Source organism: Arthrobacter sp. TJ-217, from assembly GCF_058269255.1.
The window spans coordinates 168,484-218,287 of the sequence record NZ_JBZCNJ010000009.1 but is presented as its reverse complement, the minus strand read 5'-3'; the positions used below and the strand labels follow the sequence as shown (position 1 = coordinate 218,287).

Sequence of the window (49,804 nt, the reverse complement as noted above, 5' to 3'; positions counted from 1 at the left end):
CAACAAACTTGGCACACTATTGAGTTCTCAAACAACAGGCACTACCGGCACCACACAACCCGCAAAAACCAGGCCATCCTCGCTCCGGAGCAACTTTACAAGCCTACCCGCACCAGCCCATCCCCGCAAATCCGCTCCCCCGCACCACCACCGCACAAACCGGCAACCAGCACGAACAAACCAACCCGCAACAACGGACACCAAACCAAGACCACCCCCGGCACCAGTGCACAGCACACGCCGGTAACAGCCTCAGAATTGTATGGGTTTCGCCGCCCTCACCGGGGCGACTAAACAACTATACGACGCCCACCACCCCAACACAAATCCACCCCAACACCCCGCCAAACCCGGGCTCAGGCCGGGCCGACCTCGACCATGGCAAGGGTCCTCTTGCCCCGGCGTACGAGGGCGTAGCGCCCGTGAAGGAGTACGTCGGATCCGATTGCCGCATCGGGGTCGGTGACCTTGACGTTGTTCACGTACGCCCCGCCCTCGCTCACGGTCCGGCGGGCGGCCGAGTTGCTTGCCGAAAGTCCGCTTGCGGTGAGCAGTTCAACGACGGTAGGACTCCCCGCCGGCAGTGTTACGGCCGGCAACTCGGCGGTGGCCGCGGTGAGGGTAAGTTCATCGAGCAGCCCCAGTTCGCCCTGGCCGAACAGCGCGGCGGAGGCGGCGATCACCTTCTCTGTGGCGTCGACCCCGTGGATCAGGGACGTGACGTCGTAGGCGAGGGTGCGCTGGGCCTGACGCAGGTGGGCCCGTTCGGCGGTGGCCTGCTCCAGTTCCTCGATCTCCGCCCGGGTCCGGAAGGTGAAAACCTTCAGCCGGTCGATGACGTCGGCGTCCGAGGTGTTCAGCCAGAACTGGAACATGGCGTAGGGGCTGGTCATGGCCGCGTCGAGCCAGACGGCGTTGCCCTCGCTCTTGCCGAACTTCGTGCCGTCGGAGTTGGTGATCAGCGGCGTGCCGATCGCGTGGACGCTCTTGCCCTCGGCCTTGCGGATCAGTTCGGTGCCGCTGGTCAGGTTCCCCCACTGGTCCGAGCCGCCGGTCTGCAGCACGCAGCCGTAGCTGCGGAACAGCTCGAGGAAGTCCATCCCCTGGAGCACCTGGTAGCTGAACTCGGCGTAGCTGATGCCCTCGTCGGAGTTGAGCCGGGTGGCGACGGTGTCCTTCTTGATCATCGTGCCGACCCGGAAGTGCTTGCCGACCTCGCGCAGGAAGTCGATCGCGCTCAGAGGCGCTGTCCAGTCGAGGTTGTTGACCATCCGGGCCGCGCTGGGGCCCTGGAAGTCAAGGAAGCGCTGCACCTGGCCCTGAAGGTAGCCCACCCACTCGGCCACGGTTTCCTTGGTGTTCATCGTCCGCTCGGCGGTCGGGCGCGGATCCCCCACCAGCCCGGTCGAGCCACCGACAAGGGCAAGCGGGCGGTGCCCCGCCAGCTGCAGGCGCCGCATTGTCAGCAGCTGCACCAGGTTGCCCAGGTGCAGGCTTGGCGCCGTGGGATCGAACCCGCAGTAGAACGTGGCCGGCTCACCGCCGAGCAGCTTTTCGAGCTCGGCCTCATCGGTCGAGACCTGCACGAGCCCGCGCCAGCGCAGCTCCTGCCACACGTTGTCGAACGAGGGGTCATTCCGCTGGGCGCTGAGGCCGGCGGCTGTTACTTCGGTTGGCTCCACAGCTCCAAATTATCAGTCCTCGATGCCCTCGGGAATTTGCCCGGTCGCGATCAGGCGCAGGCGCTGGGTGGGCCGGGTCATTGCGACGTAGAGGTCCCCGACGCGGGACGACGCCGCATCGAGCATCAATTCCGGCTCGAGGATGGTGACGCCGTCGAATTCAAGACCTTTCGATCCCCGGGGCGTAATCACGACGATGTCCTGGCTGGGGCCTCCGGCTCCCGAGCCGACGCGCGGACCGTACTCCGCCTGCAGCGCCCTGCGCACCTCGCCGAGGCGGCCCTCGGGGGTGATGACGGCGAGCAGCCCGCCGTCGATCGCGGCGAGCTCTTCGGGCAGTGCGCGTAGCAGTGCCGGCACGAGCTCGGGCACGCGGTCGATGACCGGGGCGAAGCGCCCTTCACGCACCGCCTTGGGCGCGGAGATCACAAGGCCCGCCGCTGTGGCCATGCGGACGGCGGCCTCGGCGATCTGGGCCGGCGTGCGGTAGTTGACCGTGAGCTCTTCGAGCTGCCACCGCTCTCCGACGAACGGTTCAAGCGCCTGCTGCCACGAACTGGATCCGGCGGCGGAGCTCGTCTGGGCAATGTCGCCGACGATGGTGAAGGACTTGAGCGGACAACGCCGCATCAGAAGACGCCACTGCATGGGCGAGAGCTCCTGGGCCTCGTCGACAACGATGTGCCCGTACGCCCAGGTGCGGTCCCCCGAGGCACGCTCGGCGGCGGTCAAGCGGGTTGCGGAGACGGTGTTGTGCTGCGCAAGCGCTTCGGCGGTGACCACGCCGTCGACCCCGGAGTCCTCAAGGGAAGCGTTGACGTTTTCGAGGGCTCGTTCCGCATTGGCCAGGTCGCGGCGGTGTTCCTGGTCGCGGGCCGCGGTGTCGCGGCCGGCGGAAGCGTCGAGTTCGCCCAGGAGCTCTGCGGCCTCGTCCAGCAGCGCGATGTCGGCTTCGGTCCAGGGCGAACCGGCGGGCCTCAGCAGCAGCGAGCGGTCGGCCCCGCTCCAGTGTGGTGCCGCGGCCTGGAGGTGCGCGGGCTTGGTGAGGAGCTCTCCTATGAGCCGTTCGGGGGTGAGCGGCATCCACGCCAGGTTGAGGGCGATCCGCACGTCTCGCGAACTGCGCACATCCTCGGCGAGGTAGGACCGGTCGGCGTTGTTGCCGCCACCTGAGGACGCCTCAAGGTAGTCGTTGAGCTGGTCGGTCAGTTCGCGGAGCAGGATCTTCACGAAGGTCACGCGCGCCTCATTGTGCGGCTTGCCGGTCGCCCGGGCCCTGTCCCGCGCCCGTGCCACCTGGCGGGGGGTCAGGGTGAGCAGCGTTCCCTCGACGTTGAGCCGTTTGGTTTCCTCCGGCACCCGCTGCCGGTTTGCCACCGCGTTCTTGACGATCTGCGCCATCTCCAGCCGGCCCTTGAGCGCGGCAGCGCGCTCGTCAGGCTCGGGAATGGTGGTGATCCCCGGCATGAGCGTGCCGATTCCGGCCATGACGACGCCGGTCTCGCCCAGCGAGGGAAGCACCCGTTCGATGTATTTCATGAAGGCGTCGGTGGGTCCGACGAGCAGCACGCCGGCCGACTTCAGCCGTTCCCGGTGGGTGTAGAGCAGGTACGCGGCCCGGTGGAGGGCGACCGCCGTCTTTCCCGTGCCCGGGCCGCCCTGGACCACCGTGATCCCCGACAGCGGAGCCCGGATGATGCGGTCCTGTTCGGCCTGGATGGTTCCGACGATGTCGGACATCTGCCCGGTCCTGCGGGAGTTGAGTGCAGCAAGCAGGGCACCTTCGCCCTGCAGGGACTGGTCGTCGCTCAGCAGTTCCGCGTCGAGCACGTCGTCCTCGATGGCGACGACGTCGCGCCGGGAAAGGATCAGGTGGCGGCGCCGCCGCACGCCCATCCGTTCGAAGGCGGTTGCCTGGTAGAAGGTGCCGGCCTCGGGCGCCCTCCAGTCGACCATCAGCTGCTGGAGGTCCTCGGTTGAGAGACCGATCCGGCCGATGTACCGCTTGTCGCCGTCGTCGAGGTCCAGCCGGCCGAAGACGAGGCGGTCGTCGACGGCATTGAGCTGCGCCAACCGATCCTCATACATCGTGGCGAAGGCGTCGCGTTCGGACCGGTTCTGGTGGGAACCCGCTGAGACAGTGCGGCGCACCTCGGCCAGCTGCGCCGTTTTTTCGGCCCGCAACTCATCGAGCCGCCGGTACAGGCCGTTGACATAGCCCCGCTCGTATTCAAGCTCGCTGGCGGGCCTTGACGCTTCTTGCATTGGTGGTTTCCCTCTCGGAAAGGCGGACCGTCAATTCTACAGTGCGAAAGGGTTAGACGGTTGACAAGGCGCGGAGCTGATACCCGGAGAGCAGATCACGGCCGCCGAGGCCGTCGAGTTCGAGCACGACGCCGCAGCCAACAACCTGCGCGCCGCTTCGTTCAAACAACCGCGCTGCTGCCGCGAGGGTTCCTCCGGTGGCCAGCACATCATCGACGAGGAGGACCCGCGTTCCCGGCGCGATGTCGTCCTGGTGGATCTCGAGCGTCGCCTGACCGTATTCAAGATCGTATTGCTCGGCGTAAACACGCCGCGGCAACTTGCCTGCCTTCCGCACCGTGGAAACCCCTGTCCCGGCCGCGTAGGCTCCGGCGGCGGCCAGCAGGAATCCGCGGGCCTCAATACCTGCCACCAGGTCGAACCGTCCGGCGAAGGGCTCCATGAGCGAGTCGACGACGGTGCGGAACGCCTGTGGGTCGGCGAACACCGGGGTGAGGTCCCGGAACACAATTCCGGGTTTTGGGAAGTCCGGCACGCTGGTGCACAACCGGCCGATCAGGTCCTGGGCCGAAGGGGGCCCGGCGGGGGCGTCCGCGCTGATATTCACCCAACCACCTTACGGGCACTTCGGGGTTTGGCCGCCCGGTAGCGCGACACCGACGGATCGTCGGTGAGCCAGAACCGCCACGGGTACTCCGCGGACCCGCCGGGACCGCTCAATCCGACCCGCGGGCCCGTTGAATAGGCACCGGGCGGAACAGGGCTCTCGGGCAGCTCAAGCAGCAGCGCCCCGCTGAACACGTCGGCCCCGTCGAACCGGAGGTCGAGTCCCAGCGCCTGCGCAAGGCGCGCGGGTCCACGGGCCAGGTCCAGATCCAGGCGGGGGTTCCCCCGCCGGCTGCGCGCTGTCCCGACGCCGCCGACCACCTCCCCCGCCCGCAGAAGCAGCCCGCCGGACCTTCCGTCCTCACCGCAGACCACGTTGGCGCAGTAGTGCATCCCGTAGGTGAAGTACACGTACAGGTGCCCCGCGGGGCCGAAGAGGGTTGAGTTGCGGGAGGTCTTCCCGCGGAAGGCGTGCGACCCGGGGTCCTCCGCACCGAGGTACGCCTCCACCTCGGTGACGCGGACGGTCACCGGTTCCTCGCCGCTGTCGAGGTTGTGCGTGATCAGGGCACCGAGGAGCAGGGGCGCTGCCTCGAGGGGATTGACGGCGAGCCTGCTGCGCGCGGTTTCGAGGGATTGTTCATCAACGGTCACCACGGAAGCTACGGTAGCAAAGCCCGACGGCGGCGGTCCCGCACCCGCCACGGTGATGTCCGAATCCCGCTAGCTCCCCGGCCGGCATGTTGAGAGGATGGAGTAATGGATTTCTGGCAGCAGTACCGAGCGATCGACGCACGGGACGTTCGATTCGACGGGCAGTTCGTGACGGCCGTCTCAAGCACCCGCATCTACTGCAGGCCGTCCTGCCCCGCCCAAACGCCGAAACCGGCCAACGTCACGTTCTACCGGACCTCCGCCGCGGCCCACGAGGCCGGCTACCGCGCGTGCAAGCGCTGCCTGCCCGAGGCCGTACCCGGCACGCCCGAGTGGAACCTGCGTTCGGACGTGGCAGCCCGCTGCATGCGCCTTATCGCCGACGGAGAGGTCGACCGTTCCGGCGTTCCCGGTCTCGCCGCCAAGCTCGGCTATTCGGAACGGCAGCTGAACCGGATCCTGCGGGAAGAACTTGGGGCCGGGCCTCTGGCGCTGGCACGTGCTTCCCGGGTGCAGACGGCGCGGTCGCTGCTCACCGCCACCGGAATGAAGTTCGCCGACGTCGCCTTTGCTGCAGGCTTCCGCAGCATCCGCCAGTTCAACGACACAGTGCACGAGGTGTTCGATCTCACCCCAACCCAACTGCGTGGTGCTGCGCGGGCAGTTCCGGCCGCTGCCGGTGGAAGTGCGCGGAATCCGCAGCCCGGCGCGCACCCCCAGCTGGCGTTGGCGCTCCCGCTGCGGGCCCCCTATGACAACGGAATCTTTGACTTCCTGGCGGCCCGGGCCGTTGCGGGCGTGGAGGAAGGATCCGACGGCGGGTACGCCCGCCTCGTCCGGCTTCCGCAGGGGCAGGGCTGGTTCAGGGCCTCCCCTGTCGCGGCCGGCAGCGGTCGGCCGCCGGAGCTGCGGGTCGAGATCGAGCTCGAGGTGCTCGCCGACCTGCCCGTCCTGCTTTCACGCATCCGCCGCCTGTTCGACCTCGACGCCGACCCCGCCGCCGTCGACGCCGCACTCGCCGAGAGCCCGCTCCTCGCCCCGCTGGCGGCGCTGCATCCGGGCATCCGCCTTCCTGGGGCGGTCGCTCCGCAGGAGATGCTCATCCGCGCGATGATCGGCCAGCAGATCACAGTGCGGGCCGCAACGACCGCCCTCTCGGTTCTGGCCCGGGACGGTGAGCCCTCGGTTTTCTCCCGCCCCGGCTTCGACCGCCTCTTTCCCACTGCGGCCCAGATTGCCGCGTCGGCGGTCGAACTGCTGCGCGGACCGGCGCGCCGCATCGAAGCCGTCCGGCACGCCGCCGAGGCCCTCGCCGACGGGACGGTGAATTTCGGCGTCGAAGACGATCTGTCCTCTCTTGAGGAAAAGCTCCTTCCCCTGCCGGGAATCGGGCCGTGGACAGTCAGGTACCTTGCGATGCGCGTCCTCGGCGCCCCGGACATCCATCTGGAGAACGACGCCGCCGTCCGGAACGGCTGGGCGGCCCTGACCGGCTCCGCCGCGGGTACCGGCGCAGCGGAGCATCGCCGCGCCGCCGCGGAAGCGATGGCCGCGGTAAGCCCCTGGCGCTCGTACGGCACAATGCACCTATGGCGCGCAGCAGCCCCCACCAGCCGTCCGGCCCGCCGGCCCTCCGGCGATTCCAGTCCGACTCCGGAGCTACACCCGAACACTCCGCAGGTACACCCGCACACAAGGAACATCGAGGACACCCCGTGATGAAATCTCTGACCGCCACCATTTCAACCCCCGACGGTCCCTTCACCGTCATCGAGCGTGACGGTGTCGTGCTTGCCTCAGGGTGGACAGCGGACACCTCCGAGCTCACGGGGCAGATCCACCCCACCCTCGCCCCGACGTCGTTCACTGACGCACCGACCGAGCTCAGGGCGATTCTTGAAGCCGTCGAGGCCTACTACTCCGGCGACTTCGCCGCGGTCGACGCTGTGCCGGTGCATCAACTGTCGGGGCCCTTCCGTAACCGGGCGTGGGAGGCGCTGCGGCTTGTGCGGCCCGGCGAACCGGTCACTTACGCACGGTATGCGGCGCTTGCCGGAAACGCAGGCGCCGTCCGCGCCGCGGCCGGCGCCTGCGCCCGCAATGCCGCGGCACTCTTCATCCCGTGCCACCGGGTGGTGCGCACCGATGGAACCCTTGGAGGCTTTCGGTGGGGCATCGAGGTGAAGCGCCGGCTCCTGGACCGCGAAGCCGCAGGCCGGCACGACCCTCACGGCGCCTCGGCTGTACCCCAGTCCGCGCCCGGCGAGCAAGCCCTCCTCTTTTCCTGATCTCCCTGCCGGAGGGCATGTCCCTTCGGGCCGCTTGACGGCCGACCGGAGGCACCGGCTGGTCCAATGGTCACGCTAGGCTCGGGTAATCGTTGCTTGGAAACCATCTGGGGGAAACATGGTCGGCATCATTGGTTTGCTGTTTTACTGCTTGGTGATGGCACTCGGGGCCGTTGCCCTCTATTGGGTTATCCGCCTCGGCGTGAAGCACGGCCTGAGATCGTACTATGCCGAGGTGGAACGGGACTCCGGCGCATCGGTCGATCCGCTGAACGGCCTTCCCAGGCCCTGAATCCCGCGGTCGCGCTGCGATCCTCTGCGGAGGTTCAGGGCTCAATCCGCTGGGAAATGCGGATGAGGTTGCCGGAGGGGTCGCGGAAGGCGCAGTCGCGCGGGCCCCAGGGCTGATCAAGGGGCTCCTGCATGACTTCGGCCCCGGGTGCTGTTCGTACCTTCTCGAATGTCGCATCGAGGTCATCGGTGCTGAACACGATATTGGGCAGCACCCCCTTGGTGAGCATGGCCTGGAGGGCGTCGCCGTCAGCCTGCGGCCGTCCGGCGTGGGGGTCTGAGAGCACTATCTCAAGCCCGGGTTGGAGCGGACTGCCGAGCGTGATCCACCGGTGCCCGTCGGAGGTGACATCGTTACGCACTTGGAGGCCAAGCCCGTCCCGGTAGAAGGCGATGGATTCGTCGGGATCGTTGACGATGATGTTGCAGTACTGGAGTGAAGTATTCATGCCGCAACGCTAATCCCGGGCGGTGGCCGGCGCTTCTCCGATCCTGCTCGAACCGTGCCGCGGCGGGCGCGTGTGTGATTTTACGGTGCAGGATGGCATTGCCTCAGCGGCGGGGTGTTCCCTCCTGCGGTAGGCGCTGGGGCTCTCTCCAACGATCTCGGTGAAACGGGCGCTGAAGGAGCCCAGGGATGTACAGCCCACCGCCATGCAGGCATCAGTGACGGTCATCCCCTCCCTCAGCAGTGCCATCGCCCGTTCGATCCGGCGCGTCATGAGGTAGCCGTAGGGCGTTTCGCCGTAGGCCGCGGAGAACTGCCGGGAGAAGTGGGCCGGGGACATGAACGCCTGGCGGGCCATTGCCGGAACATCCAGCGGGCGTGCGTAATCGCGGTCGATGCTGTCCCGCACCCGCCGGAGCAACGCCAGGGTGGTGAGATCCTGCTGGCCCATGCGAACGAGGATACTCCCGGGACTCGGGCCGGGGCGAGACCGGCGGTCCCGCCCCGGCCGGGCGTGGCGGCCCTGCCGGAACGGCTTCGTCGGACGCGGATCCTGCCCGCTAACGCGACTGCAGTGCGTCGAGGGCGACAGCCATTGCGGCGGCCACCCTCCCGTCGAGGCGAGCGCCGGGAACCGTGACGTCGTATCTGTCGCGCAGGGAGCGTCCCCGCTCCGACGTCATGACCACCTGGCCCGAGGCGTCAACGAAGTCGAAGTGGAAGAGGAAGGGTGCCGGGATGCTTTCGGCGAACGGCACGAGTTCCCATACCCGGCGGGCGACGGCCACGCCCATACTCCGCTCGCTTCCCACGGCCTGGACATCCGGTGCGTCGAGGTGCCAGGTGGAGCGCAGGAGCGACTTGCCGAAGTCCTTGCGGAAGCTGCCGAGGGGACGCCCCGCGGCATCGAGCACATCGTAGGTTGCTCCAAGATCGAGCCGCTGGCGGGCCTTGAAGGAAAACAGCCGTGTGGTTCGTGACTCGTCGGAGTAGAAAGTGACCTCCTCCTTGAAGGCCGCCCGCTTCTGCTGCGCGATCGCCAGCAGGGCACCGAACTGGCCGTCTGCTCCGACGGCGCGGATCTCGTAGCGGTTCACCATCATGGTGATCCGCTGCGCGACGGCGAAGCGCTCCACGCGCTGCAAAGTTTCCACGGTTCTCTCCCTCTTGACACATTGTCGTGCTGACAAGGTATTCGAAATTCGGCATGAGCAACAGCGGGCCCCGACGCAGTGCCGCAGCTAGGGTGGGGCCCATGGGGAATTATCAGGAGCCGGAATTCGAACCGGTCATCATTCAGGACCTTGGCGCGGAACCGTCAACGGCGGTGACAGCCGGCAATGGAAGGGAGAAACGCATTACCGGCGGGGAACCGTATTTCGTGGCCGCCTGGGCGCTTACCCTGCTGATGCTGGGCTCGGGCGCCGCCTGGCTCATTACGTTCGACCCCGGGATGGCGTTTGGCTCCTACGCCGGCTACGAGCCGCAGGGCACCTTTATCAACGGGGTCCCCGCCTCGGGCCCCTACCCGGGCAGGAACATTCTCGCCAATTACTTCCAGGCGGCCCCTCTGCTCCTCGTCGCCGGAATGAGCGCGTCGGTTCTCCTCCTCGCCGTGCACGGGGTGCTGCGGAACCGGCGCTGAAGCCGGCCGTCGCGACCATCCGCGATCGGGGAATAGTCAGGATACCGAAGGACCGTTGACAGGAATTAGTCCAGTCGCTTTACTTATCCCAACGGCGGGTCTTCCACTTTCACTTCCGTCGCTGCCCGCCCGTCCTCCTGCCGACCGAAGGCGACCTGCAGGATCGTTTGGTGGGTTCCAAATGGAGCAAAGGAGCACCATGCGAAAGTCAGTTCTCTGGGCCGCGCCCACCATCCCCTTTCTGGTTCTTGCGGCCTCTGGCTGCGCCCCTGCAGGCAATGACGCTGAGGGCGGCGACAAGTCCATCACCGTGGCGTATCAGAAAACCGCCACGTACACGCAGGTGGACGCCCTTATGAAGAAGGCAAAGGAAGATTTCGAATCGGCCAACCCGGGTTCAACGATCGAACTTGAACCCATCCAGGCGGAAGAGAACGACTACGCCACCAAGCTGGCGCTCATGCAGCGCTCCCCCGACACTGCGCCCGACGTCTTCTACGAGGACAGTTTCCGGGTACGGCCCGACGCGGAGGCCGGTTACCTCCTTGCCCTGGACGAGCACCTCGCAGAGTGGGAGGACTGGGACTCTGCGTTCATCGAAAGCGCCAAGCAGGCGGGCCTCGGTGCGGACGGAAAGACGTACGCCGTACCGATGGGCACCGACACCCGGGCCCTCTGGTACAACACCGAGGTCTTTAAGGAGGCGGGACTTCCGGTGCCGTGGGAGCCCAAGACCTGGGACGACATCCTCAGCGCTGCCGAAAAGATCAAGGCGGCAATCCCCGACGCCGTCCCCTTCAACATCTACTCCGGCACCGGCATGGGCGAAGCCGCGTCAATGCAGGGATTCGAGATGCTCCTCTACGGCACGGAGGACACCCTCTACGACACTGAGCAGAGCAAGTGGATCGTCGGGTCGCAGGGATTCAAGGACGCCCTGCAGTTCGTATCCGACGTCTACGTCGGCGGGCTTGGGCCGGACGTCGCAACGGCGCTCGACTCGAACTACTACCAGCAGCTCAACGGCGAGGGCTACCCCACCAACAAGGTCGGCGCATCGATCGACGGCTCGTGGATTGCCGGCACCTGGCTTGAGGGCGGGCCCGCGCCGTGGCCCGAATGGTCGGAAGTCATGGCAACCGCGCCCATGCCGACCCAGAATGGGCAGGAGCCCGGCGCCACGAGCATGTCCGGTGGCTGGACCCTCGCGGTGGGAGCGAACTCCAAGAACCCCGACCTCGCATTCGACTTCATCAGCACCGCGCTCAACAAGGACAACACCCTGTCCTTCAACGTAGCTGCGTCCCAGGTTCCGGTACGGAGCGACGTGGCGGAGGACCCCGCGTTCACGGATTCCAGCCCGGTGAACAAGTTCTTCAGCGACCTCGTCGAAGTGACACATTACCGACCCACCACCTCGGACTATCCGGAAATCTCCGGCAGCATCCAGCAGGCGATGGAAGCGGTCATGACGGGTGAACAGTCTGTTGACGAGGCCGCCGCCGCATACGACGAAGCGGTCAAGAACCTGGTCGGCGACGACAACGTCATCCAGAAGTGACAGTCACCCCGACCCGAACCGGCGGAACGGGAAGGCCGCCGCACGCGACGCGGCGCCAGGACGCGGCAGGCCGCAACCACATCACTGCGCGCCGCTCCGTGCGGCGCGCAGTGCCCCTCGTCCCCGCCGTCGTGCTCCTGGCGTTGTTCATGCTGGGCCCGGTGATCTGGTCCGTCTACGGCTCCTTCACCAATGCGTCCCTCTCGGGTACTGCAGCTTCAAACCCACGGTTCGTGGGCCCGGACAACTACATCGCCCTTGTGACCGATCCCGACTTCCCGAACGCGCTGTGGCTGACCGTCGTGTTTCTGCTCGTCTCCGCCGTCATCGGGCAGAACTTCCTCGGCCTGGGACTGGCCCTGCTGACCGCGGCGGCGCCAAAGGTGGTGCGCTCCATCGTCGCAACCACGGTTGTGACGGCGTGGGTCCTGCCGGAGATCGTTGCGGCATTTGCCTGCTACGCCTTCTTCAGCTCCGACGGGACGCTGAACCGGCTGCTGGCCGCCGGCAACGCGGAACCGGTCGACTGGCTGTTCAGCTACCCGATGGCGGCCGTCATCCTGGCCAACATCTGGAGGGGCACGGCGTTCTCGATGATGATCTACGAGGCTGCATTGAACGATGTGGCCCCCGAAATCACCGAGGCAGCCGTCATTGACGGAGCCGGCGGGTGGAAACGCCTGATCTACGTCACGATTCCCATGATCCGCAACAGCATCTCGACGAACCTGATGCTCATTACCCTGCAGACCCTTTCCGTCTTCACCCTGATCTTCGTGATGACGAGCGGCGGGCCGAACCAGCGCAGCACCACCCTTCCGATCTTCGCCTATGCCGAGGCGTTCGGGCTCGGGAAGGTCGGCTACGGCACGGCCATCGCCACGGTCATGCTGCTCATCGGCGCCGTGTTCTCCATCCTGTACATCCGTGTTCTCAAGCCGGGGGACAATTCATGACCGCCTCCATCTCCTCACCGCGCAAATCGATCTCCCGGGGCATCTCCTCGGCCGTCCTGCTCGCAATCGCCGCCTGCTTCCTCCTCCCGCTGGCCTGGCTGCTCCTCGCATCGTTGGACACCCAGGCCACTGCCTCGCTGAACATGCCGGCACAGTTTTCGCTGGCCAACTTCTCGGCGGTCCTGACACCGGAGCAGACCCTTTGGCCGCTCTGGAACAGCTTCCTCCTCTCGGCAGGCTGCGCCGTCATCACCGTGCTGGCCGCAGTGCTCGCCGCCTATCCCCTTTCCCGGTACCAGGCCCGGTACAACAAGCCGTTCCTGTACGGCGTGCTGTTCGGCACGGGACTTCCCATCACGGCGATGATGGTGCCCGTGTACAGCATGTTCGTCCGGCTGGGGCAGCTCGACAGCGTAGCCGCTGTGGCGTTGTTCATGGCCGCAACGTCGCTGCCGATGGCAATCTGGATGACCAAGAACTTCATGGACTCCGTGCCGATCAGCCTCGAAGAGGCGGCATGGATCGACGGGGCGAGCGCGATGCGCGCCCTGCGCACCGTTGTTGTTCCGCTGATGAGGCCCGGGCTCGCTGTGGTGTTCATCTTCGTGTTCATCCAGGCCTGGGGGAACTTCTTCATTCCCTTCATCCTGCTGCTCTCGAACCACAAACAGCCCGCCGCCGTGACGGTCTTCAACTTCTTTGGCCAGTACGGGAGCATCGCCTACGGGCAGCTCGCGGCGTTCTCCCTCCTCTACTCGATCCCCGTCATCGTCCTCTACGTCATCGTCACCAAGGGCATCGGCGGTTCATTCGCCACAGCCGGGGCGATCAAGGGCTAGCGCCCCGCAGCATCCATCCCCTTCCCGTGGCCTCTTGGCCACCGCCGGTTTCCGTCGGCTCAACGCACACCGAAAGGTCCCCAACGCATGCATTACGACAGCCCCCTCGTAGAGGCCCGCATCAGGCGTTTCCGCGGAGAACGACTCCAGCCGGCGCTCTACCGAAGCACCGCTCCCCTCAACCTCAGCTCCTGGGAAGTCCCCGATGAGCCGGTCCCCTTTCAGGAGGCGGTGCGCAACGAGTTCACTCCTGCCGAGCATGGAATGTACTGGGGCAAGCCGTGGGGAACGGTCTGGTTTCATGCTGAGGGAAAGGTGCCCCCGGCCTGGGCTGATGAGCAGGACGCGAGAGTTGAACTTGTCGTCGACCTCGGTTTCACCGGCGCACAGCCGGGATTCCAGGCCGAGGGCACCGTGTACTCGGCGTCGGGCCGCATCCTGAAGGCGGTGGAGCCGCTCAACCGCGGCGTCAGGTTCAATGCCGGCTTCGGCGAACCCGTCGACCTCTACATCGAGGCTGCGGCAAACCCGAACGTGGCACAGGACTTCCTGTTCATCCCCACCCCCTACGGGGACAAAGCGACGGCAGGGGATGCGAAGCTGTACCGCCTCGCCCAGATCGAAATCGGCCTCCTCGATCTGACGGTGTGGGAGCTCGAGCAGGACTTCGCCGCCCTCATGGGACTGCTGGAGCAGCTTCCCGCCTCCTCCCAGCGGCGCGCTGAGATCCTCCGCGCCCTCGACCGGGCCGTCGATGAAATGGACCCCGACGACGTCACCGGCACCGCGCAGCTCGGCAGGGACATCCTGGCGCCGGCCCTCGCCAAGCCGGCCTCCGCGAGCGCGCACCGGCTCCATGCCGTCGGGCACGCCCACATCGACTCCGCCTGGCTCTGGCCGACGCGCGAGACGGTACGGAAGGTGGCGCGCACCTTCTCCAACGTGTGCGACCTCATCGATGAGAACCCCGACTTTGTCTTCGCGGCGTCGTCGGCACAGCAGTATGCCTGGCTCAAGGCGTCGTATCCCGAGCTTTTCGAGCGGGTGAAGGCGAAGGTGGCCGCAGGGAACTTCGTTCCCGTCGGAGGGATGTGGGTCGAATCCGACACCAACCTGCCCGGCGGGGAAGCCCTCGCACGGCAGTTCGTGGCCGGCAAGAGCTTCTTCCTCCGCGAGTTCGGCGTTGAGTGCGAAGAGGTGTGGCTCCCCGATTCCTTCGGCTATTCCGCGGCGCTCCCCCAGATCATGGCCGCCGCCGGCGCGCGCTGGTTCCTGACGCAGAAGATCTCCTGGAACGAGACGAACACGATGCCGCACCATACCTTCCGCTGGGAGGGCATCGACGGCACGCAGCTGTTCACTCACTTCCCTCCCGTCGACACGTACAACTCCACCCTTGAGGGCGGGGAACTCGCCCGTGCCGAGGCCCAGTACGCCGAGAAGGGCATCGGCACCACATCGATGGTTCCCTTCGGCCACGGCGACGGCGGAGGCGGGCCGACCCGCGAAATGATTGCCGCCGCCCGCCGGACCCATTCCCTTGAGGGATCGCCCACCGTCACCCTCTCCAGCCCGCGGGCCTTCTTCGAGGACGCGGAGGCCGAGTATCCGCAGCCGCCGGTCTGGTCGGGAGAGCTCTACCTGGAATTCCACCGCGGCACCTACACGTCGCAGGCCCGCACCAAGCGCGGCAACCGGCGCTCGGAGCATCTCCTGCGGGAGGCCGAGCTCTGGGCAACGACGGCGGCCGTGCGCACCGGAGCCGCCTATCCGGATCAGGAGCTGCGGGAGATCTGGCAGCTTGTGCTGCTCCAGCAGTTCCACGACATCCTGCCCGGCTCCTCCATCGCCTGGGTCCACCAGGAGGCCGAGCGGAACTACGCCGAAGTGGCCGTGCGGCTCGAGTCGATCATCGAGGAGGCCGCCCGGAGCCTCCTCGGTACCGGACAGCACACCGCCCTGCTCAACGCATCGCCCTACCCGGTGCACGGCGTTCCGGCACTGGGCGCGGCCGCGGAGAATCCGCGCACCGGCACGGGCACCGTCAGCGCGGTGGACGGCGGTTACCGCCTTGAGAACGCCGCCGTCCGGGTCCTCGTTGACGGCGCCGGCCTCGTACGGTCCATCTACGACATCGAGGCCGGGCGTGAGCTGGTTCCCGAGGGTGCAGCGGCGAACCTCCTGCAGCTGCACCGCGACACGCCCACCCAGTGGGATGCCTGGGACATCGACGAGCACTACCGCCGGAACACCCGCGACCTTGACGAGGTCGCCGGGATGCAGGTCCTTGACGGAGCAGGCGGCCAGGCGCTGAGGATCGAGCGGGAATTCAATGCGTCGCGGGTGGTCCAGATCCTCTCCCTCGACGCCACCGAGCCCCGCCTCGACATCAGCACGGAGGTCGACTGGCACGAGCAGAAGAAGCTGCTCAAGCTGGCGTTCCCCCTCGACGTCCACGCCGACCGCGCAACCTCCGAGATCCAGTTCGGCCATATCCACCGCCCCACCCACGCCAACACCACCTGGGACGCCGCCCGCTTCGAAACGGTGGCGCACCGCTGGGTGCACGTCGGTGAAACCGGCTACGGGGTGTCAGTGGCGAACGACTCGACCTACGGCCACGACATCGCCCGCTCGTCCTCGAGCGGCCGGGGGTCGACCACCACGGTGCGGCTGTCGCTGCTGCGGGCTCCAACCTTCCCCGACCCCGCCGCAGACCAGGGCCAGCACCTGATGAAGGTGTCCGTCCGGGTAGGCGCCGGCATACCTGAGGCGGTCAAGGAGGGCTACCGGCTCAACCTGCCGCTGCGGACCGTTCAGGGAGTGGATTCCACCGACGTCCCTCCCCTGTTCACCGTGAGCCATGACGCGCTCGTCATCGAGGCGGTCAAGCTGGCCGAGGACGGCAGCGGCGACGTCGTGGTCCGTCTCTATGAGGCGCACGGGATGCGGGCCAGGGGCACGCTGACGGCCGGCTTCGGCTTCGCTGCGGTGCAGGAGACAGACCTCCTTGAGCGTCCCGTCGAGGGCGTGGCGGTGCGCCGGGGGGACTCCCCCACGGTGGAGCTGGAGCTGCGGCCATTCCAACTCGCAACGCTAAGATTTGCACTCAAGGGTTAGCCCGAAGGACCTATTCGAGGTGGAGGTTGGTGCCGTGAGCACTGTATTCGGTGCGCCTTCGCGCCGCGGCACCAACCTTCCCCGGATGGGCGACTTCAACCAGACAGTTGTCCTTGACGCAATCCGGCGGTCGAAAGGCGGCCTCAGCCGCGTTGAGCTCGCCGCGGCAACCGGACTGTCGGCGCAGACACTTTCGAATATCGCCCGGCGGCTGCTTGACCAGTCACTGGTCGTCGAGTCCGGGACGGTCAGGAAGGGGCGCGGGAAGCCGAGGACGGTACTCACCCTCAACCCGACGGCGTGCTACGCGGTCGGGGTGCACCTTGATCCTGCAATCATCACCTTCGTGATCCTCGACCTCAGCGGACGTGTCATCGCCCACTCCACGCGGCGTACCCCGCTGAAGCCCGGCGCCGAGGCCGTGGTCGACGTCATGGCGTCGGCCGTCGCCGACCTGCTGGCCGGTGCGGGAGTGGACCGGGAGCTCGTGCTAGGCGTCGGCGTCGCCTCGCCCGGACCGATCGACCCGGTGCGCGGCGTGGTCGTCGATCCTCCGTTCCTGCTCGGATGGCACCAGGTCCCGCTGCGCGACTCCCTCAGCCGGGCAACCGGCTTCCCGGTGGTGCTCGAGAAGGACGTCGCCGCCGCGGCGGTCGCCGAGATCTGGGGCAGCCACAGCGACTCTCCGGAAAACTTCATCTTCGTCTACCTCGGAACGGGCATCGGCATGGGCCTGGTATCGGGGGGCTCGGTGCTTCGCGGACGGACGCAGAACGCCGGAGAGGTCGGGCACATCGTCGTAGCTCCCGACGGGCCGGAGTGCTCGTGCGGGCTGCGGGGCTGCCTCGCGGTGACCTGCATGCCGCAGAACCTCGTGCAGGAGGCAGTGCGGATCGGCGTGCTCGGCTACCCCGTGAACAACGCCGATCCGGGAGCGGTCGAAACGGCGTTCCTTGAACTGTGCTCCCGCGCCCTGAACGAGCAGGCCGCGCGCATGATCATCGACGTCTCCGCGGAACGTGTGGCGAAGGCGGTGTCCGTGCTGACGAACGCCCTTGACTTCGACCGGGTGGTGTTCGGAGGCCCGTACTGGCCCCTGCTTGCCGAGTCCTATCTCGGGATCGTTCCGGCGAGCCTGCACCGCCTCACCGTCGCACCGCACACGGAGGCCATCCAGGTTGAGGGGACCGCCTTCGGTACCGATGTGGGCGCGGTGGGCGCCGCGTGCACGGTTTTCGATGACGCACTCTCACCGCACACGAAGCAGCTGCTGCTGCAGACCTGACTACCGGCCCCGGAGCGGTTCAGCCCGCCAGGTTCCGGCGGTAGAAGTCCTCGAGCGCGTGGAGCTTCTTCTCGCTGCGGTGCGGCACAGCCCCGGCGAGGTTGACCGCCACGTCGTCGAGGTGGGCGTGCCAGTGAGCCATGAGCTTCGGCAGGGCCGCCCGGTCTTCGATGACCATCCGCACCGTCACCGCCGTCGCCTCGCCATCCACCGTAAGGTCCACCTCGGTGAGTTCAACGAGCGGTTGTTCCTCGGGGTCGGCCGTGATGGCGTCGTTGACCAGGAGCAGCGGTGCCTCGTACCGGCGGTCGAAGCGGAACATCTCGGCGCCGTCCTCCTGCTCGATCACGCCCATGGTCTGGGAGAGGGAGAACCGGCGTCCGTACTCATCGCGCAGCTGCGCCCAGGACGGACCGGGGCGGGGCGCCGTGCCGGCGGCGGCAGCGCGAAGGCCGCCGAGGATCAGCTGCCACCCGGCGGCCCCCTCGGTCAGGAATTCGTCGGTTTCCGGGTGCATGCGCACCTGGATCAGGGTGCCGTCCCCGCAGGGCAGCACCCGGAACTCGACGATCGAGACGAGGCCGAACTCGTCCTCCCACGTGTACTGAAGCTTCGTGGGCGGATCGAACTGGAGGACCGTGCCCGAGACCACAACCCCGTCCAGGTGGAGCGTGTACGCCTTGCCGAGCTGCAGCCCTTTTTCGAGCCGCCCAAGCCACTGTTCCACCTTGGGCGGGGAGGTGAGCAGCTCCCAGATGTAGGGCCGCGGGTAGTCGAGCTGCTCGTCGAAGGCCAGGACGTGTCCTTCGCGCACCTTTTCGATCCGGCCGGTGAGCTCCGGCACCGCCGCCCGCATGAGATGGGATGTGTCGGTGGATGGTTCCATTGCTGCCTCCGGGTCGGTTGAGCACAACCTACTCCGGGACCGGAGCCTACGGAAGACTCACGGCGCCCCCGCCGCTGGAGGCAGCGAAAGAACGCACGTCCCGCAGCCCGGCCTCCAGGGCGGAGAGCTGCCGGGCCACGGCGGAGGGCGCTGTTCCGCCCTGCCCGTTACGGCTGTTGAGGGAGCCCTCCACGCTGAGCACCGTCCGCACCTCCGGGGTCAGGTGGGTCGAGATTCCCGCGAACTCCTCGTCCGTGAGGTCCTCAAGCCCCACTCCGCGGCCCTCGGCAAGGCGCACCGCCGAGCCGGAGAGCTCGTGGGCCTCCCGGAAGGGCACGCCCTGGCGCACGAGCCATTCGGCGATGTCCGTCGCGAGCGCGAACCCCTGCGGGGCGAGCTCGGCCATGCGCTGGGTGTTGAAGGTGAGGGTTGCAAGCATTCCGGCGACGGCCGGCAGCAGCAGCTCGAGGGTGTCGACGGCGTCGAAGACCGGCTCCTTGTCTTCCTGGAGGTCCCGGTTGTAGGCGAGGGGCAGGCCCTTGAGCGTCGCGAGCAGTCCGGCGAGGTCTCCGATCAGCCGGCCGGCCTTGCCGCGGGCGAGTTCGGCGACGTCGGGGTTCTTCTTCTGCGGCATGATCGAGGACCCGGTGGAGAACGCATCGTCGAGCGTGACGAAGGAGAACTCGCGGGTGGCCCAGAGGATGACCTCTTCGCTGATCCGGGAGAGGTCGACACCGATCATTGCGGCAACCCACGAGAACTCCGCGTAGACGTCGCGGGACGCGGTGCCGTCGATCGAGTTGTGGGTGGCGGAGTCGAAGCCGAGCTCCGTCGCGACCGCTTCGGGGTCGAGCCCCAGCGAGGATCCGGCAAGCGCGCCGGACCCGTACGGGGAGACCGCCGCGCGCCGGTCCCAGTCCTGGAGCCGCTGCACATCGCGCAGCAGGGCCCAGGCGTGAGCCAGGAGGTGATGGCTCAGGAGCACCGGCTGCGCGTGCTGGAGGTGGGTCCTCCCCGGCATCGGCGCGTTGGGGTGCGCCTTGGCCTGGGCGAGGAGCGAGTCGACGGTGTCGAGGACCCCGCCGGCGATGATCCGGGCATGGTCGCGCAGGTACATGCGGCCAAGGGTTGCGACCTGGTCGTTCCGGGAGCGGCCGGCGCGCAGCTTTCCGCCGAGGGCGGTGCCGGCCCGCTCGATCAGCCCGCGTTCGAGGGATCCGTGGACATCCTCGTCGTCGTCGTCGGGTGTGTAGGCCCCCGAGCGGACATCGGCGTCGAGCGCGTCGAGCGCGGCGAGCATCTCCCGCAGTTCGGCGTCGTCAAGCAGGCCCGCGCCGGCGAGCACGCGGGCGTGGGCCCGGGACCCCGCCAGGTCGTAGGGGGCGAGGCGCCAGTCGAAATGCGTCGACTTGCTCAGCGCCGCGAGGGCGCCGGCAGGTCCGGTGGCGAACCGCCCTCCCCACAGGGACCCGGCGTTGGTGGCGCCCCCCGCCGCTCCCGCCATGTCAGGCACCGGCCCGCTGGTCGCGGCCGGAGGCCACCTTCGAGGAGAGCCCGAAGATTTCGATGAAGCCGCGCGCCATCGACTGGTCGAACGTGTCGCCGGTGTCGTAGGTCGCGAGGTTGAAGTCGTAGAGCGCCGTCTCGGAGCGCCGCCCGGTCACCGTGGCCCGCCCGCCGTGGAGTTCCATGCGGATGTCGCCGGTGACGTACTTCTGGGTGTCCTCAACGAACGCGTCGAGGGAGCGCTTCAGCGGCGAGAACCACTGGCCGTCGTAGACCAGTTCGGTCCAACGCTGGTCCACTGTCTTCTTGAAGCGGGCCTGCTCGCGTTCGACCGTCACGTTCTCCAGTTCACGGTGCGCCGCGATGAGGGCCATCGCTCCGGGGGCCTCGTAGATCTCGCGGCTCTTGATGCCCACGAGCCGGTCCTCGACGATGTCGATCCGGCCGACGCCCTGCGCGCCGGCCCTGCGGTTGAGCTGCTCGATCGCCTGGAGGGGCGTGACGGGTGTGCCGTCGATGGCCACGGGGATGCCGGCCTTGAAGCTGATGACCACCTCGTCTGCCACCGGGGAGAAGTCGGGAGAGTCGGTGTACTCGTACACGTCCTTGGTGGGCCCGTTCCAGATGTCTTCGAGGAAGCCGGTTTCGACGGCGCGGCCCCAGACGTTCTGGTCGATGGAGAAGGGATTCTTCTTTGTGGTCTCGATCGGCAGGTTGTTGGCCTCGGCGAACGCGATGGCCTTGTCGCGGGTCAGTGCGAGGTCGCGCACCGGGGCGATGCACTTGAGGTCTGGGCCGAGGGTCTGGATGCCAACCTCGAACCGCACCTGGTCGTTGCCCTTGCCGGTGCAGCCGTGGGCAACGGTGGTGGCACCGAACTCGCGGGCGGCGGCGACGAGGTGCTTGACGATGACGGGCCGGGAGAGCGCCGAGACGAGGGGGTAGGCGTCCATGTAAAGCGCGTTGGTCTTGAGCGCGGGCATGCAGTACTCGGTGGCGAACTCGTCGCGTGCGTCGGCGATATAGGCCTCGACGGCACCGCAGCCGAGTGCCCGCTGGCGGATTGCTTCGAGCGATTCCCCTCCCTGTCCGACGTCGACGGCCACGGCGATCACTTCGGCGCCGGTGGCTTCGGCGATCCAGCCGATTGCCACTGAGGTGTCGAGTCCGCCGGAGTAGGCAAGGACGATGCGTTCGGTCACTGGGTGTGCTCCTCTGAAAGTTCGGATGGGTGGTGGGTGGGTTCGACCGCGCCGCGGTTCGGCGACGGGTTCTCGGGTGAAGAGGTCTCGGGTGAAGCATCGCGCGTCGGGCCGGGCGGGCCCGGCACGAGGAGCGGTTCGGCACCGCTCAGCGGGTCCTGGGCGAAGTTCAGGAAGCGCTCGGCGACCGCGGCTCCCCCGTTGGGGTCCCGGGTGACGATCATGACCGTGTCATCGCCGGCGATGCTGCCAAGGACCGAGGGCATGATGGAGTGGTCGATCGCCAGGGCGAGGAAGTTCGCGGCGCCCGGCGGAGTGCGGAGGATGACGATGTTCGCCGACGCCTCGGCGGTGACGAGCAGTTCGGCGCACAGCCGGCCCAGCCTCGCATCGAGGATCTCCTGGGTGAGCCCGGTCTGTGGTGCCCTGCCCCCGCCCTCCCCCGGAACGGCGTAGACAAGTGCGCCGTCCTTTCCGCGGACGCGCACGGCGCCGAGCTCGACGAGGTCCCGGGAAAGCGTCGCCTGGGTCACCTGCACCCCGTCGGCGGCGAGCAGCGCCGCGAGCTCGGCCTGCGAGCGGACCGACCGCGCCGTGAGCAGGGCCGTGATCTGCGCCTGGCGGGCTGTCTTCGTCGCCGGCCGCGACCCGTCGCGCTGCACGGTCATGGCGTGCCCGCCGGAGCCGAGGCGCGCAGCAGCCACACGAGCAGCGCCTTCTGGGCGTGGAGCCTGTTCTCCGCCTCGTCCCAGACAACGGACTGCGGGCCGTCAATGACGTCGGCGGAGATCTCGTAGCCGCGGTAGGCAGGCAGGCAGTGAAGGACGACGGCGTCAGGGGCGGCGAGGGCCAGGGCGGCGCCGTCGACGGCGTAGGGACGGAACAGCGCCAGCCGCTGTTCCTTCTCGTCCTCCTGGCCCATCGAGACCCAGGTGTCGGTGGCAACCACGTCGGCCCCGGCCAGCGCCTGGGCGGGGTCGGTTGTGACGAGGACCGACCCTCCGGTTTCCTCGGCACGGCGTACGGCGGCGGCCACGATCCGCTCCTCGGGAAGGTGCCCCGCCGGGCCGGCGATCCGCACGTGCATTCCAGCGGTCACGCCGGCGAGGAGGTAGGAATTGGCCATGTTGTTCGCGGCGTCGCCGAGGTAGCTCAGGGTGAGCCCTGCCAGTGCTCCCTTGTGTTCGCGGACGGTCATCAGGTCGGCCAGCAGCTGGCACGGGTGGTAGTCGTCGGAGAGGGCGTTGATCACCGGAACGGTGGAGCCGGCTGCCATCTCCTCAAGCCCGGACTGGGCGTAGGTGCGCCAGACGACTGCTGCGACCATCCGCTCCAGCACCCTCGCCGTGTCGGAGATCGACTCCTTGTGCCCGAGCTGGGATTCTCCCGCGCCGATGATCAGCGGCACACCGCCAAGGTCGGCGATGCCTGCGGCGAACGAGATCCGGGTGCGGGTGGAGGTCTTGTCGAAGATGACGGCAACGGTTTTCCGGCCGGCCGCGCCCGCGGCGAGGGGTGCCTCGGCGTAGGGATCCTTTTTCAGGGCGAGCGCCAGGTCGAGGATATCTGCCTGCTCCCCCGGGGTGAGGTCGGTGTCGACCAGGAAGTGGCGCGTCATGCTGGTGCTCCTTGCGCTTGCTGAAGGATGGCGGGCAGTGCCTCGAGGAAGGACCGGGCCTGGTCGGGGGTGAGGATCAGCGGCGGGGCGAGCCGGAGGGTCCGGGGGCCGGGGCTGTTGATGATGAATCCGGCGTCGAGTGCCGCCCCCACCGCCGCGGGGGCGTAGTCGCCGTCGAGGTCGATGCCGATGAGCAGGCCCCTGCCGCGGACCTCCGCCACCCCGGGCAGGGCGGCGATGCCGGCGCGGAGCCGGTCTCCGACCTCGCGCACGTTCTTCAGCGCATCGGTCGTCTCGAGGGTGTGCAGCGTCGCCAGCCCTGCGGCGGTGGCGACGGGGTTGCCGCCGAAGGTGCTTCCGTGCTGGCCCGCGGTCAGCAGGCCGGACGCTGCGGGCCCGAAGGTCAGCAACGCCCCGATGGGGAACCCGCCACCAAGGCCCTTGGCCAGCGTCACCGCGTCGGGCACGATGGCGTCGGGCCCCTCGGCGTGGGCGAACCAGGCGCCGGTGCGGCCGACGCCGGTCTGCACTTCGTCGACGATGAGCAGGGCTCCGTGCCGCAGGGTCGCCTCACGGGCCCGCGGCAGGTACCCGGCGGGCAGCGGATGCACCCCTGACTCCCCTTGGAGGGGTTCGAGGAACACTGCCGCAACGGTCTCGTCGATGGCTTCGACGAGCGCCTCGATGTCGCCGAAGGGCACATGCTCGACGCCGCCGGGCAGCGGTTCGAAGGGTTCCCGGTAGGCCTTTTTCCAGGTAAGGGCCAGAGCCCCCATGGTGCGGCCGTGAAAGGCCCCCTCGAGAGCGAGGATGCGGTTGCGCTTCGGCGAGCTGTTCCGGCGTGCGAGTTTGAGGGCCGCCTCGATGGCCTCGGCGCCGGAGTTCGTGAAGAACACCTTCGATCCGGCCGGCGCCGCGGCAAGCGCAAGCAGTTTCTCCGCCAGGGCCACCTGGGCGGGGCTGGTGAAGAAATTGGAGATGTGGCCGAGGGTTGAGAGCTGGGCGGTGATGACCGCCGTGAGGAACGGGTGGGCGTGGCCGAGGGTGTTGACGGCGATGCCGCCGAGCAGGTCGAGGTACTGCCTGTCGTCGGCGTCCCAGACGTTGCAGCCCTCTCCCTTCACCAGGACCCGCTGCGGGGTGCCGAACACGCCGAGGAGCGACGAACCGTACCGGGTGAGCCAGGCCTCGGAGGACGTGCCGGCCGGTGCGAGGCTGCTCAGGAACTCGGCCCCGGCGGTTCCGGCTTCCGGCACCGGCGTTCCCGGGCTCATGCCGTGCCACCGTTCGGCGAAGGGACCGCCGGCAGCGGACGGTGGTCGGGGACCACCTGAGTGCCGATACCCGCCGTGGTGAAGGTTTCAAGGAGCATCGAGTGGGCAAGGCGGCCGTCGACGATGTGGGCGCGGTCGACTCCCCCGTCGACGGCTTTCAGGCAGGCTGCCATCTTCGGGATCATGCCGGCCTGGAGCGAGGGCAGCATGGTGCGCAGTTCGGCCGCGGTGAGGGAGGAGATCAGGGAGTCCTTGTCGGGCCAGCGCGCATAAAGGCCCTCGACGTCGGTCAGGATCACGAGCTTTGACGCTCCCAGGGCCTCGGCGAGGGCTGCGGCGGCGGTGTCGGCGTTCACGTTGAGCACCTGGCCGGTGCCCTCCCCGGCGGAGTCGACCTCCGGTGCCACCGTCGAAATAACGGGGATGCGCCCGGCCTGGAGGATGTCGAGGATGGCGCCCGGGTTGACCCCGGTCACCTCGCCGACAAGCCCGAGGTCGACCTCCTCGCCGTTCACCACCGTGCCGGTGCGGGCGGCGCGCAGGAGGCCCCCGTCTTCCCCGGAGAGTCCGACGGCGTAGGGTCCGTGGGCGTTGATGAGGCCGACGAGTTCGCGGCCCACCGAGCCGGTGAGGACCATGCGCACCACGTCCATCGCCTCGGGGGTGGTGACGCGCAGGCCGCCCTGGAAATCGGAGTCGATGCCCAGGCGCTTGAGCATCGCGCTGATCTGCGGCCCTCCCCCGTGCACGACGACGGGGCGGATGCCGACGTGGTGCAGGAAGACGATGTCTTCGGCGAAGGCACGCCGCAGGTCGTCGTTGATCATCGCGTTTCCGCCGTACTTGATGACCATCGTCGTGCCGGCGAAGCGCTGGATCCACGGCAGTGCCTCGATGAGGGTTTCGGCCTTGTCCTGGGCCGTGGCGGCCGGTGGAAGTGTTGGAGAGGTCATGGGGGTCCGGTCAGCTCGAGTAGGCGGAGTTTTCGGTCACGTATGCGTGAGTGAGGTCGTTGGTCCAGATCGTTGCCTCCGCGGTGCCCGCGGCGAGGTCGATCTCGACGGACACGTCGCGCCCCGTGAGGTCGACGAGCTCCCTGGGGTCCCCGATCGCCCCGCCGCGGCAGATCTGGACACCGTTCATCGACACGTTGAGCCGGTCCGGTTCGAAGGCGGCGTCGGTGGTTCCCACGGCGGCGAGAACCCGCCCCCAGTTCGGGTCGTTGCCGAAGATCGCGGTCTTGAAGAGGTTCGATCGGGCCACAGCCCTGCCCACCGTCTCGGCGTCCTTTTCGGAGGCGGCGTTGATCGTGGTGATGGCGATGGTGTGGCTTGCCCCTTCGGCGTCGTCAATCAGCTGCGCGGCGAGGTCGAGGCAGACGCCGGTCAGGGCCGCCGTGAACTGCTCCGGGTCGGGCTCGATCCCGCTGGCGCCCGAGGTGAGCAGCACCACGGTGTCGTTGGTTGACATGCACCCGTCGGCGTCGGTGCGGTCGAAGCTGACCCGCACCGCGTCGCGCAGCGCGGCGTCGAGCCCCTGCGGGGGCAGCACGGCGTCGGTGGTGAGGACGACGAGCATCGTGGCAAGGCCCGGGGCCAGCATGCCTGCACCCTTGGCCATGCCGCCGATGGAGTATCCCTCGCTGGCGCTGTCGGGCGAGGACGGGTAGCGGGCCTGCTTGGAGACCGAGTCGGTGGTCATGATCGCCTCGGCCGCCGCCCCTCCGCCGGCCGAGCTGAGCGTCCCGGCGGCGGCTGCGACCCCTCCAAGGAGTTTGTCCATGGGCAGCTGCTCGCCGATCAGCCCGGTGGAGCAGACGAACACGTCGGTTGCCGAGATGCCAAGCAGGTCGGCGGTGACCTCCGCGGTCGTGTGGGTGTTCTGGAAGCCTTCGGGGCCCGTGCAGGCGTTGGCGCCGCCGGAGTTGAGCACGACGGCGTCGACCCGCCCGTCAGCGACCACCTGGCGCGACCAGTGGACGGGAGCAGCGGCCACGCGGTTGGAGGTGAACACCGCCGCCGCGTTGAGCAGGGGCCCGTCATTGACGACCAGGGCCAGGTCCGGGCCGCCCGAGGCCTTGATGCCTGCGGCGGTTCCGGCGGCCCGGAATCCGCCGGGTGTGGTGATGCTCATGGCGCGGTTCCTTGGAAGGTGAGGCCTGCCGACTCGTCGAGTCCGAGGGCGATGTTCATTGACTGGACTGCGCCGCCGGCGGTGCCCTTGGTGAGGTTGTCGATGACGGCGGTGACGATCACCCGCCCCGCGTGGTCGTCGTAGGCGAGCTGCAGGTTCACGTGGTTGGAGCCGAGGACGGCCTTGGTGGTGGGCCACTGGCCCTCGGGAAGGAGCCTGACGAAAGGTTCGGTGTCGTAGGCGTTGTGCCAGGCTTCGCGGAGCTGCGCCGCCGTCGTTCCCGCGCGAACCCGGGCGGTGGCCGTGGTGAGGATGCCGCGGGCCATGGGGGCGAGGGTGGGGGTGAAGGAAACGCTTACCGCTTCCCCCGCCACGGCGCCGAGGCCCTGTTCGATCTCCGGGGTGTGGCGGTGTAGCCCGCCCACGCCATAGGGGCTCATTCCGCCCATGACCTCCGAGCCGAGCAGGTGCGCCTTGGCAGACTTGCCTGCGCCTGAGGCGCCGGAGGCCGAAACCACAACGACGTCGTCGGGCTCGAGCAGGCCTGCCGAGAACCCGGGGGCGAGGGCGAGCAGGACGCTCGTCGGATAGCAACCCGGAACCGCGATGCGGCGGGCTCCGCGGAGTTTCTCCCGGGCACCGGGGAGTTCGGGCAGGCCGTACGGCCAGGTGCCGGCGTGGGCGGACCCGTAGAACTTCTCCCACGCTTCGGGGCTCTCGAGCCGGTGGTCGGCACCGGCGTCGATGACGAGGGTGTCGCCGGGCAGCTGCGCGGCGAGATCGGCGCTCGCGCCGTGCGGCAGGGCGAGGAACACGACGTCGTGGCCGGAGAGCGCTTCCACCGAGGTTTCCTCGAGCACCCGGTCGGCGAGCGCGTGGAGGTGCGGCTGGAGGCTGCCGAGGCGCTCCCCGGCGTTGCTGTGCGCGGTGACGGCTCCGACTTCGGCGTCCGGGTGGGAGGCAAGGAGGCGCAGCAGCTCCCCGCCGGCGTATCCACTGGCTCCGGAAACGGCTACTGAGATGCTCATTCCCCAACCCTAGCTGAATATTATTCACATATCCACATAACTATGCACACGCGGTTCGGGGATGCCGTTCCCTACCGGCGGCCCTAGCATGGGGAACCTACCCCGAGGAATGGAGAACCGATCATGCCACAAGCCATCGTCGTTGAGCAGCCGGGCGGCCCGGAGGTCCTCCGGATGGCCGAGGTTGCGCGCCCGGTGCCGGGCGGCTCCCAGCTCCTGGTCGAGGTCGCCGCCGCAGGGGTCAATTTCATCGAGACCTATCAGCGCAGCGGCATCTATGCGATAAACCTCCCGTTCACCCCCGGAGCGGAGGCGGCGGGAGTGGTGGTGGAGGTCGGCGCGGAGGTCGGCGACTTCGCTGTCGGCGACCGTGTGGCTTTCGCGGAGGGCATCGGGACGTACGCCGAGTTCGCGCTCGTCGATGAGGTGAAGGCCCTTCGGGTTCCCGACGGCGTCGACCTTGAAACCGCCGCCGCTGTTCCGCTTCAGGGAATGACTGCCCACTACCTGATCAATTCCACCTTCCGCGTCGAGGCCGGGCACACCGTGCTGACCCACGCCGGGGCGGGTGGGGTGGGTCTTTTGCTGATCCAGCTCCTCAAGGCCAAGGGCGCACGGGTCATCACCACCGTTTCCTCCGCCGAGAAGGAATCCCTGGCCCGTGCCGCCGGCGCCGACGAAGTGCTGCGGTACGGCGGGTTCGCCGAAGCGGTGCGCGGCCTGACCGACGGCGCGGGGGTTGACGTTGTCTACGACGGCGTTGGCGCGGCGACCTTCGACGGGTCGCTCAGGAGCCTGCGCGTGCGCGGAACCCTTGTGCTCTTCGGCGCCGCCTCCGGCCCGGTGGCCCCGGTCGATCCGCAGCGCCTCAACAGCGGAGGGTCGCTGTTCCTCACCCGGCCCACACTGGCCCACTACCTGCAGGACGCCGCGGAACGGCGCTGGCGGGCCGAGGAGCTGTTCGGGGCGGTGGCCACCGGCGCCCTCGACGTGCGCATCGGCTCCCGTGTCGCGCTCGCCGACGCCGGCAGTGCGCACGAGCAGCTCCAGGCCCGCCGCACCACGGGCAAGGTGCTGCTCCTGCCCTGACCGGACCGGCGAACAAGCGACCGGGTGAAAAGGGAAGGGCAGGCCGTAGACCGCCTGCCCTTCCCTTTGCCCGTCGGGCCGCGCCGTCAGCGTTGAACCGCGCCGAACCGTTCGGCGGCGAGCCGGGTTGCGGCGTCGCGCGCCGCGCTTGCCTCCTCCGCTGTCAGGGTGCGGTCGGGGGCCCGGAACCGCAGCGCGAACGCGAGTGATTTCCTGCCCGCCTCGATGCCCTGGCCGGAGTACTCATCGAACAGGCTCACGTCCTCGAGCAGATCTCCGGCACCGCTGCGCAGGGCCTCAAGCACCTCCGATGACGCAAGGTCGGCGTCGACGACGAGCGCCACGTCCTGGGTGGTTGCCGGGAAGGTCGAGAGCGGGCGGGCGACGATGACGTCGGCGGCGGCCTCGAACAGCAGGTCGGCGTTCACCTCCAGGGCGACGGTCCGCGGCGGCAGGTCCTGGGCAGCCGTCACCTGCGGGTGAAGCTCCCCGGCGTACCCGACAACCTCGCCGGTGCGCAGTCGCAGCAGCGCGGTGCGCCCGGGATGGAAGGCCTGGTGCAGCCCCTGCTCCACCACGAGGTCGACCCCGAGGACCTCCCCCATCAGGCGCGCCGTCCCCACGGCGTCCGCCCAGTCCCAGGCACGCGGCGCGTAGCCCGGTGAGGGCGGAGCCTCGTTGCCGGTGTACAGCGCGGCGAAGATCAGGGGCTGGTGGGGAATGCCCTCGTACAGACCGTCGAGCACCTCATCGGAGGGCCGGACGCCCAGCGGCGGGATGCTCTCGCTTCCCATGGTCTCGGACGGCAGGAACACCAGGCCGGCTTCGAACAGGGCGAGGTCACGGAACCCGCGCGAGAGGTTCCGTTTGGCCAGTTCAATGAGCCCGGGCAGCACCGACGTGCGCAGGTATCCCAGTTCCGCGCTCAGCGGGTTGGCCAGCTTGACCGCCGGCGCGGGCCGCTCGGCGTCGGGCGAGCCGAACAGGTCGTTGCCTGCCTTGCTGACGAACGGGTAGGAGAGCACCTCGGTCATCCCCGACGCCGCGAGGGCGTTGAGGAGCCGCCGGCGCTGCTGCTGGACGCGGGTGAGTCCGCGTCCCGGAGGCGCCGTCGGGAGCGTCGAAGGGATCTTGTCGTAGCCCACGAGGCGGATGATTTCCTCGGTGAGGTCCTCCCGGGTTTCGAGGTCGGGCCGCCAGCTGGGCACGGTCACGGTGTACCCGGCGGGTGCGGAGTCGACGGCCGCCCCGATGTCTTCGAGGGCGCCCGTGATCTGGTCCGCGGTGAAGTCGACGCCGATCAGGCGCGCGGGGAAATCCGCGGGCAGCTCGATCGTGACGGGTGCGGGCGGGGTGCCGACGTCGGTGGCTGCGGTGTCGGCAGTTCCTCCGGCGAGGGCGGTGATGAGCTCCACGGCGCGCTGCGCCGCGATGTCGGCGACGTTCCAGTCGACTCCGCGCTCGAAGCGCTTGGAGGCCTCGGAGGGAAGCCGGTGGCGCCGGCGCGTGCGGCCGATGCTGACCTCCTCGAAGTGCGCCGATTCGATCAGGACGTTCGCGGTTGCCGCGGACACCTCGGTCGAGGCTCCTCCCATGACCCCGGCGATGCCGATGGGGCCGGATGCGTCGGTGATCAGCAGATCGCCCGGGTCGAGCGCGCGGTCCTTGCCGTCAAGGGTTGTGAGTTTTTCCCCTGCTCCGGCCCTGCGGACAACGATTTCACCGGAGAGGCGGTCGAGGTCGTAGAAGTGGAGCGGCTGGCCCAGTTCGAGCATGACGTAGTTCGAAATGTCGACGACAAGGGAGATGGAGCGGATTCCGGCGAGGCGCAGCCGGGCGCTCATCCAGGGCGGGGTCGGCCGCGTGGGGTCCACTCCGCGGACGGTCCGGGCAACGAAGCGGTCGCAGCCGTCCTTGCCGTAGATGGGCGCGGAATCCTCGAGGCGCACCGGGTATCCGGCGCCCTGGGACTCCGGAACGGTGACCGTGCCGGCCGGGTCGATGAACTTCGTTCCGGTGGCGTGAGCGTATTCGCGGGCGACACCGCGGATGGAGAAGCAGTAGCCGCGGTCGGGCGTCACGTTGATCTCGGCGGCCTCGTCGTACAGCCCGAGGAGTTCCATCGCGTCGGATCCGACCTCCGGGTCGAGCCCGAGGGTGGAAAGGACGAGGATGCCGTCGTGGTCGTCGCCGATTCCGAGTTCGCGGACCGAGGCGATCATGCCGGCGGAGACGTGCCCGTAGGTCTTCCGGGGGCTGATGGCGAAGTTCCCGGGGAGGACGGCTCCGGGAAGGGTCACAACGACCTTGTCGCCCTCGGCGAAGTTGTGGGCGCCGCAGACTATGCCCTGGACACCGGTTGGGTCGATGCCTTCTCCGGAGAGCGCCTGCGCGGCGCCGTCTGGCACCACCTGCACCTGGCACCAGTTGATCGTCTTGCCGTTGGACTGCGGCTCCTTGACGATGCTGAGGACCCGGCCCACGACGATCGGGCCCTTGAGCTCGTCGGTGGGCCGGTGGACCGCTTCTTCCTCGAGGCCGACCGTGACAAGGTCGGCCATCACGTTCTCTGCAGTTGCTTCAGCAGGCACCGCGGCGTATTCGCGCAGCCATGAAAGGGGGACTCTCATTTAGATCTCCATCCCGAAGTGCTGGCTGAACCGGACATCGCCTTCGATGATGTCGCGCATGTCGCTTACCTCATTGCGGAACATGAGGGCGCGCTCGATGCCCATGCCGAAGGCAAATCCCGAGTAGACCTCGGGGTCGATCCCCGCGGCGCGCAGGACGTTGGGGTTGACCATGCCGCAGCCGCCCCATTCAATCCATTGGGCGCCGCCCTTGGCGCCCGGGTGCCAGATGTCCAGTTCCGCGCTCGGCTCGGTGAACGGGAAGTAGTTGGGCCGCAGGCGCACCTTGGCCTCGTCGCCGAAGATCTGCCGGGTGAAGTGTTCCAGTGTCCCGACGAGGTCCGCCATGGTCAGCCCCTTGTCGATGGCCAGGCCCTCGAACTGGTGGAAGACGGGAGTGTGGGTCGCGTCGAGCTCATCGGTGCGGAACACCTTGCCCGGACACAGCACGTAGATGGGCACGTCGCGCTCGAGCATCGAGCGGACCTGCACCGGCGAGGTGTGGGTGCGCAGCACGAGGTGGGCACTGGGCGGCTCAACGAAGAACGTGTCCTGCATTTCGCGTGCCGGGTGGTCCGGCTTGAAGTTCAGCGCATCGAAGTTGAACCACTCGGATTCAAGTTCGGGCCCTTCGGCGATCTCCCAGCCCATTCCAACGAAAACGTCGATGACGCGGTCCTGGAGGGTGGAGAGGGGGTGGCGGGCACCGGCGGCGCGCCGCCTGGGGGCGGCCGTGACGTCGACGGCCTCCTCGACAAGGATGCGGGCGTCGCGCTCGGCCTCAAGCTCGGCGGTGCGCGCGGCGAGGGCGGAATTGATCCTGCCCCGCGCCGGGCCGATGTTCTTGCCGGCGGCGGCCTTCTGGTCCTTGGCGAGGGCACCGATCCCCCGGTTGGCCAGGCTGAGGGCAGACTTTTCACCGGTGTGGGCGATGCGGACGGCCTTGAGGGATTCGAGGTCCGGGGCGCCCTGGATATCGGCGAGCGCACGCTCGACGGCGGCCGTCACGGCGGCTGCGTCGAGCGGGTCGGGAATCCCTGCGCCGGGGCCTTCGGCCCCGGACTGCTGTGGAGAATCAGACATTCGGATGCTTACCTAGCACTCTCGTTGCGGGTCCGGCGGACGCAGGAACACTGCGGAGCCGTTCGTGGAAGAGCCGGGAGCGGCGGCGCTGCGCTGCTGCTTCCGGCATAGCCAGTCTAGTTGAACGGCGGCTAGGATGACCGCATGAGCTCCGGCGAGGCAGTGGTGCGGGCCCTGAACTGGGTCAACCTGTCGACTCCCTGCGGACTCCTCCTGGCGCGGCTGAAGCGCTGCACCGTCTCCGAAGGGCCGATGCGGCTCATCCTCGCCGAGGGATACACCGGGCGGTTGCCGCTCGCGCGGGCGTTCACGGTCGGCAATGTCGTCTTCGTGCGCGGCCGGCTCCCCCGTGCGAGCGGGTCGCTGCTCGCCCACGAGGCCCGGCACAGCAGGCAGTACGCCGCCTGCTGCGGCCTGCCGTTCCTGCCCCTCTATTTTGCCGCCGTCCTCTGGTCGCTGCTGCGCACCGGGGACCCTGCCTCGCGCAACGTGTTCGAGCGCAACGCGGGCCTGGGCACGGGCGGTTACCTTGAGCGGCCGGTCCGGGGGCTGCGGAGCGCAGCACGTGCCCGGAGGCGCCGGAAGACCGGCACCTGAATCAGCGCTGCTGGTGCACCACGGGGGAATACCGGCCACGGTGTATTTTCTTAGAACGTATGTTCTAATTCAACTATGCGCTGGGATGCACAGAAGACTAAGCAGGCCCTGCCGGCCACCGGCTCCGACGCCCTGCTGCCGCTGTCCGGGTTGGTCCGGACGGTCCGTACGCCCGAGTTCGCGGGCATCACCTTCCACGAGGTGGCTTCGAAGTCCGTCCTGAACCGGGTGCCAAGCACCTCGGGAATGCCCTTCGGCTGGACGATCAACCCGTACCGGGGATGTTCCCATGCATGCGTCTACTGCTTTGCCCGCAATACCCACAGCTACCTGAACCTCGACGCGGGCCTCGACTTCGATTCCCAGCTGGTGGTCAAGATCAACGCCCCCGAGGTCCTGCGACGGGAGCTCGCCCGGCCGTCGTGGAAGCGCGAGCATGTGGCGATGGGGACGAACACCGACCCCTACCAGCGGGCTGAGGGGCGCTACCGCCTGATGCCGGGGATCATCACGGCCCTGGCGGACTCCGGGACCCCGTTCTCGGTGCTGACCAAGGGAACCCTCCTGGCGCGGGACCTTCCGCTGCTCATCAGCGCGGCGTCGTCGGTGGAGGTGGGGACCGGCATTTCCCTGGCTCTCATGGACCCTGCGCTGGCTGAGGCGGTCGAACCCGGGACGCCGGCGCCGAAGGCACGCCTTGCGCTGATCAGCCGGCTGCGGGATGCGGGGCTGCCGTGCGGTGTGATGGCCATGCCGATCCTGCCCTGGCTTACCGACAGCGACGAAGCCCTCGACGCACTGTTCTCGGCCCTCGCGGCCGCCGGGGCAACGGGAGTGTCGGCCGGGGCCCTGCACCTGCGTCCCGGTGCGCGGGAATGGTTCCTGAAGTGGCTCTCCGCCAACCACCCGGCGCTGGTTCCGCGGTACCGCACCCTCTACGCGGGCGGCTCCTACGCGTCGAAGGACTACCGGCAGTGGCTTGCGGGGAGGGTCAAGCATTTCCGGAAGCTCCACGGGATTCCCTCCGGGGCCGGATTCTTCCGCAACCTCTCACCGGCGGAGACGGAAACCGGAACAGCAGCCCAGGACCGGCCGGCTCCGGGCCGACCCCAGCACCGGGAAACGCCGGAGCCTACGCTCTTCTAAGCCCGTCGTTTCTCGCCCCGCCTACGCTTTTCCGGGCCCGCCCTGCGGGAGCGAGGGTGCGAGCGGTCCGAGGCCGAGGCCGCGGCCGCGGCCGACGACGACGCGCAGGGCATCGACGATCGGGCGGTCGGCCGGAATCCACGGCAGTTCATCGAGGGCGCCGGCGTCGCCCAGGGACACCCAGCGCAGTTCGTCATGGTCCTGGAGGGGCTGTGCCGTACCGTCAGCCACCTCGGCGAACCAGACACGCATTGCCGCTCCGGCGTTGAGCGGCCAGCCGGCGGGAAGCGGGCCGGCCACTTCGGCGCCGAGCCGGACGGTGATCCCGAGCTCTTCGAGCAGTTCCCGGTGCAGGGCGTCGGTGACGGCTTCCCCGGATTCGACCTTGCCGCCGGGGAACTCCCACATCCCGGCGAACTGCTCGGGGGCGGTGCGGCGCGCGACGAGGAGCAGGGAGGGCCGGGAGAGGGAATCGACGACAGCCGCTCCGACGATCTGGCGCAGGGCGGGAGAAGTTTCGCTTGGAGTCACCGCAGAAGTGTATCCAGCCGGTGGACCGGAGCCGGACCGGTCAGCTCTCCTCCGGATGGACCAGCCGTCCGTCCCCGGGCTCGTCGAAGTGCTCGGGGTTCAGCTCGTGCCGGTATTCCCCGTGCGGGCTCACACCCGGGACGCGCTGCCCGGCATTGAGCTGCGTGGAGGTGTAGGCCTCCTCGGAGAACTCTCCAGCGGCGTCGGCGCCGGGCTCGGGAACGTTGATGTCCTCCCGCAGGTGCTCACTCTGCGGTAACTGCAACTTGCGAGAAAACCAGCCCATTACCTAAGCCAATCAGATCGGCGCCGCTTTGGCCATGCACGGATTCGGGACGCGGGTGTGGCAGGCAGGGATTCGGCAGGCACGGAAGTGGGCGGGCACGAAAGTGGGAGGGCGGACGGTGGGCATTCTGCAGGGTTGGCGCCGCTGCGGTCGAGGCGGCCCCGTAGACTTGCAGTGGACAAAGGCGTCGTGTGCTGCCGCCGGCGGCACACCTCCCTACGCCGAAAGAAGTTAATGGCTGCCTCCCAGCGTCCTCTTGTCCTCACGCCCCGCCAGCTGTCCCTGGCCATCACCGCCCTGGCGGTGGGTGGTTTCGGTATCGGCACCACCGAGTTCGCCATCATGGGCCTGCTTCAGGAGATGGTGAACGACCTGCGGATCAGCTACACCGAGGGCGGGCATGTTGTCTCCGCCTACGCGCTCGGCGTCGTGGTGGGTGCGCCGATCCTCGCAACGCTTGGTGCCCGCAGGCCCCAACGCACGATGGCCCTGTGGCTCATGGTGCTCTTCACGGTGGGGAACCTCTCCTCGTTTTTTGCCGCCGGCTACGGCTGGCTGCTTCTGTCCCGCTTCCTTTCCGGGCTCCCCCACGGCGCGTATTTCGGTGTTGCGGCGGTCATCGCCGCGTCACTGGCCAAGCCCACGAGGAGGGCATGGGCCATTTCAATGGTCATGGTGGGGCTGAGCGTCGCCAATGTCGTGGGAGTGCCGTTCGCCACCTGGCTCGGCCAGCAGTTCGGGTGGCGCACCATGTTCCTGCTTGTCGGGGTCATCGGGTTCGCCACGCTCCTGCTGATCCTGCGGTTCGTGCCCCTGCAGGAGGTTCACCCCGATGCGAGCATCCGCAGTGAACTCAGCGCGCTCCGCCGCTCCCAGGTCTGGATGACGCTCCTGATCGGCACGGTCGGCTTCGGCGGCTTCTTTGCCGTCTACTCGTACATCTCCCCCACCATCACCGAGGTCACCGGGCTGCCCGTGGGCGTCCTGCCGATCGTCGTGGCCCTCTACGGTGTGGGCATGCTCGTTGGGAACGTTGTGGGCGGCCGCATCGCCGACCGCTCCGTCCTCGGGAGCATCTACTGGGTGATGGGCGTCATCATCGTTGTCCTCCTGCTGTTCCCGCTGGCGGTGGGCTGGGCCCCGACGGCCTTCCTGTTCGTGTTCCTTGTCGGCGCCAGCGGCGCATCGCTGATCCCGTCGCTTCAGACGCGGCTGTTGGATGTCTCCCCCGGGGCCCCGTCGCTCGCATCGTCGCTCAACCATGCAGCACTGAACATCGCCAATGCCCTTGGCGCCGCCGTGGGCGGCGTCGTCATCGCCGCGGGGTGGGGGTTCACCGCTCCCGCGCTGGTGGGCGCCGGCCTCGCCGCGGTGGGGCTCTTTGTCGCACTCATGAGTGGCAGGATCGATGCCCGCCGGAGCACCGCGGCGCGGGAGCTGCAGCCCGTCGCCTGACGTACCGCGGTCGGGCGCCGGGCCGGCCTGCCGGAAAAAGGCTGGAGCCTGCGCTTCGGCGGGGCTGGATGGGCAGTGCCGGACGACGGGCGGGGCTCGAGGTGAAGGGTCGGCAGCGCCGGCGTCAGGAGCGGCGCTGGGCGCGGGCCGATGCGTAGAGGCAGACGGTTGCCGCGGTTCCCACGTTGAGGCTTTCGGCTTTGCCGTACACCGGAACGGCCACCCTGTGGTCGGCGGCCCCGGTGAGTTCCCCGGGCAGGCCCTGCGCTTCGTTGCCGAAGAGCCATGCCGTCGGGTCCTCGAGCCGGGCGCCGGCACCGTCGGGCCCTGCCGCAGCAGTCCCGGGCAGGAGCCGGCGGGCGGCGCTTTCGTCCTGGAGGGCATCGAGATCAACGGTTCCGTACCCGTCGGCGGCAAGGACGGCGACCGACCGCGCCTTCAGCGCTTGAAGCAGGAGTCCGGGCTCCGCCCCGAGAACCACCGGCAGGTGGAACAGGGAGCCCGCGGTGGAGCGGACGGTCTTCGGGTTGTAAAGGTCGACGCTTGAGGCGGTGAGGATCACCGCGTCGGCTCCCGCCGAATCGGCGCCCCGCAGGATCGTCCCCGCATTCCCGGGGTCGCGCACCTCGACCAGGACAGCGACCAGCGCAGGACTGCGCTCCAGCACCGCCTCGAGGGGGACGTCGAGGAAGGAGCAGACGGCGATCCACCCCTGCGGAGTGACGGTCGATGACATTGCGGCGAGCACTTCGTCGGTGACCAGGCGCGCATCGGGCTGCCCGGAGGAGCCGGTCAGCTCCGCGATGTCCGGGTGGCGTTCGACGGCGGCCGGGGTTGCGTAAAGCTCAAGGACGACGGGCGGCCCGCCGTCCGCCCGGTGCGAGGTGTGGGCGCGCAGCGCCTCGCGTACGGCCTGCGGCCCCTCGGCGAGGAACTGCCGGCGCTTTAAACGCGCCGGACGCCCCGCGAGCCGCGCAACCTCCTTCACCCGATCTGCTCGGGGATTGGACATCGGCGCTGTCTCGGGGCGTCCGGATACAGTCATGAAATTTCAGGCTCCTGCCGGCGGGCCGGCAACGGAAACCTAGGCCTTCGCTGCGGCCTTGGCCTTGGAGGCCCGGGGAGCCTTGGCCACCGGTGCCTGGGCTGCTGCCGGCGCCGAGGTGTCGGCGGGCAGTGCTTCCTTGGCGAGGCGGACCAGCGTTGCGAACGCGGCGCCGTCGGTGACGGCGAGGTCGGCGAGCATGCGCCGGTCAACCTGGATCTCTGCGGCCTTCAGGCCCTGGATCAGGCGGTTGTAGGTGAGCCCGTTGGCGCGGGATGCAGCGTTGATGCGCTGGATCCACAGGCGGCGGAAGTCGCCCTTGCGCTTGCGGCGGTCGCCGTAGCTGTACACAAACGAGTGCAGCAGCTGCTCTTTGGCCTTGCGGTACAGGCGCGAACGCTGCCCGCGGTAGCCCTTTGCGCGCTCAAGAATAACCCGACGCTTTTTGTGGGCGTTTACCGCCCGCTTCACACGTGCCACGTGCGTACTCCTTCAGTAGTTCATCCGGCACGGCCTGAGCCGCAGCTCTCCCCCGGATAGGGGCGCTTTCCCGGAAAGGTTGGTGTGGTCTTAGACGCCGAGCATCTTCTTGATGACCTTGGTGTCGGCCTTCGAAACGATCTTGTCGCCGGCAAGGCGGCGGGTCAGCGTCGAGGACTTGTGCTCAAGGTAGTGGCGGCGGTTTGCCTGCTGGCGCTTCAGCTTGCCGCTTCCGGTCAGCTTGAAGCGCTTCTTGGCGCCACTGTGGGTCTTCATCTTCGGCATGCGAACCGATCTCCTTTTGGTAGCCGCAGACGGTTGTCAGCGGTGTGACGGCGCCCGGAAGCACCTGTGGTTTTACTTGGTCACCCGATGGGATCCCAAGAGCTGGGAGGCTCCTACTCGGAACTTCCAGGCTTTGGCCGGCTCGACGGGCTCTTCGCGGGAGCCGTCCTTCCGGCTGGCTTAGGCACCGCGGCAGGCTTGGGCGCCGCCATCGGCTTGGGCGTAGCAGCAGGCTTGGGAGCAGCTGCAGGCTTGGGTGCGGCAGCAGGCTTCACTGCGGCCGGGCTTGGCGCGGCGGCCGGCTTGGCTGCCGGTGCCGGTGCTGCCGCCTTCGGGGCGGCGGCGGGGGCGGTGACCGGCTTGGCTGCCGGTTCGCTTGCCGGCTTCGAAGCTGCTGCCTTCGGGGCGGCGGTCTTCGGTGCGGCCTTCGGCGCGGCTTCCTTCGCGTCGGGCGCGGCGGCAGGTGCCTGCACGGCAGGTGCCTGCTCGGCCGGCGCCGTCTGTGCCTGCTCGGCCTTCGGCTCCGCGGGAGCTTCGACACTCGGTGCCGATTCCTCGGCCGGCGCAGTCTCGCTGCCGGTGATCGAGTATCCCTCGGGAAGCAGGTCGGCAAGGCTCTGGGTCAGCGGAGCGCCGCTTGCACCTGAAACATCAACGCGTGCTTCGCCTCCGCCGGACTTCGCTGCCTCGTTGGCGGCTTTCGCGTCGGCGCGCTGCGTTGCCCGGCGGGCTTCGGCCTTTGCTTCAGCCTTGTTCTTGACCGGGCCGATGACCATCACCATGTTGCGCCCGTCGATGCGCGGGGACGACTCGACGACGCCAACCTCGGCAACGTCTTCGGCGAAGCGCTGGAGCAGCCGGATACCCATCTCGGGCCGCTGCTGTTCACGTCCGCGGAACTGGATCATCGCCTTGACCTTGTCACCTGCGCCAAGGAAACGGATCGCGTGGCCACGCTTGGTCTCGTAGTCGTGGGTGTCGATCTTTAGCCGGAAGCGGATTTCCTTGAGGACCGTGTAGGTCTGGTTCTTGCGCGCCTCGCGCGCCTTCATCGCGGCTTCGTACTTGTACTTACCAAAATCCATGAGCTTGGCGACGGGCGGCTTGGCCTGCGGCGCTACCTCAACAAGATCCAGGTCGGACTCGGCTGCAAGTCGAAGTGCGTCCTCAATACGGACGATCCCCACCTGTTCGCCGGCAGGTCCGACCAGCCGCACCTCGGAGACGCGGATACGATCATTGATTCTTGGCTCGCTAATGTGTAGCTCCTGATTTCTCTAAGGTCGAGGACCCCTGCAACAGAAGAAGGCCTCCAATTGCATGAGCAATCGAAGGCCTCGGGAAATCAGTGCTGGGGCGCCGCCCGGTCGCTGAACCGGGTGACTCCGGCGCTGTCAGCGCCTGCACCGACCAAACCCGGCTGCCTGAAGCGCTTCATCGGAAGCACCAGGCAATCGCGGGTGGGAGAGGACTCCGCTTGCATACCGAACGTGTCTTTTCCCATACCCGCCAAGGGCAGGAAGAGTAACGGCGTTCAGTCGGTCTGTGACAAGCTTACCAGTATGAACAGCCCAGACAGCAATCCGTCAGCCGCCTCCACCGGAGAGCAGCACGCCGGCGATCTTCCGTCGTCGCTGCGACGCAGTTTCGTCGAAGAATCAGCACCCCGCGAAGCGGCGGATGCCGCAGCCGAAGTGAACCAGCAGATGCGCGACATCGCGGAAGTCGCGGCGGTTGAGGTAATCACCACCTCGGCCGTGCACCTCATGAGCGCCGCGGCCGTCAAGTGTGGTCTTGCAGCCGGCGACGACGCCGAGGAACTGAAGGACCTCGACGAGGCCCGCAAACTGATCACCGCCCTTGCAGGGTTCGTGACGGCGGCCGCCCCCGAAATCGGCAGCCAGCACGCAGGCCCCTTGCGTGACGGCCTGCGGTCGCTGCAGCTCGCCTTCCGCGAAGCCTCGCAGATCCAGGATGCGCCGGGCAAGGGCCCCGGCGAGAAGTTCACCGGCCCGGTCAACTAGTCCACCATGTCGCCCAGCACCGAGAAGCCCGGCCGGCACCGCCCGTCCGGGCTTCTTGGGCCCTGGCCGCTGCCAGCGGTGTGAAACTCCGGCCTCGGGCCCGGTGGGCGCCGCCCGTCCCGGCTTTTTGAGGCCCGGTCCGGTGCTAGCGGCGGGAATCCACCCGGCGCCGGCGGACCCGCTGGGCGGCGATTCCGGCAACGCCGATGAGCCCTGCGACGCCGCCGACTGCGGCGAATCCTCCCCAGGGCCCGACAGTGTCGATGAGCAGTCCCGCCAGCGGCGCACCGACGGCCACGCCGGAGGTCAGGGCCGAGCCGTACCAGCCCATCGCCTCTCCCCTGCGCTTCTCGGGCACCAGTTCCGCCACCTTCTCCGATGCGGCGGACAGCACGGGGGCGCACAGCAGGCCGGGAGCCAACGAGAGCAGGCAGAGGGACAGTGTGTCCTCGGCGAAGCCCATCGGGATGGTCAGCACTCCCATGCCCAGCAGGAGGAGCATCGGGGAGATGGGTTTATGGAGGGCACCGTAGAGGAGCCCGCCGAGAATCGATGCCGCACACCAGGCGGCGAAGACGAGGCCGATCTGGTTATCCTTGCCCGTCTGCTCGAGGGTCGCGATGATTCCGACCTCAGTGCCGGAGAGGGCGAGTCCGGCCGCCGCGGCGACCGCCATGACGACGGCCAGCGGGACCGTGAGCCAGGGGAAGCCTGCGCTGAGCTTTCCGCGCATCCTCGTGCCCACGGACCGGCCTTCCCGGGTCAAGAGCTCCGCCGAGGCCTCATTGACGTGGGCGGGCGCCGAGGAAACCACTGCTTCAACCGCCAGCGCCGTGTCCTCCGCCTCGGTGGGGGCGGGCAGTGCGCCGGGCTGGCCGGTGCGCGTCGGTGGATTGAATGCCATGAGCATCAGCCCTGCGGCGGCGGTGGCGAACCCGATAAGGGTCAGCCCGAGAACCGTTGAGACCTGGGTTGCGAGAACGATGCCGGTCGCCGGGCCAACCATGAAGATGGTTTCCGTGGCTATCGCATCGAGGGTGAATGCGGTGCGCCGTGCCTTTCCCTCGACGAGCACGCCGAGGGACTGCCGGACCACCGAGAACACCGGAAGGGTGAACAGCCCTCCCACCAGGGCGGCGAGCAGCAGCCATTCGTAGGGCAGGCGCGGGGCGATCGACCAGATCACCGCTTCGGCGATGATTGAGGGAATCAGTGCGCGGCGCAGGCCCACCCGGTCCACGCGCCGCCCCCGCCAGGGGGCGCCGACGGCGATGCCGATCGTGACGAGGGCGGCAACCGCACCGGCGGCGGCATAGCCGCGGTCGAGGGTCTGGACGACGTGGAGGGTGAGCAGCACCCCGGCCGCCGAGTGAGGGAACCGCGCGATCATGCCGACGAGCAGGAGCCTGCGGACCGGGACTATTCGAAGCAGCTCGCGGTAGACAGCGAAGTTCACAGGCGTATTCTCTCTCCGCGGGTTTCCCGCGCGTTCAGCTGATTATCTTGATTTCGAGCGAGTCGACCCGCTCAACGAATTCTCTCCGTGTTGAAAGTGAAGCGCGCAGCCGTCCGACCAGATCCCTCACTGCGGTCGGCGACAGTCCCGCCTTCAGGCGGACCTCCATGCGCAGCTCGGGGCCAGTTCCGCCGCCGGAGGCAAGCCTACCGTCCGCCGCCCGCGCCGCGACGCCGGAGCCTGCACCGAGGCGGACCTCGAGGATGTCATCCTCCCCGGCGCTGACCGAGGAGACCACGCCTGTGAGCGCAGGGTCGCGGTAGGACGGGATCCACCGCGTCTGCTGGGCCAGCGCCCACATCGCCGGTCGGCGCACAACGAACGTGAAATCGGCACCGGGATCGATGACGAGCAGTTCGACGTTTTCCGCCACCGCCGCAAGCGCCGCGCGTGCGGCGTAGGCCGCCACGGGGCGGGCCTCGGGATGCCATGCCTGGAGCGCCGCGTTCGAGCTGAACACCGGAAGCGCCGTCCGCCCGCCGGGGGCCTTCAGCGTGACAAGGGCCATATCTGCTGCCTTGTCCGAAACTACTCCCCCAACCCCCGCGGCGGCCTCGGCGAGCTGGGCGACGATGGGAATGAAGACCCGCACCGATCCGAGCGCCGCAACCACGTCTTCTTCAGTGCCGGAGCCCTCCAGCAGGGCCTGGACCGCGGCCGTGTAGGCCGGAGCAGCGGTGCCGTCGTCGGCGTCGAAGTTGTGCAGCGGGTTGCCCCCGCCGGAGAGGTCGCGGCCGGCCCACGGCCTGCCGGCTGAATCCGTGAGGTTGCCGGCGAGGGCGGCGGCGATATGCGCCGGGAGCTCCCTCCCTGTCACCCGCGGGGTTCCGGGCGTCCCGCGACGTCGAGCGCCTCGGGAAGGGTGAAGGCGCCGGCGTAGAGCGCCTTGCCGACGATGGCTCCCTCAAGCCCGCTGGGCACGAGCTGGCGCAGGACGGCGAGGTCGTCGAGGCTTGAGATTCCGCCGGAGGCTACGACAGGGCGCGAGGTCCGCTCGAGCACCTGCTGGAGCAGTTCGACGTTCGGCCCGCGGAGGGTTCCGTCCTTCGTCACGTCCGTCACCACGTACCGCGCGCATCCGGCGTCCTCGAGCCGCTCCAGGACCTCCCAGAGGTCGCCGCCCTCTTGGGTCCAGCCGCGGGCGGCAAGGGTGGTGCCGCGCACGTCGAGGCCGACGGCGATCGCGTCGCCGTACCGTGCGATCGCGCTTGCGGCCCACTCCGGGTTCTCGAGTGCGGCGGTTCCGAGGTTGACGCGTTCGGCGCCGAGCTCCAAGGCCGATTCGAGGGAACGGTCGTCGCGGATTCCGCCTGACAGTTCAACCCTCACGTCGAGCTTGCGCACCACGCGCTCGAGCAGCGCGGCGTTCGAGCCGCGCCCGAAGGCGGCGTCGAGGTCCACCAGGTGAACCCATTCGGCGCCGGCGTCCTGCCAGGCCATGGCCGCGTCGAGCGGATCACCGTAGCTGGTTTCACTGCCCGCCTCCCCCTGGACCAGGCGCACGGCCTGACCGTCGGCGACGTCCACTGCGGGAAGGAGTTCGAGGCTGGGAGTCTCGGTGAAGGGGCTCATTTTCTTCTTTCGACGGGCTTATCGGGAGAGGGGTTGCGGTCGGGTCATCCGGGCAGGGTGAAGAGGTAGGCGCCGACCAGGGCCATGCCCGCGAGGACCCAGAAACTGATGCTGAGGGCTTTGGGCAGGCCCTGGCTCCGGAAGGAGATGGCGCCGCCGATCAGCAGACCGGCCAGACCCATCATGAGGACGCTGAGCACGGCTACCGGAGTCCCTTGGTCCAGTTGCTCAGCAGCTGCGCCCCGGCGTCGCCGGATTTCTCGGGGTGGAACTGGGTGGCGCTCAGGGGCCCGTTTTCGACGGCGGCGATGAACTCTCCGCCGTGGTCGGCCCATGTCACCTGCGGCGGCCGCATGTCCGGCTGCGTCACCTCAAAGTCCCACCGCTGCACGCCGTAGGAGTGGACGAAGTAGAAGCGTTCGTCTTCAATGCCGTCGAACAGGCCCGACCCGGCGGGTGGCCGGACCGTGTTCCAGCCCATGTGCGGGACGACTTCGGCCTTGAGCCGCTCGACGTTTCCCGGCCATTCCCCCATTCCGGGGGTACGCACACCATGCTCGACGCCCTCGTCGAAGAGGATCTGCAGCCCCACGCAGATGCCAAGGACCGGACGGCCTCCCGCGACGCGCCGGCCGATCATCCTCAGGGCGTCGACGTCCTTGAGCCCCTTCATGACGGCTGCGAACGCGCCAACGCCAGGCACGAGGAGGCCGTCGGCGTTCAGTACGTCGTCGGCCTTGGCGCTGAGGGTAACCTCCGCGCCGACCCTTTCGAGGGCGCGCACCACCGACCGGACGTTGCCCGAGCCGTAGTCAAGCACTGTCACCTTGGACACTGTTACAACGCGCCTTTCGTTGAGGGAATCCCGGTGACCCGGGGATCGGTTTCGATTGCGGCCCGCAGTGCGCGGGCGAACGCCTTGAACTGCGCTTCGACGATGTGGTGCGGATCCCTTCCGGCAAGCACATTGAGGTGGAGGCAGATCCGGGCATGGAGCGCTATGGCTTCGAAGACATGGCGGGTGAGCGACCCGGTGAAGTGCCCGCCGATCAGGTGGTACTCCTGGCCGGCCGGTTCTCCGCCGTGCACGAGGAAGGGCCGTCCGGAGATGTCGACGACGGCATGGGCCAGGGCCTCATCCAGGGGAACGGTCGCCTCCCCGAATCGGCGGATCCCCGCCTTGGTGCCCAGCGCCTCGTAGAGCACCTCGCCGAACGCGATCGCCGTGTCCTCCACCGTGTGGTGAACATCGATGTGAGTGTCGCCCGTTGACTTCACGGTGAGGTCGATCAGGGAGTGCTTCGCGAGGGCGGTGAGCATGTGGTCGAAGAACGGCACGGTCGTGCTGATGTCGGATTCACCGGTGCCGTCGAGGTTCACTTCGACGAAGACACTCGATTCGCTGGTGATCCGCTCAATCCGGGCAGTGCGGCCGGCGGAGATCTGCACGGTCATGACGGTCCTTCGTGTTGGGGGAAATTCGAAACTGCACCGCCCGCCGGTGGCCGGCGGCAGCGAACATACCTACAAGTCTAGGAGACGACGGTCAAAGCAGCCGTTTCAGGGCGTCAAGGAACACCGAAGTTTCGGCTTCCGTCCCCGCGGTGACCCTCAGGTGGTTTGGAATGCCCACGTCGCGGATGAGCACCCCCGCCTCCAGGAGCCCCTGCCAGACCCGCCGCGGCTCCGGCAGCCCTCCGAAGAGGACGAAGTTGGCATCCGAGGGCACAGGGGCCAGGCCCATGGCTCCGAGCTCGGAAACGATGCGGTCGCGCTGGCCCTTGATCGCCTCCACGTTCGCCAGGAGGGTCGACGCGTGGGTCAGGGCCGCGTTGGCGGCAGCCTGCGTGATGGCCGAAAGGTGGTAGGGAAGCCGCACCAGGCGCAGGGCGTCGGCGATCTCCGGGGCCGCGGCAAGGTAGCCGAGGCGGGCTCCGGCGAGGGCGAACGCCTTGCTCATGGTGCGCGAGACGATGAGGCGCTCCCGTCCCGGGAGCAGCGTGAGCGCACTGGGAGTGCCTTCATGGGCGAACTCGGCGTAGGCCTCGTCAACGATGATGATGGCTTTCGCCTCCTCCCCCGCCGCGTAGGCGGCCTCGACGACATCGAGGCCCAGCGCGGTCCCGGTCGGATTGTTCGGCGAGCACAGGAAGACCACATTGGCCCCGGTGGTGCTTACGGCATCGGCCACCTCCTCCGCGCCGATATTGAACGAGGCGTCGCGGTGCGCCGTCACATAGCGGGTGTCGGTGGCGCCGGCGAGCAGGGGATACATCGAGTAGGTGGGGGGAAAACCGATCGCTGTGCGTCCGGGCCCGCCGAAGGCCTGGAGGACCTGCTGGAGGATTTCGTTCGACCCGTTCGCGGCCCAGACCTGATCGGGCGTGAGTCCGTGGCCGAGATATGTGGCGAGATTGGCCCGGAGCTCGGAGAACTCGCGGTCCGGGTAGCGGTTGAGCCCCACCGCCGCACTGCTTACCGCTTCGACTATTGCCGCATGCACATCCATGGGAACGCCGTGGGTGTTCTCGTTGACGTTGAGCAGGATGGGGACGTCGAGCTGCGGGGCCCCGTACGGGTGCAGCCCCACGAGGTTTTCTCGGAGCGGGAGGCGGGACAGGGACTCAAGGCGGTCGGTCACCCTCCGAGTTTAAGGGACGGCCCGGCCGCCGCGGCAATCGGAAACCGTGGGATCGCGGACGGCTGAATCGGACAGGCTGAATTCGAGCGGGGTGGATCGGGCCGGCAGGGTCACCGGGCGACGGGCACCGCGACCGCCTGGCCAGCCTGGACAACCGAGGATCCGAGGTTGTTCAGCTCGACGATGTCCGAAACCACGTCGCGGGGGTCGCGCTCGGGGGCGAATTCGGCGGCCAGTGACCAGAGGGTTTCACCGGGGGCGACGTTGACGCTGACTGTCTCGGTCAGTGCTCCGGCGGTCGTTTCGGCTTTAGCCGGGGCTGTGAGGGCCGCGGCGAGGAACACGAGGGCCGCAACGACAAGCACCACGGGCGCACCGATGAGCAGCAGCCGGCCCCGGCGCGTGAGCCGCAGGGGGCTGTTCAGTTGGGCCGCCCCGCTTCTGGCTGCGGGCCGTCGAGCGGCCGTTCCGGCGAGTGGGACTGTTGTTGCGGTCATGACGTGCACCTCTTCTGGAGTTTCGAATACATCCAACCTGTGCCGAGCTTTAATTAGAACAAGTCTTCTATTTCCGTACTGGTTATTCTTAGCACTTGTTATCGAACTTTGTCGAGACTCGCTCGAATATATGTTTGAAAACACGGTGGTACTGGCCTAGCGTTGAGGTCAGGCGGAGCAGGAATCGGAAGTGGGTGGACCGGGCCCTGTTTCCGCCACAACCCACAAGACCAGACGCCACCGACAAAACAGGTCCATGCGGGCCGGCCGGGGCAGGGCAGGACACGGAAGGACAGGCCAGTGGCACAGCAGAGCACGGCAGGGAGCGGGGCGCCGGGCGCGCCGCAGGCCGGAGCGTCGGCGGAGGCAGCCGGCCCGGTCGCCGACCCGGTGGCCACACCGCTGCGCGGCAGGCCGCGTGGACGCACGGTGCCCAAGGGGCTGAGCCCGCGGCAGATGAAGATCCTCGAGACGATCCAGCGGTCGATCGCCGCGAACGGGTATCCGCCGTCAATGCGCGAAATTGGTGACACCGTGGGGCTCGCCAGCCTTTCGAGCGTCACCCACCAGCTTTCCCAGTTGGAGCGGCTCGGTTATCTGCGGCGCGACCCGAAGCGCCCGCGCGCCATGGAGGTGCTCCTTCCGCTGACCCTGGGCGACCGGCCCGCGGCTGCGGCAGGGCAGCCGGGGGCCGCGGAGCAGGGCCTGCGCACGCTGGAGTTCCCGGCGGCCGTCGACACGGCCCTCGTGCCGCTGGTGGGGCGGATCGCCGCGGGCGGTCCGATCCTGGCGGACCAGGTGGTCGAGGACGTCATGCCGCTGCCGCGCCAGCTTGTGGGGCACGGAGAGCTGTTCATGCTCAGGGTTTCCGGGGACTCGATGATCGACGCCGCAATCTGCGACGGTGACTGGGTTGTGGTCCGCCAGCAGCAGAGCGCCCAGAACGGCGACATTGTTGCGGCGCTGCTCGACGATGAGGCGACGGTGAAGACCTTCCGCCAGCGCGACGGGCACACCTGGCTGCTCCCCCAGAACACCCGGTACGAACCGATCCTTGGCGACCACGCAAGCATCATGGGCAAGGTCGTTTCGGTGATGCGCGCCCTCTAGGCCGGACGCGGGGGCGCCAAGGCACTCTGCCTGACCGGCCGGGCGAGGCGGCCCGGCCGGCCTGGCGGGACGGACATTGAGAGTCCCGCCCGCCGGGCTCAGCGCACTCCGGCCGAAAGCCTTTCGAGGATTCCCAGCGCCGTGGGCCGGTCGGTGGTCGACCAGAAGGGTGGCATTGCCGCCCTGAGGAACGACCCGTACCGCGCATTGGCCAGCCGCGAATCGAGGACAGCGACAACGCCCCGGTCTCCGCTGGCGCGGATCAGCCGTCCCGCGCCCTGCGCCAGGCGCACAGCGGCGTGGGTGGCCGACACGCTCATGAACCCGTTGCCCCCCGCCCGCGCGACGGCCCGCGTGCGTGCCGTCATCAGTGGATCATCAGGCCGTGGGAACGGGATGCGGTCGATCACCACGAGCCGGCAGGACGAGCCGGGCACGTCCACGCCCTGCCACAGCGACATCGTCCCGAACAGGCAGGTGTCCGGTTCCTCGGAGAACTGCTTCACCAGCGATGACAGGGAGGACTCCCCCTGGCACAGGATTTCGAACCCAAAGCGGGGGCGCAGCGCCTCGGCGGCCTCCTCGGCGGCACGCCTTGAGGAGAACAGCCCGAGCGCTCCGCCGTTTGAGGCTTTCAGCAGGGCCGCGAGCTCCTCGAGCTGGGCCTCCGAGGTGCCGCGTTCGGGTTTTGGGAGGTCCTTGGCAACGTAGAGCACGCCCTGCCGGGGGTAGTCGAACGGGCTGCCGACGTCCACGCCCGTCCAGGAAGGGGCGCCTGTCCCGGTGAGGCCCAGCGATCCCGCCACCGGGCCGAATTCGGAGCCGATCGCAAGGGTGGCCGAGGTGAGGACGACCGTATGGTCGGCAAAGAGCCCCTCGCGCAGCCGTGCCGCAACCGACAGCGGAGCCACGTTGAGCGTTGCGGGGGCGCTTTCGTCAACCTGCGCGTACCCCGCGCCGGGGGTGAAGGTGCTGGGCCGCGAGGCCCAGACGACCTCGTTCGCTGCTGCCGCCCCGAGGAGCCGTTCCGAGAGTTCGAAGACGACCAGCAGCCGCGATCGGGCGAGCTGCCTGCCGCCGTCGGCGTCGGCGGCCTCGGACTTCCCGTCGGGCTTGATGTCCGACATCGCCGCGCGCGAGGCTTCACGCACCTGTTCAAGCACCTGCTCGAGTTCCTCGGACAGGGGGCCCGGCATCAGCCCTGACTGCAGGCCCGCCGTCGCGGCTTCGAGGGCGCGCCCGGCGGAGTCGAGCGGGTCGGTGCGGATCGAGGCGTGGCGCCGGGCCGCCGTGGCGGCGGCACTGACCATCGACGCGGACAGTGCACCGGAGACCGCGCCGGTCACCCTGTCATACAGTTCGTGTGCCTCGTCGATCACCACGACGTCGTAGTCGGGCAGCACGGCGATGCCCTCGAAGGCGCTGATGGCAAGTAGAGCATGGTTGGTGATGACGATGTCGGCCGATGCCGCCTTCTCCCGTGCCTTCTCGCTGAAGCACTCGGCGGCCATAGGGCACTTCTGCGCGCCGAGGCATTCCATGCTGCTGACAGAGACCTGCCGCCAGGCGCGGTCGCTCACCCCGGGCACCAGCTCGTCGCGGTCTCCGGTCGCTGTGTCCTCGGCCCACTCGCGCAGCCGCACCACTTCGCGCCCGAGAGCGCTGGCGGGGCCTCCGGGTGCGGCACCGGGTGCCGGATGCGGAGCCGCGGTGTCCTCGCCGAGCGAGAAGAGGGTGTCGCGGGCGTCCTCCTCCGGGAACCCTCCCCCGAGCTTGTGCTTGCACACATAGTTCGCCCGGCCCTTCAGCAGCGCCACATCCACGGGGCGCGGCAGGGAGGGCCCGACCGCCTTCAGCAGGCGGGGCAGGTCGCGCCCGACGATCTGCCCCTGAAGGGCGAGGGTAGCGGTGGAGACCACCGAGGGTTTTTCGCTGTCGAGGGCATGGGCGATCAGGGGAAGCAGATACGCGAGGGACTTTCCGGTGCCGGTTCCGGCCTGGACGAGCAGATGGTCGCCGGTGTCGATGGCGTCGGTGACCCGGCGTGCCATTTCGTGCTGCCCTGCCCGGTTCTCTCCACCCATTGCCGCAACGGCGGCATCGAGCAGCTGCAGTGCCAAGGGCCCCCGCGCGTCACTCATGCCGCAGGTACGGCTCCAGTTCCGCAGCCAGGCCTTCCTTCACCATCACCTCGAGGCGGGTTCCCTCTTCCCCATGGTCGAGGGTGAGGATCTCGGCATCCTCCTCGTGGAGCCTGCTGATGATCTCACCGTGCTCATACGGAACCAGCAGCTCGAGCTTCACGCCCGGCCGCGGGATGGCCGAAGAGATCAGTGCCTTGAGCTCATCGATGCCCTCGCCCGTGCGGGCCGAGACGACGACGTTGCGCGGCTCCCGCTGGCGCAGTCGCTCGACGACGAACGGATCCGCCGCGTCGGCCTTGTTGAGGACCACGATCTCGGGGATGTTGCGTGCCTCGACGTCGGCCAGCACGGCCCGCACCGCCGCGATCTGCCCTTCCGGATCGGGG

Annotated in this window: 48 protein-coding genes and 1 pseudogene (1 of these 49 cut by a window edge); 15 read left to right on the top strand and 34 right to left on the bottom strand. The window is 68.4% G+C overall.

Annotated elements, in window-relative coordinates; genetic code table 11:
* Window positions 1–356: 356 nt before the first annotated feature.
* The 4 genes from tyrS to AC4D2R_RS16055 are packed head-to-tail and all read right to left on the bottom strand — an operon-like array spanning window position 357 to window position 5,207.
* On the bottom strand, window positions 357–1,682 hold the full coding sequence (gene tyrS / locus AC4D2R_RS16070; RefSeq protein WP_490941103.1) for a tyrosine--tRNA ligase: 1,326 nt from the start codon (window positions 1,680–1,682) through the stop codon (window positions 357–359).
* Window positions 1,683–1,694: 12 nt separating this feature from the next.
* Window positions 1,695–3,947, bottom strand: a complete 2,253-nt coding sequence (locus tag AC4D2R_RS16065; protein WP_490941102.1) for a HelD family protein — start codon at window positions 3,945–3,947, stop codon at window positions 1,695–1,697.
* A gap of 52 nt (window positions 3,948–3,999) precedes the next feature.
* Window positions 4,000–4,554: an adenine phosphoribosyltransferase gene (locus AC4D2R_RS16060; protein WP_490941101.1), complete on the bottom strand. Its 555-nt coding sequence runs from the start codon at window positions 4,552–4,554 to the stop codon at window positions 4,000–4,002.
* Window positions 4,551–5,207 (bottom strand): DNA-3-methyladenine glycosylase, encoded by a 657-nt coding sequence (locus tag AC4D2R_RS16055; protein ID WP_490941117.1) that lies wholly within the window; start codon window positions 5,205–5,207, stop codon window positions 4,551–4,553. The genes AC4D2R_RS16060 and AC4D2R_RS16055 overlap by 4 nt, the downstream gene beginning before the upstream one ends.
* A 105-nt stretch (window positions 5,208–5,312) precedes the next feature.
* On the opposite strand from AC4D2R_RS16055, the gene AC4D2R_RS16050 reads away from it, so the two are divergent.
* From AC4D2R_RS16050 to AC4D2R_RS16040, 3 genes are all read left to right on the top strand, one after another.
* The gene (locus tag AC4D2R_RS16050) at window positions 5,313–6,926 is read left to right on the top strand and encodes an AlkA N-terminal domain-containing protein (protein WP_490941100.1); all 1,614 of its coding nucleotides are present in this window, start codon (window positions 5,313–5,315) and stop codon (window positions 6,924–6,926) included.
* Window positions 6,926–7,495 (top strand): methylated-DNA--[protein]-cysteine S-methyltransferase, encoded by a 570-nt coding sequence (locus tag AC4D2R_RS16045; protein ID WP_490941099.1) that lies wholly within the window; start codon window positions 6,926–6,928, stop codon window positions 7,493–7,495. Before AC4D2R_RS16050 ends, AC4D2R_RS16045 begins: the two co-directional genes overlap by 1 nt.
* 118 nt (window positions 7,496–7,613) lie before the next feature.
* Window positions 7,614–7,787: a hypothetical protein gene (locus tag AC4D2R_RS16040; protein ID WP_490941098.1), complete on the top strand. Its 174-nt coding sequence runs from the start codon at window positions 7,614–7,616 to the stop codon at window positions 7,785–7,787.
* A 34-nt stretch (window positions 7,788–7,821) separates the two neighbouring features.
* Here AC4D2R_RS16040 and AC4D2R_RS16035 read toward each other — a convergent pair whose 3' ends face one another.
* The 3 genes from AC4D2R_RS16035 to AC4D2R_RS16025 form a co-directional block, all read right to left on the bottom strand.
* Window positions 7,822–8,235: a VOC family protein gene (locus AC4D2R_RS16035; RefSeq protein WP_490941097.1), complete on the bottom strand. Its 414-nt coding sequence runs from the start codon at window positions 8,233–8,235 to the stop codon at window positions 7,822–7,824.
* A gap of 9 nt (window positions 8,236–8,244) precedes the next feature.
* Window positions 8,245–8,685, bottom strand: coding sequence for a helix-turn-helix transcriptional regulator (locus AC4D2R_RS16030; protein ID WP_490941096.1), 441 nt, complete (start codon window positions 8,683–8,685; stop codon window positions 8,245–8,247).
* 109 nt (window positions 8,686–8,794) lie between these two features.
* Window positions 8,795–9,388, bottom strand: coding sequence for an LURP-one-related family protein (locus tag AC4D2R_RS16025; protein ID WP_490941095.1), 594 nt, complete (start codon window positions 9,386–9,388; stop codon window positions 8,795–8,797).
* 101 nt (window positions 9,389–9,489) lie between these two features.
* Here AC4D2R_RS16025 and AC4D2R_RS16020 point away from each other — a divergent pair, with 101 nt between their 5' ends.
* From AC4D2R_RS16020 to AC4D2R_RS15995, 6 genes are all read left to right on the top strand, one after another.
* Window positions 9,490–9,879 (top strand): hypothetical protein, encoded by a 390-nt coding sequence (locus AC4D2R_RS16020; protein ID WP_490941094.1) that lies wholly within the window; start codon window positions 9,490–9,492, stop codon window positions 9,877–9,879.
* A 199-nt stretch (window positions 9,880–10,078) separates the two neighbouring features.
* On the top strand, window positions 10,079–11,440 hold the full coding sequence (locus AC4D2R_RS16015) for an extracellular solute-binding protein (protein ID WP_490941093.1): 1,362 nt from the start codon (window positions 10,079–10,081) through the stop codon (window positions 11,438–11,440).
* Between the two features lie 80 nt (window positions 11,441–11,520).
* Window positions 11,521–12,396 (top strand): carbohydrate ABC transporter permease, encoded by an 876-nt coding sequence (locus AC4D2R_RS16010; RefSeq protein WP_490941116.1) that lies wholly within the window; start codon window positions 11,521–11,523, stop codon window positions 12,394–12,396.
* Entirely contained in the window at window positions 12,393–13,235 is an 843-nt protein-coding gene (locus tag AC4D2R_RS16005; protein ID WP_490903725.1) for a carbohydrate ABC transporter permease, read from the top strand. The genes AC4D2R_RS16010 and AC4D2R_RS16005 overlap by 4 nt, the downstream gene beginning before the upstream one ends.
* A gap of 87 nt (window positions 13,236–13,322) precedes the next feature.
* A complete protein-coding gene (locus AC4D2R_RS16000; RefSeq protein WP_490941092.1) occupies window positions 13,323–16,355 on the top strand; it encodes an alpha-mannosidase in 3,033 nt (1,010 codons plus the stop codon).
* A 34-nt stretch (window positions 16,356–16,389) separates the two neighbouring features.
* Window positions 16,390–17,640: an ROK family transcriptional regulator gene (locus AC4D2R_RS15995; RefSeq protein ID WP_490941091.1), complete on the top strand. Its 1,251-nt coding sequence runs from the start codon at window positions 16,390–16,392 to the stop codon at window positions 17,638–17,640.
* Window positions 17,641–17,659: 19 nt separating this feature from the next.
* Here the strand turns inward: AC4D2R_RS15995 and AC4D2R_RS15990 are convergent, their stop codons facing one another.
* From AC4D2R_RS15990 to argC, 9 genes and pseudogenes are all read right to left on the bottom strand, one after another.
* Entirely contained in the window at window positions 17,660–18,526 is an 867-nt protein-coding gene (locus tag AC4D2R_RS15990) for an SRPBCC domain-containing protein (RefSeq protein ID WP_490941090.1), read from the bottom strand.
* A gap of 46 nt (window positions 18,527–18,572) precedes the next feature.
* On the bottom strand, window positions 18,573–20,030 hold the full coding sequence (gene argH / locus AC4D2R_RS15985) for an argininosuccinate lyase (RefSeq protein WP_490941089.1): 1,458 nt from the start codon (window positions 20,028–20,030) through the stop codon (window positions 18,573–18,575).
* Window position 20,031: 1 nt separating this feature from the next.
* Window positions 20,032–21,234, bottom strand: a complete 1,203-nt coding sequence (locus tag AC4D2R_RS15980; RefSeq protein ID WP_490903730.1) for an argininosuccinate synthase — start codon at window positions 21,232–21,234, stop codon at window positions 20,032–20,034.
* Between the two features lie 155 nt (window positions 21,235–21,389).
* Window positions 21,390–21,902, bottom strand: a pseudogene (locus tag AC4D2R_RS15975) (arginine repressor); the annotation flags it as partial.
* Window positions 21,899–22,852, bottom strand: a complete 954-nt coding sequence (argF, locus tag AC4D2R_RS15970) for an ornithine carbamoyltransferase (protein ID WP_490941088.1) — start codon at window positions 22,850–22,852, stop codon at window positions 21,899–21,901. The gene argF and the pseudogene AC4D2R_RS15975, both read right to left, overlap by 4 nt.
* The gene (locus tag AC4D2R_RS15965) at window positions 22,849–24,126 is read right to left on the bottom strand and encodes an acetylornithine transaminase (protein ID WP_490941087.1); all 1,278 of its coding nucleotides are present in this window, start codon (window positions 24,124–24,126) and stop codon (window positions 22,849–22,851) included. Before AC4D2R_RS15965 ends, argF begins: the two co-directional genes overlap by 4 nt.
* Window positions 24,123–25,079 carry an acetylglutamate kinase gene (gene argB / locus AC4D2R_RS15960; RefSeq protein WP_490941086.1) on the bottom strand — a complete coding sequence of 319 codons (957 nt, stop codon included), beginning with the start codon at window positions 25,077–25,079 and terminating at the stop codon, window positions 24,123–24,125. The genes AC4D2R_RS15965 and argB overlap by 4 nt, the downstream gene beginning before the upstream one ends.
* A 10-nt stretch (window positions 25,080–25,089) precedes the next feature.
* Entirely contained in the window at window positions 25,090–26,259 is a 1,170-nt protein-coding gene (gene argJ / locus AC4D2R_RS15955; RefSeq protein WP_490941085.1) for a bifunctional glutamate N-acetyltransferase/amino-acid acetyltransferase ArgJ, read from the bottom strand.
* Window positions 26,256–27,287 carry an N-acetyl-gamma-glutamyl-phosphate reductase gene (gene argC / locus AC4D2R_RS15950; RefSeq protein ID WP_490941084.1) on the bottom strand — a complete coding sequence of 344 codons (1,032 nt, stop codon included), beginning with the start codon at window positions 27,285–27,287 and terminating at the stop codon, window positions 26,256–26,258. Before argC ends, argJ begins: the two co-directional genes overlap by 4 nt.
* A 123-nt stretch (window positions 27,288–27,410) precedes the next feature.
* On the opposite strand from argC, the gene AC4D2R_RS15945 reads away from it, so the two are divergent.
* Window positions 27,411–28,376, top strand: coding sequence for a quinone oxidoreductase family protein (locus tag AC4D2R_RS15945; protein WP_490941083.1), 966 nt, complete (start codon window positions 27,411–27,413; stop codon window positions 28,374–28,376).
* Window positions 28,377–28,462: 86 nt separating this feature from the next.
* On the opposite strand, the gene pheT is transcribed toward AC4D2R_RS15945, so the two are convergent.
* On the bottom strand, window positions 28,463–31,006 hold the full coding sequence (pheT, locus tag AC4D2R_RS15940) for a phenylalanine--tRNA ligase subunit beta (protein WP_490941082.1): 2,544 nt from the start codon (window positions 31,004–31,006) through the stop codon (window positions 28,463–28,465).
* Window positions 31,007–32,089, bottom strand: a complete 1,083-nt coding sequence (pheS, locus tag AC4D2R_RS15935) for a phenylalanine--tRNA ligase subunit alpha (protein WP_490903738.1) — start codon at window positions 32,087–32,089, stop codon at window positions 31,007–31,009. It lies immediately after the preceding gene.
* Window positions 32,090–32,233: 144 nt separating this feature from the next.
* Between pheS and AC4D2R_RS15930 the strand changes: the two genes are divergently transcribed.
* Together AC4D2R_RS15930 and AC4D2R_RS15925 are read left to right on the top strand one after the other, a co-directional pair.
* Window positions 32,234–32,686 carry a hypothetical protein gene (locus tag AC4D2R_RS15930; protein ID WP_490941081.1) on the top strand — a complete coding sequence of 151 codons (453 nt, stop codon included), beginning with the start codon at window positions 32,234–32,236 and terminating at the stop codon, window positions 32,684–32,686.
* A 75-nt stretch (window positions 32,687–32,761) separates the two neighbouring features.
* On the top strand, window positions 32,762–33,832 hold the full coding sequence (locus AC4D2R_RS15925; protein ID WP_490941080.1) for an Rv2578c family radical SAM protein: 1,071 nt from the start codon (window positions 32,762–32,764) through the stop codon (window positions 33,830–33,832).
* A 21-nt stretch (window positions 33,833–33,853) separates the two neighbouring features.
* On the opposite strand, the gene AC4D2R_RS15920 is transcribed toward AC4D2R_RS15925, so the two are convergent.
* The gene (locus AC4D2R_RS15920) at window positions 33,854–34,363 is read right to left on the bottom strand and encodes a (deoxy)nucleoside triphosphate pyrophosphohydrolase (protein ID WP_490941079.1); all 510 of its coding nucleotides are present in this window, start codon (window positions 34,361–34,363) and stop codon (window positions 33,854–33,856) included.
* Window positions 34,364–34,403: 40 nt separating this feature from the next.
* Window positions 34,404–34,649 (bottom strand): hypothetical protein, encoded by a 246-nt coding sequence (locus AC4D2R_RS15915; RefSeq protein WP_490941078.1) that lies wholly within the window; start codon window positions 34,647–34,649, stop codon window positions 34,404–34,406.
* Window positions 34,650–34,883: 234 nt separating this feature from the next.
* Here AC4D2R_RS15915 and AC4D2R_RS15910 point away from each other — a divergent pair, with 234 nt between their 5' ends.
* Window positions 34,884–36,104 carry an MFS transporter gene (locus AC4D2R_RS15910; RefSeq protein ID WP_490903743.1) on the top strand — a complete coding sequence of 407 codons (1,221 nt, stop codon included), beginning with the start codon at window positions 34,884–34,886 and terminating at the stop codon, window positions 36,102–36,104.
* A gap of 124 nt (window positions 36,105–36,228) precedes the next feature.
* On the opposite strand, the gene AC4D2R_RS15905 is transcribed toward AC4D2R_RS15910, so the two are convergent.
* The 4 genes from AC4D2R_RS15905 to infC all read right to left on the bottom strand — a co-directional run bounded on the left by AC4D2R_RS15905 (window position 36,229) and on the right by infC (window position 39,131).
* A complete protein-coding gene (locus AC4D2R_RS15905; RefSeq protein ID WP_490941077.1) occupies window positions 36,229–37,149 on the bottom strand; it encodes a TrmH family RNA methyltransferase in 921 nt (306 codons plus the stop codon).
* 39 nt (window positions 37,150–37,188) lie between these two features.
* The gene (gene rplT / locus AC4D2R_RS15900) at window positions 37,189–37,629 is read right to left on the bottom strand and encodes a 50S ribosomal protein L20 (RefSeq protein WP_490941076.1); all 441 of its coding nucleotides are present in this window, start codon (window positions 37,627–37,629) and stop codon (window positions 37,189–37,191) included.
* Between the two features lie 90 nt (window positions 37,630–37,719).
* Entirely contained in the window at window positions 37,720–37,914 is a 195-nt protein-coding gene (gene rpmI, locus AC4D2R_RS15895) for a 50S ribosomal protein L35 (RefSeq protein WP_490903746.1), read from the bottom strand.
* A gap of 113 nt (window positions 37,915–38,027) precedes the next feature.
* Complete coding sequence (gene infC / locus AC4D2R_RS15890) at window positions 38,028–39,131, bottom strand: translation initiation factor IF-3 (RefSeq protein ID WP_490941075.1); 1,104 nt, start codon at window positions 39,129–39,131, stop codon at window positions 38,028–38,030.
* A gap of 345 nt (window positions 39,132–39,476) precedes the next feature.
* Between infC and AC4D2R_RS15885 the strand changes: the two genes are divergently transcribed.
* A complete protein-coding gene (locus AC4D2R_RS15885) occupies window positions 39,477–39,938 on the top strand; it encodes a DUF1844 domain-containing protein (protein WP_490903748.1) in 462 nt (153 codons plus the stop codon).
* 145 nt (window positions 39,939–40,083) lie between these two features.
* On the opposite strand, the gene AC4D2R_RS15880 is transcribed toward AC4D2R_RS15885, so the two are convergent.
* The 8 genes from AC4D2R_RS15880 to AC4D2R_RS15845 all read right to left on the bottom strand — a co-directional run bounded on the left by AC4D2R_RS15880 (window position 40,084) and on the right by AC4D2R_RS15845 (window position 46,164).
* The gene (locus AC4D2R_RS15880; RefSeq protein WP_490941074.1) at window positions 40,084–41,394 is read right to left on the bottom strand and encodes an MFS transporter; all 1,311 of its coding nucleotides are present in this window, start codon (window positions 41,392–41,394) and stop codon (window positions 40,084–40,086) included.
* A gap of 34 nt (window positions 41,395–41,428) precedes the next feature.
* Window positions 41,429–42,271 carry an SseB family protein gene (locus AC4D2R_RS15875; RefSeq protein ID WP_490941073.1) on the bottom strand — a complete coding sequence of 281 codons (843 nt, stop codon included), beginning with the start codon at window positions 42,269–42,271 and terminating at the stop codon, window positions 41,429–41,431.
* The gene (priA, locus tag AC4D2R_RS15870) at window positions 42,268–43,026 is read right to left on the bottom strand and encodes a bifunctional 1-(5-phosphoribosyl)-5-((5-phosphoribosylamino)methylideneamino)imidazole-4-carboxamide isomerase/phosphoribosylanthranilate isomerase PriA (protein ID WP_490941072.1); all 759 of its coding nucleotides are present in this window, start codon (window positions 43,024–43,026) and stop codon (window positions 42,268–42,270) included. Before priA ends, AC4D2R_RS15875 begins: the two co-directional genes overlap by 4 nt.
* Window positions 43,027–43,070: 44 nt before the next feature.
* Window positions 43,071–43,226 (bottom strand): hypothetical protein, encoded by a 156-nt coding sequence (locus tag AC4D2R_RS15865; protein ID WP_490903752.1) that lies wholly within the window; start codon window positions 43,224–43,226, stop codon window positions 43,071–43,073.
* A gap of 2 nt (window positions 43,227–43,228) precedes the next feature.
* The gene (hisH, locus tag AC4D2R_RS15860) at window positions 43,229–43,861 is read right to left on the bottom strand and encodes an imidazole glycerol phosphate synthase subunit HisH (RefSeq protein WP_490941071.1); all 633 of its coding nucleotides are present in this window, start codon (window positions 43,859–43,861) and stop codon (window positions 43,229–43,231) included.
* Window positions 43,862–43,863: 2 nt separating this feature from the next.
* On the bottom strand, window positions 43,864–44,481 hold the full coding sequence (hisB, locus tag AC4D2R_RS15855) for an imidazoleglycerol-phosphate dehydratase HisB (protein ID WP_490903754.1): 618 nt from the start codon (window positions 44,479–44,481) through the stop codon (window positions 43,864–43,866).
* A gap of 91 nt (window positions 44,482–44,572) precedes the next feature.
* The gene (locus AC4D2R_RS15850; RefSeq protein ID WP_490941070.1) at window positions 44,573–45,667 is read right to left on the bottom strand and encodes a histidinol-phosphate transaminase; all 1,095 of its coding nucleotides are present in this window, start codon (window positions 45,665–45,667) and stop codon (window positions 44,573–44,575) included.
* Window positions 45,668–45,777: 110 nt separating this feature from the next.
* Window positions 45,778–46,164 carry a LysM peptidoglycan-binding domain-containing protein gene (locus AC4D2R_RS15845; RefSeq protein ID WP_490903756.1) on the bottom strand — a complete coding sequence of 129 codons (387 nt, stop codon included), beginning with the start codon at window positions 46,162–46,164 and terminating at the stop codon, window positions 45,778–45,780.
* A gap of 390 nt (window positions 46,165–46,554) precedes the next feature.
* Here AC4D2R_RS15845 and lexA point away from each other — a divergent pair, with 390 nt between their 5' ends.
* On the top strand, window positions 46,555–47,274 hold the full coding sequence (gene lexA / locus AC4D2R_RS15840; RefSeq protein ID WP_490941115.1) for a transcriptional repressor LexA: 720 nt from the start codon (window positions 46,555–46,557) through the stop codon (window positions 47,272–47,274).
* Window positions 47,275–47,372: 98 nt separating this feature from the next.
* Here the strand turns inward: lexA and AC4D2R_RS15835 are convergent, their stop codons facing one another.
* Both AC4D2R_RS15835 and hflX read right to left on the bottom strand, forming a co-directional pair.
* On the bottom strand, window positions 47,373–49,415 hold the full coding sequence (locus tag AC4D2R_RS15835) for an ATP-dependent DNA helicase (protein WP_490941069.1): 2,043 nt from the start codon (window positions 49,413–49,415) through the stop codon (window positions 47,373–47,375).
* Window positions 49,408–49,804, bottom strand: partial view of a GTPase HflX gene (gene hflX / locus AC4D2R_RS15830; RefSeq protein ID WP_490941068.1) — the end only. It continues 1,184 nt past the right edge of the window; the window shows 397 of its 1,581 coding nt (coding positions 1,185–1,581); its start codon lies beyond the right edge, outside the window; the stop codon is at window positions 49,408–49,410. Before hflX ends, AC4D2R_RS15835 begins: the two co-directional genes overlap by 8 nt.

Bases quoted from the DNA above. Each gene is read 5' to 3' on its own strand.
- AC4D2R_RS16065 (WP_490941102.1), bottom strand. From the start codon at position 3,947: ATGCAAGAAGCGTCAAGGCCCGCCAGCGAGCTTGAATACGAGCGGGGC.
- AC4D2R_RS16050 (WP_490941100.1), top strand. From the start codon at position 5,313: ATGGATTTCTGGCAGCAGTACCGAGCGATCGACGCACGGGACGTTCGA.
- AC4D2R_RS16045 (WP_490941099.1), top strand. From the start codon at position 6,926: ATGAAATCTCTGACCGCCACCATTTCAACCCCCGACGGTCCCTTCACC.
- AC4D2R_RS16040 (WP_490941098.1), top strand. From the start codon at position 7,614: ATGGTCGGCATCATTGGTTTGCTGTTTTACTGCTTGGTGATGGCACTC.
- AC4D2R_RS16035 (WP_490941097.1), bottom strand. From the start codon at position 8,235: ATGAATACTTCACTCCAGTACTGCAACATCATCGTCAACGATCCCGAC.
- AC4D2R_RS16030 (WP_490941096.1), bottom strand. From the start codon at position 8,685: ATGGGCCAGCAGGATCTCACCACCCTGGCGTTGCTCCGGCGGGTGCGG.
- AC4D2R_RS16020 (WP_490941094.1), top strand. From the start codon at position 9,490: ATGGGGAATTATCAGGAGCCGGAATTCGAACCGGTCATCATTCAGGAC.
- AC4D2R_RS16015 (WP_490941093.1), top strand. From the start codon at position 10,079: ATGCGAAAGTCAGTTCTCTGGGCCGCGCCCACCATCCCCTTTCTGGTT.
- AC4D2R_RS16005 (WP_490903725.1), top strand. From the start codon at position 12,393: ATGACCGCCTCCATCTCCTCACCGCGCAAATCGATCTCCCGGGGCATC.
- AC4D2R_RS16000 (WP_490941092.1), top strand. From the start codon at position 13,323: ATGCATTACGACAGCCCCCTCGTAGAGGCCCGCATCAGGCGTTTCCGC.
- AC4D2R_RS15990 (WP_490941090.1), bottom strand. From the start codon at position 18,526: ATGGAACCATCCACCGACACATCCCATCTCATGCGGGCGGCGGTGCCG.
- argH (WP_490941089.1), bottom strand. From the start codon at position 20,030: ATGGCGGGAGCGGCGGGGGGCGCCACCAACGCCGGGTCCCTGTGGGGA.
- argF (WP_490941088.1), bottom strand. From the start codon at position 22,852: ATGACGCGCCACTTCCTGGTCGACACCGACCTCACCCCGGGGGAGCAG.
- AC4D2R_RS15965 (WP_490941087.1), bottom strand. From the start codon at position 24,126: ATGAGCCCGGGAACGCCGGTGCCGGAAGCCGGAACCGCCGGGGCCGAG.
- argB (WP_490941086.1), bottom strand. From the start codon at position 25,079: ATGACCTCTCCAACACTTCCACCGGCCGCCACGGCCCAGGACAAGGCC.
- argJ (WP_490941085.1), bottom strand. From the start codon at position 26,259: ATGAGCATCACCACACCCGGCGGATTCCGGGCCGCCGGAACCGCCGCA.
- argC (WP_490941084.1), bottom strand. From the start codon at position 27,287: ATGAGCATCTCAGTAGCCGTTTCCGGAGCCAGTGGATACGCCGGCGGG.
- AC4D2R_RS15945 (WP_490941083.1), top strand. From the start codon at position 27,411: ATGCCACAAGCCATCGTCGTTGAGCAGCCGGGCGGCCCGGAGGTCCTC.
- pheT (WP_490941082.1), bottom strand. From the start codon at position 31,006: ATGAGAGTCCCCCTTTCATGGCTGCGCGAATACGCCGCGGTGCCTGCT.
- pheS (WP_490903738.1), bottom strand. From the start codon at position 32,089: ATGTCTGATTCTCCACAGCAGTCCGGGGCCGAAGGCCCCGGCGCAGGG.
- AC4D2R_RS15930 (WP_490941081.1), top strand. From the start codon at position 32,234: ATGAGCTCCGGCGAGGCAGTGGTGCGGGCCCTGAACTGGGTCAACCTG.
- AC4D2R_RS15925 (WP_490941080.1), top strand. From the start codon at position 32,762: ATGCGCTGGGATGCACAGAAGACTAAGCAGGCCCTGCCGGCCACCGGC.
- AC4D2R_RS15915 (WP_490941078.1), bottom strand. From the start codon at position 34,649: ATGGGCTGGTTTTCTCGCAAGTTGCAGTTACCGCAGAGTGAGCACCTG.
- AC4D2R_RS15910 (WP_490903743.1), top strand. From the start codon at position 34,884: ATGGCTGCCTCCCAGCGTCCTCTTGTCCTCACGCCCCGCCAGCTGTCC.
- AC4D2R_RS15905 (WP_490941077.1), bottom strand. From the start codon at position 37,149: ATGACTGTATCCGGACGCCCCGAGACAGCGCCGATGTCCAATCCCCGA.
- rpmI (WP_490903746.1), bottom strand. From the start codon at position 37,914: ATGCCGAAGATGAAGACCCACAGTGGCGCCAAGAAGCGCTTCAAGCTG.
- AC4D2R_RS15885 (WP_490903748.1), top strand. From the start codon at position 39,477: ATGAACAGCCCAGACAGCAATCCGTCAGCCGCCTCCACCGGAGAGCAG.
- priA (WP_490941072.1), bottom strand. From the start codon at position 43,026: ATGAGCCCCTTCACCGAGACTCCCAGCCTCGAACTCCTTCCCGCAGTG.
- hisB (WP_490903754.1), bottom strand. From the start codon at position 44,481: ATGACCGTGCAGATCTCCGCCGGCCGCACTGCCCGGATTGAGCGGATC.
- AC4D2R_RS15845 (WP_490903756.1), bottom strand. From the start codon at position 46,164: ATGACCGCAACAACAGTCCCACTCGCCGGAACGGCCGCTCGACGGCCC.
- AC4D2R_RS15835 (WP_490941069.1), bottom strand. From the start codon at position 49,415: ATGAGTGACGCGCGGGGGCCCTTGGCACTGCAGCTGCTCGATGCCGCC.